We start from the raw sequence: 42,169 nt of genomic DNA, 5'->3' as shown, positions 1-42,169 counted from the left end.
GATGTTGAAGGCCTTCGCCGCCTGACGCTGGCTCATGCCCGCCGCGCAGGCCTGGCGAACCCTGAGATATAGTTCCACGCTGAAAATCCTCGCGCCCTCCCTGCTGCCGCAGAAAGGGAAAGGGTGGACGACTTTTACGCCGCCCGCAGCAGCTCCATGCCGCCGCTTCCGTGGACTAGTTTCTCACCGCCGTTCTCATCATGCACGTCCGTTCTGGGGAATACCGATCGCAGCACGAGCGGCGCGGGCGATGACCAGATCCTCGCGCGTGTTCACGATCATCACCGTGGTGCGCGAAAAGTCCGAGGACAGGATGGTCGCATTCTCGGCATTGCGGCCATGGTCGATCTCTATCCCCATCCAGCCCAGCCGCTCGCAAATGCGGCGGCGCACGACCCGACTGTTCTCACCGATGCCGCCACAGAAGATCAAGGCGTCGATGCCGCCCATCACCGCCGTCATGGCGCCGAGTTCGCGCTGCACACGGAACACGAAATAGTCGATGGCGCGGTGGCTGGCGGCATTGTCGGCCTCTTCCAGTGTCCGCATGTCGTTGGACAGCCCGCCCGACAGACCCAGCAGACCCGACTCATTATATAGGATCTGGCGGATCTGGGCCGTGTCCAGATGTTCCCTGTCCAGCATGTAGAGCAGCACGCCCGGGTCAATCTGGCCGCAGCGGGTGCCCATCGGCAAGCCGTCAAGCGCCGAAAAGCCCATCGACGAGGCGACGGAGCGACCGCGATGGATCGCGCACATGGATGCGCCGTTGCCCAGATGCGCCACGACAACGCGGCCCGCCATCAGATGCGGCGCGATCCGTTCCAGTTCGCCCGTGACATAGTCGTAGCTGAGTCCGTGAAAGCCGTAGCGGCGCACACCCGCCTCGTAATAACGGCGGGGGATGGCGAAGGTGTCGTTTACGAACGGTTGACCGCGATGAAAGGCGGTGTCGAAACAGGCGACCTGTGGCACACCGGGAAAAGCCTGCTGCGCGGCACGGATGCCGGCGATGTTGTGGGGCTGGTGCAGGGGCGCGAAAGGCTCCAGTTCGGTCAGCTTGGCGATGACTTCTTCGGTCGCCAGGACCGGCTCGGAATAGTCCAGGCCACCATGAACGACGCGGTGTCCGACCGCGACCATACGCAGGTCGGGAAAAATCCGCTTGACGGTTGCAATCACCACCGCCAGCGCGTCGGCATGGCCGGTCAGATCGCCCGGCTCCCGTTCCAGCACATTGCCATCCGCATCCTTCAGCTTCAGCGTGCCTTGAGGGCCGATGCGGTCGGCCTGTCCGGTCATCAGCGGATCGTCGCCCAGAGCGGGAAACAAGGCGACCTTCAGCGATGACGAGCCGGCATTCAGCGCCAGAAAGCCGCTGTTGCCGAGGGGCAGGTCTTTCATCCCTTTTCTTTCTTGCAAGCATGGTGCAGCGCGGCCACCGCACAAGACGCGAGCCGCGACATCGGACTGTCCGAGCGGGAGTTCAGGATCACCGGCACGCGCGCGCCGAGGACAAGCCCGGCGCCTTCGGCATGGCTGATGAAGGACAGCTGCTTGGCCAGCATGTTGCCCGCGTCGATCCCCGGCACGACAAGGATGTTGGCATGACCCGCCACGCCGCCTTTCAACCCCTTGGTGCGCGCCGCACCAAGATCCACGGCATTGTCCATGGCCAGCGGCCCGTCGACAAGCCCGCCATGGATCTGGCCCCGTTCGGCCATCTTGGAAAGCAGCGCAGCGTCGATCGACGACTGGATCGCCGGAGTGACGGTTTCCACCGCCGATAGAATGCCCGCGCGCGGCTCCATTCCCAGCGACAGCGCCAGGTCGATGGCGTTCTGGGTGATGTCCACCTTGGTCGCCAGATCGGGGGCGATGTTGATCGCCGCATCGGTGACCATCACCGGTTCGGGGCGGCCGGGCACGTCCATGACGAAGACATGAGTGAAGCGCCGCCCGACGCGTAGCCCGTCGACCTTGTCCAGCATCGGCTTCAGCAGGTCGTCGGTATGCAGGTGCCCCTTCATGACCGCGCCGGCACGGCCTTCATGGACCAGCCGGCAGGCGGTTGCGGCCGCGGCCTGATCACCGGCGATGTCGATGACCTCGGCTCCCGTCAGATCCAGCCCGCCTTCGCAAGCCACCGCCGCGATCCGCGCGGCGTCACCGATCAGGATCGGCAGGATGATGTTTTCGCGCGCGGCCAGCAGTGCGCCGCCCAGCGAATTGGCGTCATCCGGGCAGACCACCGCCACGGGCAGCGGCGCCAAGGTTCGGGCGCGCTCGATGAGCACCTCGAAATGGCGGTGGCGTTGGACGATCAGGCCTGGCACCTCGATATCGCCACGGTTGAATTTCTGCGACGGGGCGATAACCTCGGCTTGGCCGTGGATGATGCGCGCGCCGTCCGCAGGCCGCGTCACCTCGGTTTCCAGGGTGACCACGCCGCTCTCGGATTTGTCGGCCACCGTCACCCGGCACAGCAATTCGTCGCCGGCATGCGCACGCGCGTGAAAATTCAGCGTTTGGCGCTGGTAAAGCGTGCCGGGTCCCGGCAGCAGATTGCCCAGGACCGCCGAGATCAGCGAGGCCACGAACATGCCCGGCGCCACGTTTTCGGGTTCGCCATCCCCGTCCATGTCGCCTGAGGGCAGGTGCATCGGGTTGTAGTTCCCCGATGCCGCCGCGAACACATACAGATCGTCCGGGGTGATCAAACGGCGCAGTTCCGCCGTTTGGCCGGGCTCAAGCTCGGCATAGATGCGATTGACGAGGTGCATTTCAGCCCTCGTCCCGGCCGCTGGCTGGCAGGATGTTGCCGCCGGTTCCAGCAGGCGCCTGCTTGCCATGGGCGGTCTCGGCGGCGGTCGTGTCCGGCGCCTTGGGCGGAGCGCCGACCGCAGGGGGTGTTTCCGCCGTGGCGCGCAGGGTCCGGCGCGCGGACGCGGGGCCGCGGCCGAGGCCCGCGACAGTTGCGGCAGGCGTTTGGGCGTCGATGCCGGCCACATCCGGTGGCCCCTTGACCGTGTCGTCCAACGGATCCTCGGTCACAGTCCCCACAAAGCGCGGCATTCCCAGAACATCGTGGAAGCGCTGCAGCATCCGTTGGGTTTCGAGCGACATCTCCTCGGTTGGGCCGGGGATGAAGCGCACCACCTTCAGCGCTAGCTCCCGATCCGCCATGTCGGGCAGCAGCATGGGCAGGGTCTCGATCGCGCGCTCGGGCTCGTAAGTCGCGAGCAGCGTCTGTTCGTGGATGATCCGCGCGCGCCGGTCAGCCCCCAGCGACCGGAACGGCTCGTCCCGCGTCAGCACCGTCGAGGACCGTTCCAGCCGGTCGCGGCGCACGCCCTTGCGTTTCTCGGCCAGCAACACCAGCATGCGGATGACCGCCTCGGCAAAGCCGCCGCGCTCGATATTCTGCAGCGCCAGGGCAACCTCGGGCAGACCGCGTAGCTCGCCAGTCCGTTTCAGGGTACGATGCGCCTCATGCGTGCCGCCGAAGCTGCGCATCCAGGGATTTGACCACAGTGTGTAGAAGCTGAGTTCATAGATCATGTCACGGCTGTCGCGCATGACGTCGATCATCTGCTCGGTCGCCTCCACCCACAGCGCTTCGGCGGCCAGCCAGGGGTTGTCCGGCGCGGCCTTGCGGCGGTTTTCGCGGACCTTCTCGGCCAACTGGGCAACATGGCCCATCATCGGGTTCTTCGACGAGGCCAGGGCGCGTTCCAGCCGCTTTGGATGCAGCGCCCGCGACAGTTCGGCCGTGGTTGGAGTGACCATGGCCTTGATCAGCGGCCGCATCATCGTGTCATAGATCTGCGTCTGCACCTCCGAGGCGCGGGCAACGGCGGCGAAGGGACGTTCGTCCGCGAGACCATCGTCCAGGGCGCGAATGTCGTTCAGCGTGCGTTCGGCGAAACCAACCGTGAAGTGCTTTTTGCCGTCGCGTTCCTCGACATCCTCGATGCGCATCTCGTAAAGTCCCGGTGCCAGCGCCTCGATGGTCTTCAGCGTCGAGGCGACCTCGGCATGTTCCTTCTTCGCGATCTTCGAGGACACAAAGATCCCCAGATGGCCCACCTCTTCATGGACCATATAGATGATGCGCTGTCCACAGATGCGGATTTCCTGCACATCGCTATAGGTTTCGGTGATCCAGTTCAGGGCCTGCTGGGGCGGCGTGATGTTGTCGCCATGACTGGCGAAGACGATGATTGGCGCATGGATCGCCTTGAGGTCGACGGGTCGGCCCGGTTCAATCCGTGCCTCGTTCTTGGCAAGGCGGTTGCCGACGAAAAGCTGCTCGACGATCCAGCGGATTTCGGCCTCGGTCAGCATGAAGAAGCCGCCCCACCACGTTTCGAATTCAAGAAAGCTCTTATCGCCCTTGTCGATGTCGCGGAACAGGTCGGTATACTTGCGAAACAGCGTGCGGCCGGGGTTCAAGGCCTCGAAGTTCTGGACCAGATGCGCGCCGTCGAAGATGCCGCCGCCCAGGTCGGATACGAACATCGCGATCCATGTCCCGCCCAAGATGCCTGCGTTGTAGCGCATCGGGTTTTCGCCCACCTTCCCTGCCCAGGGAACCACAGGCGCGCCGTTGACCACGATCGGACCGGTCAGATCGTTGTTGGTGGCGGCCAGCAGCAGCGTCGCCCAGCCACCCTGGCAATTGCCGGTGATAATGGGATTGCTGGACTTCGGATGGCGGCGCATCACTTCGCGTACAAAGGCAGCCTCGGCGCGGGAGACATCGGCCAGAGACTGCCCGGGCTCGGGACGCGAGCGGAAGGCCACGAAATAGACGGGATGGCCGGCGGCCAGAGCTACGCCGACCTGGCTGTCGCTCTTGAAGCCGCCGATCCCCGGCCCGTGCCCGGCACGCGGGTCGATGATGATATAGGGACGGCGGGTGTCGTCAACTACGACACCTTCGGGCGGCGTGATCTTCAGCAGCATGTAATTGCAGGGATAGGGCAGACCCTTGCCGTCCATGACCACCTCGTAGTCATAGATCAGCACAGGCGGGCAATCGGCCGCCTCGTGTGCCAGGAAGATGTCGCCGCGCTTGCGCAGCGTGTCGGCGGTCAGCACCGCGCGTTCGGCCACATCGCGCTGATAGTCCGCGAGGGAGGCGCCCAGACGGCCTTCCGAGTGAAACTGGCTCATGGACTCAGTCAAGGCCGATCCTGCCTCAAGCAGCCTGCGGGTCCGCTCGGCATGGTCTTCCAGGATGCGCCGGCTGTGGCGCTGCACCGCCGTGGACAAGATCCTGGCGGTCTGCGAACTGGCCTCGATTTCGGCGCGAGCGGCACCGATCCTCGTTTGCAGCAGATCAAGCGTGTCGCTCTGGATGCGCGGCGTGCCAGGCTGAAGCCTTGGATCAAAGAGGTCGAACACGCTTGCCATCTCGAACATGGCTTCAATGGTGGCCGGACATTCGCCCGCAGGCGATCCTCGATCGGATCATACCCGCCTGCGTCGGGCAGTGGCGAAAAGGACGAGCTATCGGTATTCTGCTTCATGGCGTGATCTCCCTGGCGGTTGCCGCCGCCGGTTGGGTGGGTGTTGGTTCACCCGGAGATTACGCCGCCAGACAATTTCTACCACTTCCGAGACACGACCCCAAAAACAAAGCCCCCGGTGATTGCCGGGGGCTATTTTCTTTCTATGGCATAGCTGTCCCAGGCCTGACGAATTCAGCGGCCTGCTGGAACAGCCTGCCTATGAGGCCCTGCAGGCACTATCGCGGTCGCGATCAACGGGTGTTATGGTACGGCGAGGGTGTATGATAGCGTGCTTATGCCCCGGTGTCAGAGCTATGGGCGTCGTCTTGGGCTGCTGACGCTTCGCCACTGTCGCCGGCGGGCTGTTCTCGAACTATTTCCCTATTTACGCACCAGCTCCGCGACTAGCCGCGCCGTTTTCGGGCTGACTGTAGGTTTCTCGGTCACTCACTGTCGATCAAGGACAACATGCGAGCCAAAGGCCGCAATGCCATGTCATATCCGGCGCCCTGCTGCGTCATCTTGGCCTCGGCCTTGTAGGGCATATGCCCCGAAACCTCGAGGAAACTACTAAAGGCACGGCGGTAGAGCGCGCTGTAATCCGGCCAAATAGCCTGACCGTCGGTGGCCGCGATTTGGCCCGGAAGCACACGAAAGCCACTTCCGGGCCGAAGATCAGGCCGCTGCCTCAGTCTTCACCTTGGTGTCTTGCATCCGGTAACGGAACTTCACGTCGGTCAAGCCTGCAGCATCAGAAAGCTGAGCAGCAAGGAGTTGCGGCGCAAGGATATCCACGATCCCTTGAGCGATCAGGTTGCCGAAGGCAGGAACGTGAATGGCTGTCAGAAGCAAACCGTCGGACACGGACTTGTCCGTGGTGATCAGGAGGACTGGGCAGCCGATCTTCTCAACCTGATGGGCCAACTCAACTTCGCGGCCGTCGCCGATAATAATCACTCCAGTGGTAGCGTCCATCGCCTCCAGCGGCCCATGGAGGTAATGCCGCGTGTCATAGGCCGAGGCCGGGATCCGTGCGGCTTCGCGGATCAACAGGGAGGCCCCATCGGCCGTGCCCAGTGCGGCACCCGCGCCCACGCAGTCGATCGCCCTTCGCGTTGCAAAAAGCTCTCCCAGCCGGTCCATCTTCTTTCCTGCGTCTGCAAGTGTCTGCTCTACAACGGTAGACAAGTCCGAGAAGCTGTCGCTGGTAGCACCCAAGAGCCGTTCCACCAGCATGCCCATGCCGAGCAGCGTCGCGGTATAGCCGACACTCGAAGGCGTAGCATCCTGCCCCTGTGCAATCTCCAGATGGAAATCAGAGGCTGCAGCCAGTGGGCCTGTCCCATCCTTGCTGATGCCAATCCGCTTGGCAGACGCCAGCTTTTGGAAGGCCATAACTGTTTCAATGCTACGGCCGCCGGCGGAAAGTCCAATCAGGGTATCCGCGAGATCATGTCCAGCCGCCATGTCACAGGCACGGATTGCGGAAGCGCGGCAGCCCTTGGCCTGCAGTTCTGCGGCTCCGACCACGGCGGCAGCAAAGCTGGCACCAATGCCAGTGACACCAATAACAGGTTGAAGCAGTGCCGACAGGTCTGCGTCGGCCAGTTGACGGGTGACGGCTGCGTGCGTGTCGGCAAGCGCCTCGGGCTGGCGCGCAATTGTGGAACGGTAGCTCATCTGTCTTTCCTTCTTCAGACTTTCTGGGAATGTTCCGGGGACAGGCCGAAGCCCTTGGCGTCCCGCTTGTTCGTGATTTCCGCTGCAAGACGGCAAGCGCCATCCACGGGATGACCCTCGAAAAGCTGCGGCGTGACTTGGCCGTCACTGCGGATCTGGACGGCGGTGACAAACGCATCCCAAAGAGGTGGTTGCGATACGATCACGCTTCCCCCTGCTACGACATGAGACGCCGTGCTGCCGCGCAGCCGGAGATTCACCACGAGGTCCGCCAAAGCTTCAGCGCCCTCGACAATCACGCGGCGGGCCAGGGGCGATCCCTCAACATAGGCGTCAAAGACGGCTGGGGCATGGGCACCAATGGCTGCCGCGTTGCCTTGGCTGGCCAGGGCACTCCCCAGGCGAGGCAGTTCCGGCTGACCGAGCGAGGCGTACATTCGGTGGATCAGTGGGTCTTCGGTGGTAGCACCCGTATCCAGTGCGCGCGCAATGGTGCGCGCGGCTTCCCGAACCAGCCCTGCGGCACTGCCGTCGTCACCGATCAGCCACCCCCACCCTCCCGCCGAGATCATCCGGCCGTCGTCGTCACGGCACACCGCAATCGAACCGGTCCCTGCAACCAGACCGATCTGACCCAGCCGTCCCATGGCCAATGGCATCAGTTCGGCGTCATTGACGACGCGCAGTGGCACCGATGTCCTCGTCCGCAAGGCCGCGGCAAAGGCCTCGCATTCAGGATCGTCGTCACAGCCATGCGCCCCGACGCCAATTCCCACCAAGGCTGTTTCGCCGGTCAGCTCCTGTATCAGACGCAGCAGACTGTCGGCATCGGAGGCGAAGTCGCGACCACGCCAGGATGAGCTGGGCAGCACCACTTCGCGCAGCTTGACCAGGTTGCCTTCTTCAAAACGCCCGAGACAAATTTCGGTCTTGGTGCCCCCGATATCGACGCCGGCAAGGGCGCCATCAGGCGATAATGCAAGGGAACTCATGCGCGGGCCCGCAGGCGTTCGCCCGCCGCATCAAAGACAAGCGCCCGGTTGCTGGCAATCGTTACCGCCACCTCGTCACCAAGATGTGCAGCATGTCTGTCGGCCCTTACGCCGATACGCGTCCCGTCGGACAGTTGCATATGGAGGTAGGATTCTGCCCCCAGGTCCTCGATCAGAGCGACCTTTCCCGAAACTGACAAGTTATCGTCCGCTACAACCTCTCCGGCGCGGAGCACCCGAAGGTGCTCGGGGCGCACCCCAAGGTCGATCTGCATACCTGGCGCCAGGCGAACACCGGCTGGCAGCATGACGGTGCCGCCGGCGGCCAGATCGGCCTGGGCACCATCCCTTGTGCGCGCGGACAGGAAGTTCATCTTGGGCGAGCCGACGAAACCGGCGACAAACCTGTTGTCGGGATCATCATAGAGGTCCAGCGGCCGCCCATATTGCTGGACCTTTCCGCCGCTCATGACCACCATCTTGTCCGCCAAGGTCATTGCTTCGACTTGGTCGTGGGTGACATAGATCATCGTGGTGCCGAGCCTGCTGTGCAGCTCCAGCAACTCGGCCCTCATCTGCACACGCAACTCAGCATCAAGGTTGGACAACGGTTCATCGAACAGGAACACTCGAGGTTCGCGGACGATCGCCCGTCCGATGGCTACACGCTGCTTTTGCCCCCCCGACAGCTGCCCCGGCTTTCGATCGAGCAGCTTGTCCAGCCGCAGAATGGTCGCGGCCTTGTTGACGCGGTCCCGGATCAGCGCCTTCGGCATGTGCGACATGCGCAAGCCAAACGAAATGTTCTGGAACACTGTCATGTGGGGGTAGAGCGCGTAGGACTGGAACACCATTGCTGTTCCGCGCTTGGCCGGATCAACATTGTTGATGACTTCGCCTTCCAGAGAGATAGTTCCTGATGACGGCGTTTCGAGTCCAGTGATCATCCGCAGAAGTGTTGATTTTCCGCAACCTGACGGGCCGACAAAGACGACGAACTCGCCGTTCTCAATAGATAGGTTGATGTCGTCCAGAACGCTGAGGGTTCCAAAACTTTTTTGGAGGGACTTGATTTCAAGAAAAGCCATTGCTTTCAAATACTCCGATCAGCCTTTGGTGCCCGACATCGCAATGCCTTCGACGATCTTCCGTTGGAAGATCAGGAAGAACAGCAATGGCGGGATCGCGGCGAGTAGGTTGGCGGTCATGACGACATCGACCGTCTGATGAGACAGGGGCGCATTGAACAGCCCGACGACCTGGCCGACCGTGTACATGTCGGGCGTCGTGGTCACGATCAGCGGCCACATGTAGTTGCCCCACGTCTGCATAAAGGTCAGAATCGCTAACGTGACCAAGGCATTGCGGCACAGGGGAAGTGCAACGTGCCAGTAGATCTGGAAATGACCGGCCCCGTCCAGCCGCGCCGCCTCGATCATGTCCTTGGGAATTGCACCCATGAACTGCACCAGCATGAAAAGGCCAAAGGCCGAGGCAAGGCCAGGAATGACCAGACCGCGCATGGTGTTCAGCCAGCCTAGCTCTGACGTCAGCAGATAGGTTGGAATGATCGTTACGGCAGTCGGCACCATCAGCGACAGCATCACGATCCCGAACAGGATACGCTTGCCGGGAAACTCGAACAGCGCAAATTCGAACGCGGCTAGAGAGCCTACCAGGCTTACCCCGAGGATCGTCAGCAGGGCATAGGCCAACGAAATGCCGTAGGCTCGGAGATAGCCTGTCTGCGTAAAGATCATGACGATCTTATCAATGCCGGCGGAAAATGAGGTTGGCCACAGCCGCGGGTTGATCGCTACGGGCTCACCAGGAAGGGAGAAGACAACGTTCACCATCCACCAAATGGGAAAGATCGTGATTACGGCAACGGCAATTGCGATGGTCCATTTCAAGACTGTCCAGATCGAGACATGCCGTGCTGGGGAGAGTGTGCTCATTGACGCTGCCTCCACGTGCGGATCAGGAAAAGTGCAGCCGTCACGGCGATAATTGCGATCGTGAGCAAGAAGCCATAGGCCGAGGCTAGGCCGAACTGGACGCCGCCAAAGGCGCGACCCATCATGTCCATGACCGGAAACAAAAGCGCGCCTCTCCGCCCGCCGTATTCCGTGAAGGACGATCCGGTCAGAAGCCACGGGGTGTCAAACACCTGCATCGCCGAGATGATCGCATAGGTCAGCACAAAGAACAGAACGGGAGCCAACATCGGGATGGTGATGTGGATCACCTGCTGAAACTTGTTGGCCCCATCCAAACGGGCCGCCTCGTAAAGATCGGCGGGAATGTTCTTCAGCCCTGCCAGGATGATGACCATATTAAATCCAGCCGATACCCAGATATCCACCGCGATTAGCGCGTACATCATGGTACCGGTGTCATTCAGAAAGCTGACGGGCTCGGCGCCGAACCAGCCCAGCAGCATGTTCAGAAGCCCGAAGTTCGGTGCATAGATCCATCGCCAGATCGTCGCTGCGAGAAAAGCAGGCAACACGACCGGCAGGAAATAAGCGTTGCGAAAGAAATTGCCCCATCGGCCGGTGAAGCTGTCCACGAGCAGCGCCAAGCAAAAGGCGACAGTTAGCCCTAAGGGAACGGTGATTACGATATAGTGGAGCAGGTTCCACATCGCTCGCGAAAAGTCGCGGGAGCCAAGAAGCTTGCTGTAATTTTCGAAGCCGACATAGGCGGGTTCGCGGACGCCATTCCAGTCATGGAAGCTGTAGTAAAGGCCGCTGAGAATAGGATAGAGAAAGAAGGCCGCAAACAGCACCATGAACGGAGCGATCATGAGGTAATGCGGCTGGTGATGTCGAAATTGTCGCATCGTTGTCCTGTGATTGGTGCGGACAGCCGGAGGCCGCGTTACACGCAAAGCATCCCGCCCCTAGATTGGCGGGATGCAGGCTCGGCAGCTGTCAGCCAGCCACGCAGTCGTTCAGTTCGGCGATCATCTCCTCGGCGCCTTCTGCCGGCGTGAAATCGCCGTCTGCAGTGGCCGAAACATAATCAACGACGATCGAAGAATAGCAGGCCGGAACGGGTTGGATCAGGTAGGGCGGGCTGACGTCCATCGTCGCGGCAACCGCCTCGACAGATTTCGCGACCAATGGCAGGGCCGCAACTTCAGGTTCAGCCATGGCTGCGTCATTCGAGTTATAGCGAGACAAAAGCTTTGCCCACCGCGCCATTTGCTCTTTCTCTGTGATGTAGGCTGCAAATTCCCACGCCACATCGAAGTTTTCACCAGGAGCGACACCCACGATCTCGAAGTTCTTGATGCCACCATGCTTGTCGGCCGTGTCCCCGGGCAGAAGGACAAAGTCATATTTGAGACCGCTGTTCTCCGCAGCCTCGGCATAGGTCGGATTGACCCAAGGACCGATCGAATGGAAAGCAAGTTGGTCAGTAACAAACAGATCCTTGGTCGCCTGGTCGTTGCGGCTGGTCCCTGATGACAGCGGCTTCATTTCGACGAATTTTTCCAAAACCTTCGTCATCACGGCTGGGTCGATCCGCGTCTTCTTTGCCTCCCAGTCGATGCCCCAGGTCGAGACGTCGCCGGAAACGGCGTACATTTCAGCAATTGAGTTGAAGACAAGAGCCTGATCAGGGATTGCGAACTTGCCCGCGTCCTTGACCGTCTTCATCTGAGCCAACCACTCGGCCCAGTCGGTAGGCGGCTTAGAGGTATCTATGCCTGCTTCTTCCAGAACAGTCAGGTTGCGAAACAAAAGAGAGCCGTAGCCGGTGTAGGGGATGCAGTACATCTCTTCAGGGCGAGGAGAGCAGTTTTTGATCGCATCTTCGTTGAACTGGGCGCGGAACTCTTCAGGCATTGCCATCCACTTGTCGTGGATGTTGGCTAGAACGCCCACATCAGCCAACTGGGCTCCGACGCCAACCACGTTCATAAAGACGTCGGGTAGATTACCGCTGGCAGCGCCTGCGATCTGTCCAGCGGTGAGATCGTCGTCCCCCTTCCCGATGATGTTCACTGTTACACCAGGATGAGAGGCGGTAAATTCTGCGATGAACTCCTGTTGCAACGCCAATGCGTCACCTTGGGCGAAGTCAGAAAACACCCAATAGTCAAGGCTTTGGGCACCAGCAGCAGTTCCCGCTGCAAGGCCTACGGACAAGGCGAGCAGGCTTGCAGTTATTCTATGGGTCATCATCCAGAACTCTCCCGTTGGGCCGATTCTTCATCAAACCGGCGTTTAATTGTTAGGCAGCTTAACAAACAAACTTGGACGGGCAAGAAATTTTTTCACCTTCTCAAAATTTGGTGGTCACATCAGCTCGTGGCCTTGAGCATTGAGAGTAGTGCACGTTCCGCTGCCAAGCGTTCGGCGCCAAGAACTGTCGCTTCTGACGCCAAGGTGCTGGTGGTGATTTCTACAGGGAAGGCCAGGCGTTTTACGACCTCTTCAACCTTGGGGCGGAGCAGTGGAGAGGCCCCGTAGCCGCCGCCCAGAACAACTAGTCCGGGATCAATAACACTGACACATGTGGCGATAACTGCGCCGATGTCTTCTGCATGGCTCTCCACATGAGAAAGGGCCGTCTCGTCTCCCTCCCCGGCACGGGTAAGAAGTTCATAGGTGCTGGCTGGAGGATTCCCGCTCGTGGCGGGCCATGCTGTGCGAACCCTCGCCAGAAAGGCCTCGGTTCCAATATACCGCTCCACCTCACCAGCGACAGGCTTCATCCCGGGACCGAACGGATAGGCGATATGGCCTACCTCACCTGTTGCTCCATTCACGCCTTGAAGAACCTGACCATTCAACATCAGTCCCAACCCGACCTTCACACCAACCTGAAGAAAGGCAAAGGTTTGACGACCTTTTGCCACCCCATAGTGATATTCGGCCACCGCCGAGCAGTTGACGTTGTTCATCAGCAGCACGTCGATGCCGGCTGGTGGGGTGAAATTGGAGTAAATCACATCCTGTTGGGTGGCGACGGTATCGCCTTCGGGTCCTACGACTCGCGTCGGCAGGGCGATCACCATTCCATGTAACCGTCCCCACTCCTGCTCCGTATTAACAAGCGCTTCGGCTACTGCCGATGCGACCACGCTGCTAATCTCCGGCGAGATCGAGTAGTGGCTTCTCGGCAAAGGATGCAGGCTGGAGTATAATAGCCGCCGGTCAAGTGTGCTGAGCCTCAGCCTCACATGCGTCGACCCGGCATCTATAGCCATGACGTGACCCGCCGACGTTGCAACGCGATACTCGATTGCTCGGCGTCCTGTGCCCCCTTGGATTGCACCGATTGGCTCGACGACTCTGGCTCTACTAAGCTCAGCGATCGCTGCGGACATGGTTGGACGCGATAAACCGAGCTGTTGGCCAAGCTGGGGCCGAGTTGAAGGTCCAGCCTCGACAAGAGCATTCAGTACACTCAGGGCGCTGCTGGTCAGCACCAGGGATGGACGGGTCATGAATACTCGCAGCAGCGGAATTGTTGGCCTATCGTCCGCTTCTAGGGAGTTTTCAGTAGATGGACCAGCGGGCATAACACCCACTCCTGCCACCCGAACTATCAACCTATCCGCCCGACCAGCCCCAAAACCGCCTCCCCCTCAATTCCTTCCGAAAGGAAGGACAGACTAGGAGCCTTGTGGTCTTGCCCCCATTTCACCGGACACTCAGGCTGTTGCGATTTGGGCCGCAATGAACTCGCGGTTCAAGCGCATCACAATAACCTTGCCGTCATGGATGTGCTGCGGCCGCTCGCAATACTTGCGGGCCAGCAGCAGGTTGTGTGCTTTCATGATCGGGTAAGTGCGCTTGTGATTGCACGGCGCCAAGCCTTCCGATCGCAGTTGGCGGTTTAGGATTGCGGTGATGCGACGGTAGCCATAGGTCGGCCGCGCCGCCACGAGTGCTGTGATGAGCGGCACCACGTTCACGGCGTCTTTTGGCCTGCGGCCTACGCCGTTCACCGTCTTGCGCCTTGTGGTAGCGCCGCCGCGGCTTCGCTTTGCCCTGCAGCCGGTTGACCAGGTTGGAGCGGGAAACCCCCAACATCTCGGCCACCGCCTTCACTGGAAACCGCCCTTCAATGGCGACCGCGCGAGCAAGGTCGGTTTTTTTACCCGTGACTTGTCTAGGGCTTCCCGCAGGATCTCTGCCTCCAGCGTCTTGCGGCCAAGCTGGCGTTCAAGTTCACGGATGCGGCTTTCCATCTCGCGAACCACGCGATTGCTGGTCACATCGTCGTCTTCGGTCACCGCGACGCTTCCCCCTTCCAGCATCAGACGCCGCCAACGATACAACAGGTTTGGCGCTACGCCATTGCGCCGCGCCACGACCGAGATGCTGGCCTGTCCATCCAGCGTCTCCTCGACGATCCGCAGCTTCTCGGCGGCAGTCCAACGGCGCCGACGGCCGCCATCGGTGATAATTTCGATCTCTGACATAAGCACGTGCTTAGGCATATGCCTAAGCCTCCATGGTTATGCCCAAGTGTCCGGTCGAATTGGGGGCCAGTTCACCTTGCTTCAGAATTTCTTGTATGATCGAGGTTGGTGTATGGAGTGGAGATGCTTCAGACAGAGGAGCCGGCACGACGATGCGGTTGCACGAACTGGGCTGAGGGGGCGAAGCGGCTGTCAAACGAGTTTGGCTGCGCCTGCAATACAGTCCGCCGCTCTCTCAATCCTGGTGGGGATGTTTTTTACGGTAAATCAGACCAATCGATCGGCGCATACCACTCTCGTTGAGGATATGTCGCAATCGCGATCACGGGTGTTATGGAATATTTGCGCCTACGTGATGCCATTATGCGCTCCGGCTTCGGGTGACTGCTGGCGCTCTCGTCACCGTAAGGACTCTCTCGCCACAAAAGTTGTTGGGAAGGTGACAGAGTTTGGACGATTGCCGGTCATGATCCAATCCATCAGCAAGCGCGCCGCTGTTGAGCCGATGCGGCGATGGGGGACGTGAACGGTGCTCAAGGGCGGTGAAACAGCGCGCGCAAGTTCGATATCATCGAATCCGGTCACTGAAAGCTGCGAAGGCACGTCAATGTCCAATTCTCGCGCGGCGCGAAGAACACCTGCGGCGATGACGTCGTTGGCGCAGACGATCGCTGTAGGCCGCGATGTTTTGGTCAAGAGGTAGCGGGCCGCTTCCTCTCCATCGTCCAACGTATAGGGAACCTCAATCAGCCAATCACTGGGCAGCACCAGCCCATGCGCCTGCATTGCCGCTGCGACACCGGCGACTCGCGCTTCGGCACGGTCGTTACCGTTCCTGATGCCTGAAATCATTGCTATCTGACGATGCCCCGCCACAATCACGCGCTCCGCTACGTCACGTGCGGCTGCCTGATTATCGAACCCGATAGTGACATGTGTTGACCGCGCCGGATCCGACCAGAGGATCACGAAAGGTACTCCCCGCGTATCCAGCAGGCGATAGGCAATCTCTGACCGGTAGATGCCGATCAGTGCCAGACCATCGACGCCGCGGGCCAACAAAGATCGCAACTGCGCCTCTTCCCGCTGCGGCGAATAATGCGATGTTGCAACCAGAAGTGTCACATTGCTTTCCGACAGAGTTTCCTGCAACGCCTGAAGCGCTCGAGCAAAGATCGCATTTTCCATAGTTGGAATGATCGCGCCAATAGTGTTCGTGCGTTTGGACGCCAAGGCCTGCCCGCCGAAATTTGGCGTATAACCCAACTCGGCTACCGCACGCTCGACTGCAAGGCGCGTTTCTTCGCGCACGCGTCCAGTAGCGTTTAAAGCACGAGAGACGGTTGCCGTTGAGACGCCCGCCAATCGCGCGACATCCTCAATCTTGGGCTGTGTTCCGTTGCGGTTTCCATTCCTGTCGTTCATCGCCCGCCTCGCCTTTCTTCCGAGGCTAACAGTGTAAGCGCTTGCGCGACAGAATGTAAGCGCTTACATTTGCACTACGGCGACGATTCGTTTACATGAGGAGGTGTAGCGATGAAATTCTCCGGACTTATCGCATTTGCAGCGTCGGGGCTGTTTGGAGCGCTTTTCCTGATCAACCTAATCGCGGCCCGACGTGGCGCGGGATGGCTTGGCACCGCATCCGAGGCATTGGTCCTGCTGGTTGCGGTTGCCCTGTTTGGCATTGGTACTCTGATCTTGGAGCACCGCAGCAAACGATAAGAACAAACGTTCCAACAGGGGAGAGGTGGAACATTGTCACAGGAAACAGAACAGAACTGGAAGGCGCATGCATCGCGGCGCAACTTTCTGAAGCTGGCAGGCACGGGCAGCTTTACCGCGGCAGTTGTCGCATCTGCGGGCGGCATCCTATGGTCGAACGCCGCTGCCGCCCAAACTCTTAATGAGGAACGGGAGCGAGAGCGGGCGGCCGAACACATCATGACGCTTGCTACGGCCTATGTGCTCATGGCGGATCGTAGCTACCCGATCATGCAACTCGATCTGAAGGAGAACATTCAGAATGCCAGCGGCGGCAAGATCTATGTCAAGCTTGCTCCCGCGGGCCAATTGGGAGCAGAGAACGAATTGCTGCTCAAAGTGCAGGGCGGCACCATTCAGGCAGCCCAGCACTCAATCGCCAATTTCGCGCCTTTCGCGCCAGTAGTGGACCTCATCAATCTGCCTTACCTATGCGGATCGAACCAGCGCTTCGTGAACCTGACGCGTTCGGATGTCTGGCGTGACTGGGTTCATCCCCAGGTAGAGGCGAGGGGCTTCAAACCGCTCTTCTATGCCGTTATTGATCCACGGGTGATTGCCATTCGCAAGGGTGGAAGCGGCGCGGTAATGGTGCCGTCCGACCTGCGCGGTATCAAATTTCGGGTCCCAGGATCCGAGATGTTGCAGACCTTCTATCGACTGGTCGGCGCCAACCCGACGCCCGTTGCATGGGGTGAGACGCCATCTGCAATCCAGCAGGGCGTGGCCGATGCCCTAGACCCTGCAGTAGGGGCGCTTTACGTCTTTGGTTTCGCCGACATGTTAAGCCATGTGACCTTCACAAAGGCAGTACCGGATGCGCAGGTCTACTCGTGCAATCTGGAATGGTACCGTGCTCTGCCCCCAGAGATGCAGCAGGCTATCGACTTCGCGGCCGAGATCACCGCGGCGCAGAACCTCGCCAAAGTACCCGCCGCACGTCTCTTCGCGATGGCGGAGCTACAGAAAACGGGTGTCCAATTTCACACGCTAGACGATGACCAGATGGCGCAATGGATTGATGCCGGTGGCTATCAGCGCAGCGAATGGGATCGCTTTAAGACGCATCTCGCAGGATCCATGACTGACTTCGAGCGCCTTGCCGATGCAGCGGGAACCGAGGCGCGCGCCTACGTTAACGACGCGTAACCGCAAGTCACCGCAATCCAGACCAACCAAGGAAGGGGCCGGCATCTCACCGGCAACGATGAACCATGTGGAAAACCCTGGACCGCAACGCCGAGCACTGGGCCTTGCTGATTTTCTATCTGATGCTGGTTGCGACGATGACGATCGAGGTGATCCGTCGCGAAGTCTTTTCGTATTCGTCGATCTGGGGCGAAGAGGTCGTCCGGTACTGCTTCATCTATCTGTGCTGGATCGGTGCAGCTGCCGCCGTGCGCGAACGCGCCCATATCCGTATCGACGTCATCCTGAACTATGTATCGCCGCGTGGCAGGACAATAATCTACATCTTTGGCGATTTGGTAACATTGAGCCTAGCCTGTTTGGCGCTGTGGCTGTCGCTGGAGATGATCCACGTGTCCTGGCGCTTTGGCTCGGTGAGTCACGGCCTTCGAGTGTCAATGATCTGGTTCTTCATGGCCGTGCCGGTCGGTTTCTCGCTGATGGTGTTCCGGCTTCTTCAATCTCTTGCCCGCGATCTCGCGGACCTGCGCACTGGTCGCCCGGTCTACGAGGGCGCCCGCATGTTCGAGTGAGGCGACAATGTTGTGGCAATATATGGAGCAAGGCGCTACGGCGCTGGACTGGACTTTTTACCTGCCTGTAGCGATTTTCGCGCTGCTGGTCGCACTGGCCGTGCCGGTCTGGGTTGCCATTGGCGTCTCGACCGTGTTGCTGCTGGTCTTTTCGCAGGCGCTTCCGCTTTCGCTGATCGGCGAGGGGCTGTTTTCGGGCATTGACCACTTTGCTCTAACAGCAATCCCGCTGTTCATCCTGACAGGCGATGTACTGGTCAGGACGGGCCTCAGCCGCAAATTCCTGGATGTGGCCGAGGCATTGACAAACTGGACACGGGGGGGATTTGGCTCAGCGACCGTGCTCGTTTGTGGGATGTTTGCAGCCATATCCGGATCGGACGCGGCGGGCGCCGCGGCAGTGGGTCGCATGACCATCGACCGGCTGGTTGAGAGCGGCTATCCGCGCCCTTATGCATGCGCATTGGTGGCTGCAGGGGCCTGTACCGGTATCCTGATCCCACCATCCATCGCCTATATCGTTATCGGACTGGTGCTTGGCATATCGGCCTCAACGCTCTTCAAGGCGGCGCTGATCCCGGGTTTGATCATTCTGTTCTCGATCCTGCTGACGAATACACTCATCAATCGCCGCCACGCCTATGAACACGGCAATGCGCTCAGCTTTCATGAATGGCTGGCCAATTTGGGCGCTACGGTGGCGCGAGGCTGGTATGCCTTCATCGTGCCCGGTGTCATCTTCTACGGCATCTTCAGCGGCCAGCTGACTCCGACGGAGGCTGGCGCTGTTGCGGTTACCATCACCATCCTGATGGGGTTCGTGCTGGGTACACTGCGATTGTCGGATTTTCCCTCGATGATGGTCAGTTCGGCGAAGGTAAATGGAGTGATCGTGCCGATTATTGCCATGTCGCTGCCTCTTGCACAGGCACTGTCGGCAATGGGTGTCCCGCAGGGCTTTGTCCACTCCATGACCAGCATCAGCAGTGAACCTTGGATCATGATCCTCCTGATGATCGCGATCCTGATCGCGGCGGGCTGTGTGATGGAAACAACGCCCAACATCATGATCCTCGCCCCCCTGCTGAAGCCTTTGGCAGACAACATTGGCATGAACGAGATCCAGTTCTGCATCATGATGATCACCGCACTCGGGGTCGGCTTCATCACGCCACCACTGGGAATGAACCTGTTTGTGGTTAGCGGCCTCACCGGGGAAGGCGTGCTGCGCATCTCGGCTCGCGCGGTTCCCTTCGTCATCTTCATGCTGCTGGTCACGCTGCTGATCGCCTATGTCCCAGCAATTTCAACCCTCCTGCTTCCCTGAAAACAGAAAGAAGAAACATCATGTCAGTTACTTATCTGAAAAAAGCAGGCCGCGTATCCACATCAGATGCGAGCGAGACGCAGGCCATTGTCCAGAAGATCCTGTCTGAGATCGAAGCAGGCGGGGAAGCCGCAGCCCGCGCCTATGCCGAGAAATTTGACCGCTACAATGGCAACATTGTGTTGACCCGTGACGAAATCGACGCCGCAAGCGCTGCTCTTTCGCAACGTGTCAAAGACGATATCCGCTTCGCCCATGACAACGTCCGCCGCTTTGCCGAGGCGCAGAAAGAAACCATCCGCGACTTCCAGACAGAAATACAGCCAGGCCTGATCCTTGGGCAGAAGGCAATCCCGTGTCAGGCCGCAGGGTGCTACGCCCCAGGCGGACGTTATAGCCATGTCGCATCGGCCCTGATGACGGTTACAACGGCCAAGGTCGCGGGCTGCGGACATATTGCGGTCTGCTCACCACCCCGTCCGGATGTAGGGCTGAACCCGGCAATCGTCTACACCGCCAATCTGTGCGGGGCGGATCAGATCCTGGCGCTTGGCGGCGTGCAGGGGATTGCGGCAATGGCATTCGGTCTGTTCGGGCTGCCGCCTGCCGATATCCTTGTCGGTCCCGGGAACCAGTTCGTGGCCGAGGCAAAGCGACTTCTGTTCGGCCGCATCGGCATTGATATGTTCGCCGGCCCAACCGACAGCATGGTCCTGGCAGATGCCACCGCTGACCCCGAGATCGTCGCATGGGATCTCGTTGGTCAGGCGGAGCATGGCTATAACTCGCCCGTCTGGCTGGTCACAGACAATCGCGCGCTTGCCGATGCCGTGATGGCCCGGGTGCCGCAGCTGATCGCCACCTTGCCGCCAGTAAACGCAAAGAATGCCACCGATGCATGGCGCGATTATGCCGAGGTGATCCTCTGCGAAACGCGCGAAGAAATCGCTGCTACCGCCGACCGTTACGCGCCTGAACACCTGACTGTCCAGGCCGCTGATCTGGATTGGTGGCTGAACCGGCTGGCCTGCTATGGCAGCCTTTTCCTGGGCGAAGAGACAACCGTTGCCTTTGGAGACAAGGCATCAGGGACGAACCACGTCCTGCCGACCTCTGGTGCTGCACGCTATACTGGCGGGCTGTCGGTGCATAAATATATGAAGCTGGTGACGTGGCAGCGTGCCACTCGCGAAGGCGCAAAGCCCATCGCCGAGGCAACCGCTCGTATCTCGCGGCTGGAGGGTATGGAAGGACATGCTCGCACCGCAGACATTCGCCTCGCCAAGTACTTCCCGAACGAAACCTTCCAGCTTGATGATGAGGCGGTCGCATGACCCCTGATTTCAGCGTCAAGGACCGGATCGCTTGTGTCACTGGCGCAAGTTCCGGACTTGGAATGGCCATTTCGGAGGCCTTGGTGCAGGGCGGTGCGCGCGTGGTCTGTGTCTCACGGCGCAGTCCCGACTGGTGCGACGGCAAGACCGCGGCCGCGATCAGCGCCGATTTGTCCGACACGTCTAGCACGCCGGACATCGCGGCGCGAGTGGCGAAGGTATTCGGCCCTCCTGACATTCTGATCAACGCGGCAGGGATCAACACCCGCCAGCACGCAGACGATGTCACGCCGGAGGGTTGGCAGGCAACGCTGGCCCTGAACCTGACGGTTCCGTTTTTCCTTGCGCAGGCGATGGTTCCAGCAATGCGCGACAAAGGCTGGGGACGGATTGTAAACTTTGCCTCGCTTCAAAGTCAGCGTGCCTTTGCTGCAGGCATCGCTTATGGGGCATCCAAGGGTGGGATCGCGCAACTGACCCGCGCGATGGCTGAGGCATGGTCACGGCATGGCATTACGGCCAACGCGCTTGCGCCCGGGTTCTTTCCAACGGAACTGACCGGTCCTGTGTTCGGCAACCCGGAGCTGTCGGCGCGCAATGCCGCGCAAACCTGTATCGGGCGGAATGGCACGATGGCCGACATTCTCGGCCCCGCGCTTTTCCTGTGCGCGCCTGCCTCGGACTATGTCACCGGCCAGGTGCTTTACGTTGATGGGGGGTTCACCGCAAAATGAAGGCACTTGTCTACACGGCAGTCAAACAACTCGACCTGCGCGACGCTCCCGACCCGGTACCAGGCCCTGAAGACGCGCTGATCCGGATCGAGGCAGCGGGCATCTGCGGGTCCGACATGCACGCGTGGGCGGGCCATGACGAGCGCCGCCCCGCACCTTTGATCCTTGGTCATGAAGTTGCAGGAACCGTAATTGCGGGGCCGATGGCGGGGCAGCGAGTGGCGATCAACCCTCTGGTCACCTGCGGCACTTGCCGTTTCTGCCGTGCTGGCCGGGACAATCTTTGCACGACACGGCAGATCATCTCGATGCCGCCGCGTGAAGGTGGGTTTGCTGAATATCTTGCGATACCAGCGCGCAATCTGGTTGCCATTCCTGACAGCATTTCCTCACAGCAGGCCTCGCTGGCAGAGCCGCTGGCCTGCGGTTGGCACGCGGTCCGGCTGGGTGCCGCCGCGCTGGACCTACCATTGGACCAGGCGCGCTGTCTGGTCATCGGTGGTGGCGCAATCGGGCTTGGCGCAGCACTGGTTCTGCGCGCCATGGGAGCGGGATACATCAGCCTGTCCGAGCCCTCCCCCCCTCGCCGCGCCATTGCAGCCACGCAAGATGGGATCGAGACGCTGGACCCGAGCGTCGCCCTACCCAAAGATGTGGATCTGGTCATTGACGGTGTGGGGTACGGTGCCACCCGCAGTGCGGCGAGTACGGCTTTGCGACCAGGGGGCGTGCTTGTCCATATCGGTTTGGGGGATGCGGGGCCAGGACTCGACATCCGCCGTGCGACCCTGCAGGAGTTGAGCTTCATCGGTACTTATACGTATACCGCCGCCGATTTCCGGGAGGCTGCCGCCGCGATATTCGACGGCAAGCTGGGCGCGCTGGATTGGGCCCAGGCTGTGCCGCTCGCTGATGGAGCAAATGCGTTTGCCCGCATCGCTGCTGGGCAAGTCGCCGCTCCTAAGGTTACGCTGATTCCTTAAATCCTTCGGCGTCGCCAACCGCTAGCAGGCAGGCGGCGCCGTCGAGTCCCGAACGATCAAAGCAAAGTCCACGCGCTGATGAGGCAAAGGCCTTTGACCGGCCAGAAGATCAACCAGAAAGCTGCCTGCTCGTCTCCAGATTTCATTGGTGGGCATGTGGATCGTCGTTAGGCTAGGCTGCAGATGGCGGCTCCATTCAAGATCATCGAAACCTGCAATGGAGAGTTGTTGCGGAACGGCGACCCCGTGTCTGATCGCAGCCATCATCACACCATAGGCGATGACGTCGTTGCCGCAGATGATCGCAGTTGGCCGCATCTCGGGCGACAGCAGCGTGCGTGCTGCATTGCCCGCATCATCCAATGCATAATTTACGTGCAGCAACCATTCTGGCGGCACTGTAACACCACTTTCAGACAGCCCCTCGGTGATGCCGCGCAGACGGGCCTGAGCTCGATCATTGTTGCGTTGATGCGCCGCTACGATTGCCACGCGGCGATGTCCCAGGCCAGCAATGTAACGAGCCAGCACGCGCCCCGCCTCGGCATTGTCGGTTCCGATAGAGGGATTGGGCTTTGCCGGCTCAAACACGCCGACGTTGACGAAAGGAATCGCTTTGGTCTGAAGCAGGCGGCGCAAGTCGGGATGACGTTCATCGCCGCGCAGGATTAGCGCATCGACGCCTCGTTCTATTAAGTTTCGCGCCTGCTGCAGTTCGATATCCAGATCATATTGGTTCGTTGCCAACAGCAGCAGATAGTTTTGGCGTGCTAGGTAATCCTGCAACGCCTGTATTCCCTGTGCAAACATTGCGTTATCTATTGTCGGAACAATGGCCCCGATAGTGCGGGTTCTTTTTGAAGACAATGCACGAGCCGAAGCGTCAGGAATGTAACCGATTTCCTGAATGATGCGGCTGATCCGTTCACGCAAATCCCTGCTGACGCTTTCTGGCTTGTTCAGCGCGCGCGACACAGTAGCAGTCGAAACACCCGCATGCCGCGCTACATCGCGGATGCCAATAGCAGTGCGGTTTCCAAGAATCCTTTGTTCCTTACAAGCGGTCACGGGCGACATCTCCTCGCATCCATTATCGCGCGTATCTTCAAATGCACAAGGTCTTTGGATTTCTCCTGATGAATGTTGACGATTCGCGTTCAATACTTTATGTAACCGGTTACACGCCGTTTGGGAGGACGGCGGACATCGGAGGAGGAACTTATGTCCAGACGACTATTGAGCCTGACTTTCTTGATGCTCGCGACCTCGACTTCTGCGATTGCAGCACAAGAGTTCGATTGGCGAGCGCACGAGGGAAAAACAGTCCACTTTCTTGCTAACAGCAACCCAATCGGGAAATTGCTGATTGATCACGAAGCAGAGTTTGAAGAGCTGACCGGCATCGATTTGGTAATCGATGGCTATCAAGAACAGCAAATGCGCCAGCGCCTCATGACAGTGATGAACGCGCGCAGCGATGAGGTCGATGTCTTCATGACTTTGCCCTCGCGCGAGGGGATGCAGTTCGCTAAAGCCGGCTGGTATCGCGATCTGACTCCATACATGCAGCAAGTGGCGCCCGATTACGACGCACAGGGCTTCGCGCCCGCTCTAATTGAGGCAGCGACCTTTGACGGCCAACTGACCGGCGTGCCGCTGAACATTGAGGGGCCGCTGCTGTATTACCGCACCGACATCTTCGAGGAATGCGGGCTGGATGCGCCGGCCTCTCTGGATGATATTCGCGCGGATGCCGAGAAGCTGAAGGAATGCAGCGATGTTACCCCATTCGCCTCGCGCGGCCTGGCGGCGGCGGTGCCTTATACGTTCGCGGGCTTCATGCACAACATGGGCGGCAGCTACATGGCGGACGGCCAGTCCGCAATGTGCTCGCAGCCGGTCAAGGACGCGCTGTCGCTGTATGGGGGCCTGCTCCGCGACTTTGGCCCGCCCGGTGTCGTGAACTACAGCTTCCAACAATTGACGGCGCTATACCGTGCCGGACGCTCTGCCATGTCGTTCGAGTCCTCCAACGAGTTCAGCGGCGTAATGGAAGGCGGCGACCGGCTTGAGGACACCGCGATCATTCCGTTGCCGCCTGGCCCTGGCGGCTCGCACCCAACGGTTATCGGCTGGGCGCTGGCGATTTCAGACAAGGCGGCAAATCCCGACGCGGCTTGGTATTTCCTGCAGTGGGCCAGTAGCCCAAAGATGCAGGAGCAATTCGCCCTTGCGGGCATTGCGCCGCCTCGCGCGGCGGTCGCCGAAGCCCCGGAATACAAAGCTTGGCTGGACGAAAGTCCAGTACGACAGCAATGGCAGGCAGCGCTGACGCAGCTGGCCGACACCGGCACGTCCGAGATCGGCTTTCCTATCGTCGGCAATCCCGAGTCGCGGGAATATATCGGCCAGGCAGTCGGCGATGTTCTGCTGGGCAGTAGCGTCGAGGACGCTTGCGCCAAGGCGGACGTCGCGCTGAACGAACTGATCGCGCGCGACTGAGCGCCGGGCGGCGGGTGTCTCACCCGCCGCCGCATCCCTAATCCTTCAGGAAGGCAAAGCCCCGTGTCAGCACGTTCCTTCAGCCTGCCCGACCCCTATCACGTCGTTGTCATCGGCGGTCTGGGTGCCATCGGCGGCGCCATCACTCGGCAGTTCCTGGACCTGGGCGCGCAGGTGAGAGCGACCGGCGCCACCGAGGCCGATCTGAAATCCACAGACCTGCAGCCGCAGGATGGGCTACGAACCGCTGTACTGGACATTACCGACGATAATGCCGTCCGCGACTTTGCTGCCGACGCAGGCCGCGTCGATGCGCTGGTCAACTGTGCCGGTATTCTGCGCCGCGACGAGGAATACGACATTGATGTGTTTCGCCAAGTAATCGACGTGAACCTGACCGGTGCGATGCGCTGCTGCACCGCGTTTCATGCGGCCCTGGTCGAAACCAGGGGCAGCATCGTCAACATCGCCTCGATGAACGCCTTTGCAGCTCTGCCGCGGCTGCCGGCCTATTGCGCCTCCAAGGGCGGTCTGGTGATGTTGACCCGCGCACTGGCCCATGCATGGGCTGCGGATGGCATACGGGTCAACGCGGTCGCGCCGGGCTATATCGAAACGCCGCTGAACGCCGCGGGGCGCGCCGATCGAGAGCATTATGAACGCATCGCCGCGCGCACCGCGATGAAACGCTGGGGCCAGCCGCAGGATGTGGCGGGTCAGGTTGCCTATCTGTGCATGCCCGCCGCCGATTACGTGACCGGAAGCGTCATGATGGTCGATGGCGGCTTTCTGGCCGGCTGAGGGAGGATGCGATGAACGTGAACCCCGAACATCGCAGCCAGATGGCGGCCATGTCGCTGCCGGCGCTGGTCTTTACGCTGGGCATGATCGCCTTTCCGCTGATCTACACGCTCTGGATGAGCTTTCAATCTTATTCCTCGACCGGCCAGATCATCGGCTGGGGGCCGCAGAACTATGCCCGCATGGTGGTGGACGACCAGTTCTGGAACGGCATCTGGGTGACGCTGTACCTGTATGTTCTGTCACTGGCACTGCAGATGGTGTTCGGCACGGTGCTGGCGCTGCTGCTGTTCCGCGCCAAGCGTCTGCCGGGGATCGTGCGGTCTCTGTTCATATCGCCCTTCATGATGCCGCCGGTGGTGGCCGGGATGATGTGGCTGGTGATCCTTGACCCGTCGTTGGGTGCAGCGAACTGGCTGCTGACCGCGATGGGGCTGCCGCCCTCGGCCTGGCTGGCCAGTCCCGCGGTCGTGGTGCCGACGCTGGCGATGATCGACAGCTGGCAATGGACGCCTTATGTCGCGCTGATCGTCCTGGGCGGGCTGCAATCGCTGCCACCATCCGTCTACGAGGCGGCCGAGATCGACGGCGCCCCCCCGCACAAGGTTTTCTGGCGCATCACCCTGCCGCTGCTGCTGCCGACGCTGGTGACGGCGATGGTGCTGCGTTCGGTCGATCTGCTGCGGTTCTTCGACCTGATCTACATCACGACGCAGGGCGGACCTTCGGATCATTCGATGACACTGAACATCTACGGTTTCCGCACGGGGTTCGAGTTCTTTCAACTGGGGTATGCGGGCGCGCTGATGGTCACTCTATCGATGCTGGTGCTGGGCGCCGTTATTGCCCTGAACCGGCTGCGCGCCGCGGTGGAGTGGTAACATGGCATCGAAACCCTCGGACAATCGCTGGCTGGACTGGGTCAACTTCGTGCTGCTGGTGCTGGCGGGCATTGTGGTAATGACGCCCACGGTCTGGATGGTGCTGTCGTCCTTCAAGCCGTCCTACGAGGTCACGGCCTTTCCGCCGACGCTGATCTTTCAACCGACGCTTGAGAATTACGCGACGCTGAACAGCACCACTCCCTTTGGCCAGTACGCGCTGAACTCGCTGATCGTGACAATGGGGTCGACGGTGCTGGGGCTGGCGCTTGGCGCACCTGCGGCCTTTGTCGCGTCATGGACGCGGATCACATGGCCCGCCGTCGTCACGCTGATGGCGCGGATGGCGCCGGGAACGCTGTTCTTGCTGCCTTGGTATGTGATGTTCCGGCAGGTGGACATGATCGGCAGCTACTGGGCGCTGATCCTGACCCACGCGGTCATTACGCTGCCCGTGGTGATCTGGGTGCTGCTGCCCTATTTCGACAACATCCCGCGGTCGATCTACGAGGCCGCGCAGGTGGACGGCTGCGCGCCGACGCGCATCTTCCGCCGGATCGCGCTGCCGCTGGTGTCGTCCGGGCTGGCAGTGTCGGCGATCCTGGCCTTCGTGTTCTCGTGGAACTTCTTCCTGTTCTCGCTGGTGCTGTCGAACTCCCAGTCCAAGACACTTATCGCGGCGTCCTTCAACTTCATCGGCGAAGGATCGACGAACTGGGGCGGATTGATGGCGGCTGCGACGATCATCGCATTGCCCCCGCTGGTGCTGGCGGCAATCGTTCAACGCTGGCTGATCTCGGGGCTAACGCTCGGGGCGGTGAAAGGATGACCATGACCAATGAGATGCAGGCTGCGGATTTCATGGGCGACGACCTGATCCGCATCGTGACGCGCCCGGTGCCTGATCCCGGACCAGGCGAGGTTCTGCTTCGCGTCGCTGCAAACGCGCTGTGCGGATCGGATTTCAAGCTGTGGCACGCCGGTGCGCAATTCATTGCGGGGCACGAGATCGCGGGGCATGTCAGCGCCCCCGGCCATCCCCTGCACGACCGCCTGTGCGTGGTCTATATCCCGATGCATTGCGGGACGTGTCAGGCCTGCGCGGCAGGCAATACGCAAAGCTGCCTGACGGTGTCGTCCCTGATCGGCTGGAACCGCGATGGCGGTTACGCCGAATATGTCGCGGTGCCGGAAAATTGCCTGCTTCCGGTGCCGGACGATATCCCGGCCGATCTGGCGCCGTTGCTGCTGGACACGATCGGCACGTCCGCCCATGCGCTGCGAGAAGCGGCGCGGCATCTGGCAACGGATGGGCAGCGCGTGCTGGTGACCGGTGCGGGTCCAGTGGGCCTGGGCGTCGTTCTGGCGGCGCAGGCGCTTGGGCATGACCGCATCGAGGTGGCCGAGCCGAACCCAGCCCGCGCCGCCATTGCCGCCGATTTCGGCGCCCGCATCGTCCCGGTGGGCGATACGGAAAACCGCTATGACCTGATCGTCGAATGCTCGGGCGCACATCCCGCTCGCAACCATGCAATTGCACAGATTCTGCCTAAAGGGGTGATCGTGCTGGTGGGCGAAAACGCCGCTCCCTGGACCATCATTGAGGACAAGGTTTTCCGGCGCAAGGATTTCGTCCTGCTGCGGACCTTCTATTTCCCAAAAGGCGATTTCGACGCCAATGTCGAGTTGCTGCGCGCCAACCGCGACCGCTATGCCCGACTGGTGGATGACGCCTTTCCGCTGGCCGCGCTGCCGGACAAGTTCGCCACATTCGCGCAGGGCCGATCCATCAAACCTGTTCTGTCATTCAGGGAGGCGCGCTGATGGCCTCGATCACGATCCGCAACCTGACCAAGAAATATGGCGGCATGACCGTTATTCCGAACCTCAGCCTGACAATAGAGGACGAAGAGTTCATCGTTCTGGTCGGCCCCTCGGGCTGCGGAAAATCGACGCTGCTGCGGGTTCTGGCCGGGCTGGAAAGCATCGACGGCGGCGATCTGCTGATCGGCGAGAAGCGCGTCAACGACGTTCCCGCCGCGCGTCGCGACATCGCCATGGTGTTTCAGGACTATGCGCTTTATCCGCACATGACGGTGCGCCAGAACATGACCTTTGCGCTGGAGATGCGCGGCATGTCCAAGGCTGAGATCGCGCCCAAGGTCGACGAGGCCGCACGACTGCTGGACATCGCCCCCTACCTGGACCGCCGCCCCAAGGCGCTGTCGGGTGGACAGCGCCAGCGCGTCGCGATGGGGCGCGCCATCGTCCGCGATCCGCAGGTGTTCCTGTTCGACGAACCATTGTCGAACCTCGATGCTAAGCTGCGCGGACAGGTACGCGCCGAAATCAAGGCGCTATCGGACACACTGCGCACGACGATGGTGTTCGTCACCCACGATCAGGTCGAGGCGATGACCATGGCCGACCGCATCGTGGTCATGAAAGCGGGCGAAATCCAGCAGGTCGGCACCCCCGAGCAGGTTTACGACGATCCCGTCAACATGTTCGTGGCGGGTTTCATCGGCTCGCCCTCGATGAATTTCCTGCCGGCGCAGGGGCGGAACGGTGCGCTGATGCTGGGCGACGGAACTGCCTTGCCTGGTCTGCCTGCGAGCGTTGCGGACGAGGTCACGGTGGGCGTCCGCCCCGAACATTTCGAACCCCGTGAAGACGGCGCCCCTGCACGCATCCGGCTGGTCGAGCCGTTGGGCTCGGACACGCTGGTCCATGCCGAACTGGCTGGCCAGCAGATCATCGCGCGCGTATCGCCTGATACCCGCCCGCAAGCGGGACAGATCCTGCATCTTGGCGTCGCGCCGGGCAAGGCGCTGGTCTTTGACCCCCAGACGGAAACGCGCATCCACCCCAAGGAAAGGAGCATCTGATGCTGAAGCTCAAGGACCCAACCCTGTTCACCGACGCAGCCTATGTCGCGGGCGAATGGATCAAGGCGGACGCGGGCGGCATCGATGTCACCAATCCCGCCGACGGCAGCACCGTTGGCCGCGTCCCTTCGCTGAGCGAGGCGCAGATCACCCGCGCCATCGACGCTGCCGAGGCCGCGCGCGAGGATTGGGCCGCCCGCCCCGCGAAGGAACGCGCGAAACTGCTGCGCCGCTGGTTCGACCTGATCATCGAGAATGCCGATGATCTGGCCCAGATCCTGACCGCCGAACAGGGCAAGTCGCTGGCCGAGGCCAAGGGGGAGATCGTCTCGAACGCTGCCTATCTGGAATGGTTCGGCGAAGAGGCGAAACGCATCTATGGCGAGGTCATCCCCGCCCCTGCATCCGACCGCCGCATCATCGTGCTGAAGCAGCCGATCGGCGTTTGCGCCGCAATCACGCCCTGGAACTTTCCGAATGGCATGATCACCCGCAAGGCCGGTCCCGCGCTTGCCGCAGGCTGTCCGATCATCGTCAAGCCTGCCTCTCAGACGCCGCTTTCGGCCCTGTCGCTGGCGGTTCTGGCCGAACGTGCGGGCATTCCGGCGGGCGTGTTCCAGGTCGTGACCGGCAAGGCCAGCATGATCGGCACCGCGTTCTGCAAGAACCCGACAGTCGCTAAGATCAGCTTCACCGGTTCGACCGAGGTGGGCCGGTGGCTGATCCGCGAAAGCGCCGACGACATCAAGCGGCTGTCACTGGAATTGGGCGGCAATGCGCCGTTCCTGGTCTTTGAGGATGCCGATCTGGACGCAGCCGTAGCAGGCGCCATGATCGCCAAGTTCCGCAACTCGGGCCAGACCTGCGTCTGCGCCAACCGCATCTATGTTCATGAAAGCATTGCAGATGAATTCGCGCGCAGGCTGGGTCGGGCCGCCGAAAAGCTGATTGTCGGGCGCGGCACCGAGGAAGGCGTCGAACAGGGTCCCCTGATCGATATGGCCGCAGTCGAAAAGATGGAAGCGCATCTGCAGGACGCCGTTGAACGCGGCGCCAGGGTTGTTATCGGTGGTAAACGCCATGCGCTTGGCGGCACATGGTTCCAGCCCACCGTCATTACCGGCGTCAGCCCCGACGCCCTTGTGGCGCGCGAGGAAACTTTTGCCCCCCTCGCCCCCGTGATCCCCTTCGCGACCGAAGACGAGGCGATCCGAATGGCCAATGCTACCGAGTTCGGCCTGGCCGCCTATTTCTACAGCCGCGATCTGGCGCGCGTGTTCCGGGTGGCTGAACGGCTGGAAAGTGGGATGGTTGGCATCAACACGGGCATGCTAGCGAACGAGGCAGCGCCCTTTGGCGGCGTCAAGCAATCGGGGCTTGGCCGCGAGGGCTCTCGTCACGGCATTGAGGAATATGTCGAAATGAAATACCTGTGCCTGGCGGGGCTGTGATGCTGCCCGAGGGGTGGAGCAGCCGGAATCCGGCCGTGATCTGCCTGGGCTTGGCAGCGCAGGATCATATCTGGACGATGGATGCCCTGCCCAGTCGTGCGGGAAAACACCGGGCCAGCCGCTTTGACAGCACCGGGGGCGGCATGGCCGCAACCGCTGCGGTCGCGATTGCCAAATTGGGTGGGCAGGCGCGGTTCTGGGGCCGCGCGGGACAGGATGCCGCGGGCGACGCCATGCGCCGCGAACTGGCGCTTGGGGGAGTCGATGTCGAACAGTTCCGGCTGTTTCCCGGCGCGCGCTCATCCGTTTCGGGGATCATGGTCGATGGCGCAGGTGAGCGGCTAATCGTCAATTTCCGCGGCGGCAACCTGCCGGTTGAGCCGGACTGGCTGCCCGCCGATACGGGCAATGCAGGCGCCGTTCTGGCCGATCCGCGCTGGACTGAGGGCGCGATACACTTGTTCACCATTGCCCGCGCCTACGGCATCCCGACCATTCTAGACGCCGACGTGGCCGACAGGCAGGTCTTTCACAAGCTGCTGCCGCTGGCCGATCACGCGATCTTTTCGGAACAGGCGCTGGAGGAGTTTGCGGGCGGACGGCTGGACATCGTGGCCGAGCATGGCTGCAAGATCGCTGCCGTCACGCGTGGCGACAAGGGGGTGGAGTGGCTGGAAAACGGCCAAAGGCGCCACCGGCCCGCGTTTCACGTCAAGGTGGTCGACACGACTGGCGCGGGTGATGTCTTTCACGGAGCCTGGGCGATGGCAATCGCAGCGGGCGCGGATGCGGCGCAGGCGGCCGGGTTCGCCTCGGCCGCAGCGGCGCTGAAATGCACCCGGCCCGGAGGCCGCGCGGGCATTCCGAATTTCAACGATACCGTGGCACTATGGAGGTCCACTACATGATGAGCATTGGCAAACAACGCGGGCTGGCCCGCTTGGCGGACGCGGACGGGCATTTCACCATGGTTGCACTGGATCAGCGGCCGCCGATGGTGCAGGCCATCGCCAAGGCCCGCGGCATCCAGCCCGATCAGGTCAGCTTCGCTGACATGCTGGCGGCCAAACGGATGCTGGTTCAGGCGCTGTCGGGCGAGGCATCCTCGATGCTGTTTGACCCGAACTTTGCCGTTCCGGCCGCACTGGATGTTCTGCCCGCCAACAAGGGACTGATCGTCACATTGGAAGAGCACCGCTTTGCCGACACGCCGGGCGGGCGGCTGTCGCGGTCGATCGACAACTGGACCGTCGAAAAGATCCGCCGTATCGGCGGAGACGCAGTCAAGGTACTGGCCTGGTATCGCCCCGATGCCTCACCCGAGGTGCTGGCCCACCAGCGCGACTATGTCCGCACCGTCGGTGCCGAATGCCGCCGGCATGACATCCCCTACGTGCTAGAGTTGCTGGTCTATCCCTTCCCAGACAGCGCGCGCCACACCACTGACTACGTCGAAAGCGCCGACAAGCGCGCTGATTTGGTTCTGGAAAGCGTGCGCGAATTCGCCAAGCCGGAATACGGTGTGGACCTGTACAAGCTGGAAACGCCGCTGCCCGCTGCATCCCTGCCCGAACGCGACGGCAGTGCGGCGGCCTCCGAGGCGGCGCAGGCCTTTGACGAGATGGGCCGCATCTGCGCCGATGCCGGTATTCCGTGGGTGCTGCTGTCGGGCGGTGCGGCGACCGAGCAGTTCAAGCGCGTGCTGAGCTATTCCTATGCAGCAGGGGCGCAGGGCTTTTTGGCGGGCCGCACGATCTGGCTGGATGCAATTCAGTCGCATTTTCCCAACGAAGCTGCGGTTCTGGACGCGCTGCGGGGCAAGGGGCTGGGCATCCTGCGCGATCTTGGCGCCCTGACGCGGGCCGAGGCCAAGCCGTATCGTCCCGTCTATTCCTTTGACGGGATCGACCGCGAAGGCGGCTTCACCTGCGCCTATGCCTGAGACCAGCCTGACCATCACGCGCATCACCGCGCAGGCCTTTCGCGTCCCGATCGAGGTGCCGGTGGCGACATCCTTCGGGATCATGCGCAACCGGCCGGCAGTCTTCGTGCGGATCGAGGATGCGGATGGCTGTCACGGCTGGGGTGAGGCCTTTGCCAACTGGCCCGCCGCGGGGGCGGAACACCGCGTCAACCTGCTGGCGGATGACGTGGCCGACCTGGTGATGGGTCGGGCATGGCCCGATCCTGGCGTGATGTTCGACACATTGACCCGGGCGACCCGCATCCGCGCGCTGCAATGCGGCGAGCCGGGGCCGTTCGCGCAGGTCATCGCCGCACTTGACATCGCCGCATGGGACTTGGTCGCGCGACGGGCGGGGCTGCCCGTGGCACGCATGCTGGCCCCGGATGCGGCGGCGCGGGTACCGGCCTATGCAAGCGGCATCCATATCGACGCTGCAGGGCGGGAAATCCAGCGGGCGAGGACGCTCGGCTTTGCTGCCTTCAAGGTCAAGGTCGGTTTTGACATCGACACCGAACCGGACAAGCTGACCGCGATCCGCGACAGCCTATCCCCCGGCGAGCGCTTGTTCACCGATGCCAATCAGGCATGGGACACAAAGCGGGCGCTGTTCTTTCTGACGCGTGCCCGCCCCGAGTGGATCGAAGAGCCGATCCCCGCGGACGCCCCCGCCGCCGACTGGCAGCGGTTGGCGGCAACCGGCGTTCCGCTGGCCGGAGGCGAGAACATCACCGGGATGGCGGCTTTCGTGGATGCCCTGCCCTATCTGACGTATGTCCAGCCCGATGTAGCGAAATGGGGCGGGATCACCGGCTGCCTTGCCGTCGCGAGGCAGACGCTGGCGGCAGGGCGGACCTATTGCCCGCATTTCTTGGGCGGCGGTATCGGGCTTATGGCCTCGGCCCATGTGTTGGCCGCCGCGGGCGGGCCGGGCCTTCTGGAGGTGGACGTGAACCCCAACATCCTGCGCGGCGCGATCTGTGACCTGGCCGGGCATGTGCGCGACGGGAGCTGGCACCTGTCCAATGCACCGGGGCTTGGCATCGACGCGCTGCCTCCGGTGATCGCGGCGCAAGAAACGCTGCGCCGCGACGTCCGCGCCTAGTAGGCCGAAGCCCCGGCCGACATGGCCTGCGCCGGCGCCTTGTCACGCCGTAGTTCCCCCAGCACCTGTCGCGCGCGGGTCGTCATGAACGACATGTCCGACGCAACCGCAGCAAAGCTAAACCCCATGTCGATGAAGCCGCGCACCATTTCCGGCGTCGGCCCGACGATGCCCGCAGGTATGCCTTTGTCGCGTGCTGTGCGCCCGGCTTCGGCGATCTTGGCTTGCACCTCGGCATGGCCGATCTGGCCAATATACCCCATTGAGGCAGCCAGATCCCCCGGCCCCACGAAGACACCGTCCACACCCGGCACCGCAGCGATCTCGGCCATGCGGTCTACGGCCTCGGAGCTTTCAAGCTGCACGATCAAGCAAGTCTCGTCATCCGCCCGCCCGAAATAATCAACCGCCGCCCCGAAACGCGAAGCGCGATGAACGGCGGCAACGCCTCGCTTGCCAAAAGGTGGGTATTTGCAACTGGCCACCGCCTCGGCGGCCTCAGCCGCGTTCTCGACAAAGGGCACCATGATCGACCCTGCCCCGGCGTCCAAAGCCTGCTTGATCATCACCCGGTCGTTCCATGCAAGCCGCACCAGCGGCACGGCGGGCGTCGTCGCAATCGCGCGCAGGATATCAGGCAGCAGCGTGATCGAGATCGGCACATGCTCCATATCCAACACCAGAAAATCAAAGCCGCAATGGCCGATCGCCTCGGTCGGGCCGGGCGCGCCGGTCATCAGCCATGTGCCCAGAGGCACCTTGTCCCCGCGCAGCGCGGCCTTGAACGGGTTGGTCATCAGGTCCATGGGAAAAGCTCTTTCATGTCTTCAGTAGATCGGGGGCTCGGGGACCGCTTCCGTCCCTTCGAGAAAGTCGAAATCGCAGCCGTCATGCGCCTGAGATACATGCCGCTGGTAAAGTGCGGTGAAGGAACGCGAATAGCGCGGTTGGAGCGGCCTCCATTCCTGGCGCCGCCGCGTCAGTTCGGCCTCCGGCACATCCAGCTGCAGCGTGCCGGCGACGGCATCCAGCACGATCATGTCACCATCGTGCACCAGCGCCAAAGGCCCGCCGACCGCGCTTTCGGGAGAGACATGCAGCACACAGGTGCCGAAATGTGTTCCGCTCATCCTACCGTCACAGATGCGCACGATATCGTTTATGCCGCGCTTTAGAAGAGCCTTTGGGATGGGAAGATTGCCCCATTCCGGCATCCCCGGTCCGCCGACGGGCCCCGCATTCCGCAGGATTAGGACGTGGTCAGGCGTAATCTCCAGATCTTCACGCGAACAGGCGGCGTTCATCGCGCCCGGATCGTCGAAGACGAGTGCCGGACCGCGATGGACCAGCAGCTCGGGGGTGGCCGCGGATGTCTTCATGATCGCACCCTGCGGCGCCAGGTTGCCCCGCAGCGCAACCAGTGTGCGTCCTTTGTCCAGGGGCACGACAGGATGTTCCAAACTGCGGATGGTTTCGTCGTCGTAACATTCGGCCCGGTCGACGACCTCGCCGATGGGTCTACCCTCGACCGTAACGCATGCACGATTGATATGATCGCCCAGCTTTGCCAGCAAAGCGGGCAGACCGCCCGCGAACCAGAAATCCTCCATCAGCTTGTTGCCTGACGGAAACAAGTTGGCCAGTACGGGGATGCGCGCCGCCGCCCGCGCGAGATCGTCAAGCGTCAGGGACAGTCCGGCCCGCCGCGCCATTGCTATCAGGTGAATGGCGGCATTGGTCGACCCGCCAAGCGCCATGTAGGCTGCCACTCCGTTCGAGAGGCTTTCTGGGGTCAGGATGTCGCTAGGCTTCAGATCCTCCCAAACCATCTGAACCGCCCGCTCGCCACACCACGACGCCATGCGCGCGTGGCCCGAGTCTACAGCTGGGATGGAGGATGCGCCGGTCGGGCACAGCCCCATGGCGTCGATGATCGATGTCATGGTAGAAGCCGTGCCCATTGTGTTGCACGTCCCGAACGACCGTGTCATCCGCGATTCCAGATCGACCCAGTCACTGGCGCCGATCTCGCCCCGCTGGAGCGCATTCCAGTAAGTCTTGGTGTGCGTGCCTGCCCCGGTCAGAGTCCCCCGCCAACGGCCATTTGACATCGGCCCTGCCGGACAGAAGATGGCAGGCAGGTTCATGGAGATCGCGCCCATCAGCAAGGCCGGGGTGGACTTGTCGCACCCGCCCAGAAGCACGCAGCCATCAACCGGGTGCGAACGCAGCAGTTCCTCGGCCTCCATCGCCAGAAAGTTGCGGTAAAGCATGGTCGTCGGCTTGACCATCACCTCGCCCACAGACAGCGCAGGCAGTTCGACCGGGTAACCGCCAGCCTGCCAGACGCCGCGCTTGACCGCCTGTGCGCGGTCCCGAAGATGCGCGTGGCAGGGGCTCATGTCGGACCAAGTGTTCAGGATGCCGATCACGGGCTTACCCATAAACTCTTCACGCCGCAGGCCTGTCTGCTGGGTACGCTGCCTATGGGCGAAGCCCCTGATGTCGTCAGAGGCATACCAGCGCTGTGAGCGCAGCTCGTCGAGGGTCTTTTTAGTTCGTTTCAGCATGCTGCTCGCTCTGTGTAGTGGCGCACCAGATTCTCCAGGACGAGATCGGCCATGCGAGCGCGGGTTTCGGCGGTGGCGCTCGCCTGATGGGGTTGCAGAACGACGTTGGACATCGTGAACATGGCCTTCGGCACCTCCGGTTCATCTTGAAACACGTCCAGGCCTGCGCCGGCGATGGTCCCATTCCGCAAAGCTTCGATCAGGGCCGGTTGATCTAAGGTGCTGCCTCGTCCGATGTTGATGAAATAACCCTGCGAGCCCAAGGCGCGAAAGACCGCAGCGTCGATAATGCCTTGCGTCTGCGGCCCACCCGGCAGGGTAGCGACTAGAAGGTCGCTTGCCGCCGCAAGTGTCTCAAGATTTCCATGGAAATCGTAATCGCAATTGTGACGTCGCCTACGGCCGAAATAGGCGATATGACAGCCGAAGGCGCAGAATCTTTTTGCTACGATGCTGCCTATCGCGCCAAGACCGGCGATACCAACTGTCTTGCCTGACAGCGATACACCGAGGGGCGGTGCGGCGGCTCGACCCCACTCCCCACATGCAACATAAAGGTGATTGCTGACGATGCGCCGCGTCACTGCCAGTGCAAGGGCCAGTGCCATGCTCGCAGTATCGTCATCCAGCACGCCGGGTGTGTTGTGAACTGCGATGCCACGCGCCTTCGCTGCTTCCAGCGGAAGATGATCCATCCCAACCCCAAAAGACGAGATCACGCGCAGTGCGGGCAATCGATCCAGCAGGTCGGTTGTTATCGGGTAACGCGTAGAGGTGGCGATGCCCGAAATTCGGGCGGCGCTCTCCGTCACGTCGGACAGGCCGATTACGTCAAAGCGGCTGGTCAGTGCGGCCTCCAGCTCAGGCATCAGCGGACCCATCTTCAGGATGGTGGGACGCATGTCCATGAATTCTCCTCAGATCGAAGCGCAACGATCCCAGTTGCAGAAATGCCCAGGATCGTGCGGCTTTACTCTTCTTGACCGACAAACTTCGCTGGTCTGCCTTTGATCTGCGTCAGCAGCGGCGGGCCAGCCAGTACCAGCAGCACCGTCAGGAACAGCGCCGAAGCAATCCAGCTTGCGGTGAAGAAGGCTAGAAAATTTCCGTCATGGATCAGCAGTCCCCGCCGAAGGTTCTGTTCAAACTGCGGTCCCAGGACCAGCCCAATGACTAGTGGCGCCAACGGATAACGACCCGCACGCAGAAACATCGCGATCACACCGAAAATCAGCGCCGTCAGCGCATCAAGAGGATTTCCCCGCACTGTGATTGCGCCCAACATGCCAAAGATAAACACGCCCGCCATGATTACCCGCTCCGGCAACGACAGAAGCGCGCCGAAGATGCGGATCAGCGGAAATGCCAAGAACAACATCGCAATGTTGATCAGGATCAGAGCCAGAAAAATCGCGTTCACCGTGCCTGCATTTTCTGACATCAGCTGAATGCCAGGAGTAATGCCTTGAATCACGAGCGCGCTCATCAGAATGGCAGTCACGACATCACCCGGAATGCCAAGTGCTAGCGTCGGAATCATCGCGCTGCCGGTTACCGCGTTATTGGCGGATTCGCAGGAAATCAGTCCATCCGGCTCGCCCTTGCCAAAATTGTCACCTCTTTTCGAGCTTTGCTTGCCAAGGGCATAGGCGACAAAGGCTGCGGTCGCAGGTCCTGTTCCCGGCAGTGCGCCGATCAGACAGCCAATGCCCGAACTGCGCATCAGGATGCCTCCGCGACCCTTCCATGCCGAAAGCGGAGGCAGGATCATCCGCGTGCCAGAGGTCTGCATTCGATGCTCATTCTCGTGCTTGACAGCAATGCGGCTGAATGCCTCAGACAACGCAAAGACCCCGATGACAACAGCAATCAATTCCAGTCCGCCGCTCAGGAAAACGGTGCCAAAGGTGAAACGCTCGGCGCCTGTTACGGGATCGGTGCCGATCAAGGACAACATGAGGCCGACCACGCCCATCAACAGCCCCTTGCTCATCGCGCCCTTGGACACGGACGAAATGCAAGTCAACGCAAGTACGATCAGGGCAAAGACCTCAACCGAGCCAAAATTGGTTGCAAATCTTGAGATTTGCGGCGCGCCGATGATCAGGATCACGCAAGAGATCAGCCCACCGAGAACCGAGGACATTGTAACCCAACCAAGCGCCAAGCCCGCCTCGCCGCGCAAGGCCATGGGATAGCCATCAAGCGTTGTCGCAGCCGACTGCGGCGTACCAGGCGAATTTATTAGGATGGCTGAGATCGAGCCACCGTAGACAGCCCCGCAATAAACGCCCAAAAGTAGGGACATGCTGGGGATGATCGGCATGCCAAATGTGAATGGCAGGCAGATCGAGATGCCGACAACCGCGCCCAGCCCGGGCAACGCGCCGATAATGATGCCAAAGGCCGTGCCTACAAGAATCGCTGCTAGAGGGCCAAAGGCGAAAACCTGAAGGAAAGCGTCCTGAACAGCGGCGATCACAGCAATCCCCCCGACAACAGCGATGGCAGGCGGATCTGCAGGATGTGATGCAGCAGCGCCCAGAGGCCTGGGCCAAGCACAAGCCATGTCAAACCAAATGCTAAGGGGCGCCTTTCGCCCAAAAGCCAGAGCACCAATGCAAGGCCGACTGACACGGGGATTAGGTAACCAAAACTGAGCATCGCCAGAATGGTAACTGTCAGAATGAGCACAATTGGTGCTTGCCGCATCAGGCCCAAGGGCGCGATGTCCTCATATTGTCCCGGCATCAATGAGCGTATGAATATGATCGCCGACAGCAGAGCCCACAGACCCAGAAGGATCAGCGGCAGGTCAGCCGGTGCATCGGCCGCAGCGATGTTGACCTGTGCCCGCTTGTCCTGCAGCGTTATAACAAGCAGGCCAAGCGCGGCCAGTAAGGCCACGCCCGAAATAGCTGTATCAAGGTTTAACTCCCTACGCGGATTGACCGCGCCATCTTTGTCAGGACTGTTCATTTGGTGGTAAGCGCGACGACGAGGCCCTATGCAGCGAGGCTTGACGCTTGGTCGTAGCACCAGGGCATGAGGTCCTCGATGCGGGATCTGGGGTGTCCGTCGAGGATGGCCCGGAGGGTATCGGCGAGGTAGTCGACGGGGTTCACGCCGGACAGCTTGCAGGTGGCAACCAGCGAGGCGAGCATGGCCCAGTTCTCGGCGCCGATTTCGTTCCCGGCGAAGAGGGCGTTCTTCCGGGTCAGCGCGATCGGACGGATCTGGTTTTCGACCGGGTTGGTGTCCAGCTCGAGGGTGCCATCGTCGATAAAGCGGATCAGGCCGGGCCAGTGCGCGAGGGTGTAGCGGATATCCTCGGCCAGCAGGGACTTCCGCGGGATGCGCGAGAGCTGGGTCTCCAGCCAGGGCTTGAGCGCGGAGATGATCGGGGCGGATTGCTCGCGTCGGATGGCCATGCGGACGGCCGGGTCCTTGCCGCGCACGGTCTTTTCGATCTGATACAGCAATGCGATCTGGCGCAGCATCTCCTCGGCGATGGGCGAGCCGTCGCTCTCGACGCGTTTGACGAAGCGGCGGCGGACGTGGGTCCAGCAATAGACCAGCTGCCACGGCCCCTCATCGCGCGTGATCTCGGTCAGCGCATTGTAGGATTGGTAGGCGTCGCATTGCAGGAACCGGCCGCGGTATCCGGCCAGGAACCTAAGCGGATGTTCCCGTCCCCGACCGGGAGCGTAGTGGAACAGCACGAGGGGCGGGCCGGCACCGCCATGCCCGCGATCGTCGGATACGACGGCCCAGAAGTAGCCGCTCTTGGTGGCCTTCCGGCCCGGCTCCAGAACAGGCGCGCGGGTCTCGTCGACGAAGATCCGGTCGGCGACGCGCAGGTGGACCTTCATGTGGTCGATCACGGGCATCAGGTGGAAGCAGGCGCGGCCGACCCAATTGCCGAATGTGCCGCGGTCGAGGTGGAGCCCCTGCCGCTCGAAGATCCCCGCCTGGCGGTAAAACGGAAGGTGGTCGCCGAACTTCGAGATGATGATCCATGCGATCAGCCGCTCGGTGGGCAGGCCGCCCGGCACGACGTGCTCGGGCGCATGAGCCTGCACTACGGCCTGCGAGCAGCGGCGACAGGCATATCTGGGGCGCCGCGTCACAAGAACCTGGAACTGCGCCGGGATCACGTCGAGCCGCTCGGAGACATCCTCCCCGATCCGGGCCATCTCACCACAACCGCAGGGGCAAAGGGTGCTGGCCGGCTCGATCACGCGCTCGACCCGGGGCAGATGCGCCGGCAGATGCCCACGGTTGCGCGCGGGCTTGCGAGGTTCTTCCCCTCGCGCCCGGGAAAGCGCGGCTTCAGCCTTCTCCTGCGCGGCCTCAAGCACGCCCTGGGCCAGTTCGGCGTCCTCGAGCGGCAAATTGAACTGGTCGGGTGACAACTTCTCGGAACTCTTGCCAAAGCGCTCGCGCTGCGAGGTGCGCAGGATACCCTCCAGCCGGCGGTTTGCCTCCTGTACCTCCGCGAGCGCTGCCTCGACCTCCGCGAGGCGGGCCTTCAGATGAGCGTTCTCGCGGCTGAGAGTGTCGGCATCCATGCCTGAAGTGAATCACGCTGATGCCGTTCTGGCCAGTAAAAACGGGGCCTCCAGTGCGTCGGATGCACTTACCCTGCAACCAGCGGGCGGCGCACCCGCTCGGGTCTTACCAGTCTCCAGTCCAACCCCTCGAACAGCGCCGCCAGCTGCGCCGAGGACAGGCGCATCACCCCATCCCGCACCTGCGGCCAGACGAACTTGCCGCCCTCGAGGCGCTTGTGAACGAGCACCATCCCGGTCTGGTCCCAGACCAGAATCTTGATACGATCTGCCCGCTTCGCCCGGAAGACGAAGACCGCCCCGCAGAACGGGTCGAGCCCGAACATCTCCTGCACCGCCAGCGCCAGCCCGTCGATGCCCTTGCGGAAGTCCACCGGCCGCGTCGCCACGTAGACCTTCACCGGCCCGCCCTGGCCGAGCATCACCATGCCGCCGCCCGCGCCGCTCGGATCGACCGCGTAAGCAGAACCTCATCGGTATCTGCGCCGACGCGGATCACGACATCACCCACAACAATCTCCACGCCGGTGCTGGCCTCCGTCTCTGCCGGCATCTCCGCTGCGGCGCCCTCGACGACCAGTTCTGCAAACATCGGCAGTGCCGCCACGCTCTCGGGCACGACAAGCTGTCCGTCCCGTAGCTTCTTCCGCCAGTCATAAACCTGCCAGCGCGTCGTCCCGTGCCGCCGCGCGACTTCGGTCACCGAAGTTCCCGGCACCAAGCTTTCCGCCGCAATCCGCGCCCGCTCCGCCTTCGTGCGTCGCTGACGCCCGGTCGGCCCCTCCATCACTTCCAGCCGCGAAACCCCACCATCCGAGAAGCCGTCCAAATGGCCGCCCATTTTGCCGTCTCGTTCCAAGCCAACACCTCCGACGTTCATGCGCACGGAGATTGGCCCGTTCAGATCACCAGCGGCAGGAGGGGATCAGCGTCGCGCTTAC

Annotated in this window: 38 protein-coding genes and 1 pseudogene; 18 read left to right on the top strand and 21 right to left on the bottom strand. The window is 61.6% G+C overall.

Features of this window, described 5'->3' with window-relative positions; all coding sequences use genetic code 11:
- Positions 1-198: 198 nt before the first annotated feature.
- From ACTJI6_RS17640 to ACTJI6_RS17630, 3 genes are read right to left on the bottom strand one after another with little or no spacing between them, the layout of a single operon-like run.
- On the bottom strand, positions 199-1,404 hold the full coding sequence (locus ACTJI6_RS17640) for an acetate/propionate family kinase (RefSeq protein WP_440802527.1): 1,206 nt from the start codon (positions 1,402-1,404) through the stop codon (positions 199-201).
- Positions 1,401-2,783, bottom strand: a complete 1,383-nt coding sequence (locus ACTJI6_RS17635) for a bifunctional enoyl-CoA hydratase/phosphate acetyltransferase (protein ID WP_088233794.1) — start codon at positions 2,781-2,783, stop codon at positions 1,401-1,403. Before ACTJI6_RS17635 ends, ACTJI6_RS17640 begins: the two co-directional genes overlap by 4 nt.
- Before the next feature lies 1 nt (position 2,784).
- Positions 2,785-5,178: a DUF3141 domain-containing protein gene (locus tag ACTJI6_RS17630; protein ID WP_440802528.1), complete on the bottom strand. Its 2,394-nt coding sequence runs from the start codon at positions 5,176-5,178 to the stop codon at positions 2,785-2,787.
- Between ACTJI6_RS17630 and ACTJI6_RS17625 the strand changes: the two genes are divergently transcribed.
- Positions 5,164-5,541 carry a hypothetical protein gene (locus ACTJI6_RS17625; protein WP_440802530.1) on the top strand — a complete coding sequence of 126 codons (378 nt, stop codon included), beginning with the start codon at positions 5,164-5,166 and terminating at the stop codon, positions 5,539-5,541. The genes ACTJI6_RS17630 and ACTJI6_RS17625 overlap by 15 nt on opposite strands.
- Before the next feature lie 650 nt (positions 5,542-6,191).
- Here ACTJI6_RS17625 and ACTJI6_RS17620 read toward each other — a convergent pair.
- The 9 genes and pseudogenes from ACTJI6_RS17620 to ACTJI6_RS17580 all read right to left on the bottom strand — a co-directional run bounded on the left by ACTJI6_RS17620 (position 6,192) and on the right by ACTJI6_RS17580 (position 16,058).
- The gene (locus ACTJI6_RS17620; protein WP_440802524.1) at positions 6,192-7,196 is read right to left on the bottom strand and encodes an SIS domain-containing protein; all 1,005 of its coding nucleotides are present in this window, start codon (positions 7,194-7,196) and stop codon (positions 6,192-6,194) included.
- 14 nt (positions 7,197-7,210) lie between these two features.
- Positions 7,211-8,188, bottom strand: a complete 978-nt coding sequence (locus tag ACTJI6_RS17615; protein ID WP_440802522.1) for an N-acetylglucosamine kinase — start codon at positions 8,186-8,188, stop codon at positions 7,211-7,213.
- Positions 8,185-9,276 (bottom strand): ABC transporter ATP-binding protein, encoded by a 1,092-nt coding sequence (locus tag ACTJI6_RS17610; protein ID WP_440802520.1) that lies wholly within the window; start codon positions 9,274-9,276, stop codon positions 8,185-8,187. Before ACTJI6_RS17610 ends, ACTJI6_RS17615 begins: the two co-directional genes overlap by 4 nt.
- 18 nt (positions 9,277-9,294) lie before the next feature.
- Positions 9,295-10,146: a carbohydrate ABC transporter permease gene (locus ACTJI6_RS17605; RefSeq protein ID WP_440802518.1), complete on the bottom strand. Its 852-nt coding sequence runs from the start codon at positions 10,144-10,146 to the stop codon at positions 9,295-9,297.
- Complete coding sequence (locus ACTJI6_RS17600) at positions 10,143-11,033, bottom strand: carbohydrate ABC transporter permease (RefSeq protein WP_440802516.1); 891 nt, start codon at positions 11,031-11,033, stop codon at positions 10,143-10,145. Before ACTJI6_RS17600 ends, ACTJI6_RS17605 begins: the two co-directional genes overlap by 4 nt.
- A 91-nt stretch (positions 11,034-11,124) precedes the next feature.
- Entirely contained in the window at positions 11,125-12,384 is a 1,260-nt protein-coding gene (locus tag ACTJI6_RS17595; RefSeq protein ID WP_440802515.1) for an extracellular solute-binding protein, read from the bottom strand.
- A 119-nt stretch (positions 12,385-12,503) separates the two neighbouring features.
- Positions 12,504-13,412 (bottom strand): ROK family protein, encoded by a 909-nt coding sequence (locus ACTJI6_RS17590; protein WP_440802513.1) that lies wholly within the window; start codon positions 13,410-13,412, stop codon positions 12,504-12,506.
- A 483-nt stretch (positions 13,413-13,895) separates the two neighbouring features.
- Positions 13,896-14,651 (bottom strand): annotated as a pseudogene (locus tag ACTJI6_RS17585) (transposase); the annotation flags it as partial.
- Between the two features lie 381 nt (positions 14,652-15,032).
- The gene (locus tag ACTJI6_RS17580) at positions 15,033-16,058 is read right to left on the bottom strand and encodes a LacI family DNA-binding transcriptional regulator (protein WP_440802511.1); all 1,026 of its coding nucleotides are present in this window, start codon (positions 16,056-16,058) and stop codon (positions 15,033-15,035) included.
- 111 nt (positions 16,059-16,169) lie between these two features.
- Here ACTJI6_RS17580 and ACTJI6_RS17575 point away from each other — a divergent pair, with 111 nt between their 5' ends.
- The 7 genes from ACTJI6_RS17575 (at position 16,170) to ACTJI6_RS17545 (ending at position 22,496) form a co-directional block, all read left to right on the top strand.
- Complete coding sequence (locus ACTJI6_RS17575) at positions 16,170-16,358, top strand: hypothetical protein (protein WP_440802509.1); 189 nt, start codon at positions 16,170-16,172, stop codon at positions 16,356-16,358.
- Positions 16,359-16,391: 33 nt separating this feature from the next.
- Positions 16,392-17,546, top strand: coding sequence for a TRAP transporter substrate-binding protein (locus ACTJI6_RS17570; protein ID WP_440802508.1), 1,155 nt, complete (start codon positions 16,392-16,394; stop codon positions 17,544-17,546).
- A gap of 65 nt (positions 17,547-17,611) precedes the next feature.
- On the top strand, positions 17,612-18,118 hold the full coding sequence (locus ACTJI6_RS17565) for a TRAP transporter small permease (RefSeq protein ID WP_440802506.1): 507 nt from the start codon (positions 17,612-17,614) through the stop codon (positions 18,116-18,118).
- A gap of 7 nt (positions 18,119-18,125) precedes the next feature.
- Positions 18,126-19,445 (top strand): TRAP transporter large permease, encoded by a 1,320-nt coding sequence (locus ACTJI6_RS17560; RefSeq protein ID WP_440802504.1) that lies wholly within the window; start codon positions 18,126-18,128, stop codon positions 19,443-19,445.
- 20 nt (positions 19,446-19,465) lie between these two features.
- Positions 19,466-20,779, top strand: a complete 1,314-nt coding sequence (gene hisD, locus ACTJI6_RS17555; RefSeq protein WP_440802502.1) for a histidinol dehydrogenase — start codon at positions 19,466-19,468, stop codon at positions 20,777-20,779.
- Complete coding sequence (locus ACTJI6_RS17550; RefSeq protein WP_440802501.1) at positions 20,776-21,513, top strand: SDR family NAD(P)-dependent oxidoreductase; 738 nt, start codon at positions 20,776-20,778, stop codon at positions 21,511-21,513. Before hisD ends, ACTJI6_RS17550 begins: the two co-directional genes overlap by 4 nt.
- On the top strand, positions 21,510-22,496 hold the full coding sequence (locus ACTJI6_RS17545; protein ID WP_440802500.1) for a zinc-dependent alcohol dehydrogenase: 987 nt from the start codon (positions 21,510-21,512) through the stop codon (positions 22,494-22,496). Before ACTJI6_RS17550 ends, ACTJI6_RS17545 begins: the two co-directional genes overlap by 4 nt.
- 21 nt (positions 22,497-22,517) lie before the next feature.
- Here the strand turns inward: ACTJI6_RS17545 and ACTJI6_RS17540 are convergent, their stop codons facing one another.
- On the bottom strand, positions 22,518-23,573 hold the full coding sequence (locus ACTJI6_RS17540) for a LacI family DNA-binding transcriptional regulator (protein WP_440802499.1): 1,056 nt from the start codon (positions 23,571-23,573) through the stop codon (positions 22,518-22,520).
- 144 nt (positions 23,574-23,717) lie between these two features.
- On the opposite strand from ACTJI6_RS17540, the gene ACTJI6_RS17535 reads away from it, so the two are divergent.
- The 10 genes from ACTJI6_RS17535 (at position 23,718) to ACTJI6_RS17490 (ending at position 34,087) form a co-directional block, all read left to right on the top strand.
- Positions 23,718-24,998 carry an ABC transporter substrate-binding protein gene (locus ACTJI6_RS17535; protein WP_440802497.1) on the top strand — a complete coding sequence of 427 codons (1,281 nt, stop codon included), beginning with the start codon at positions 23,718-23,720 and terminating at the stop codon, positions 24,996-24,998.
- Positions 24,999-25,061: 63 nt separating this feature from the next.
- On the top strand, positions 25,062-25,799 hold the full coding sequence (locus ACTJI6_RS17530; protein ID WP_440802495.1) for an SDR family NAD(P)-dependent oxidoreductase: 738 nt from the start codon (positions 25,062-25,064) through the stop codon (positions 25,797-25,799).
- A gap of 11 nt (positions 25,800-25,810) precedes the next feature.
- Positions 25,811-26,680 (top strand): carbohydrate ABC transporter permease, encoded by an 870-nt coding sequence (locus ACTJI6_RS17525; protein WP_440802494.1) that lies wholly within the window; start codon positions 25,811-25,813, stop codon positions 26,678-26,680.
- Position 26,681: 1 nt separating this feature from the next.
- On the top strand, positions 26,682-27,509 hold the full coding sequence (locus tag ACTJI6_RS17520) for a carbohydrate ABC transporter permease (protein WP_440802493.1): 828 nt from the start codon (positions 26,682-26,684) through the stop codon (positions 27,507-27,509).
- Between the two features lie 2 nt (positions 27,510-27,511).
- Complete coding sequence (locus ACTJI6_RS17515) at positions 27,512-28,504, top strand: alcohol dehydrogenase catalytic domain-containing protein (protein WP_440802491.1); 993 nt, start codon at positions 27,512-27,514, stop codon at positions 28,502-28,504.
- Positions 28,504-29,568, top strand: coding sequence for an ABC transporter ATP-binding protein (locus tag ACTJI6_RS17510; protein ID WP_440802490.1), 1,065 nt, complete (start codon positions 28,504-28,506; stop codon positions 29,566-29,568). The genes ACTJI6_RS17515 and ACTJI6_RS17510 overlap by 1 nt, the downstream gene beginning before the upstream one ends.
- Positions 29,568-31,019, top strand: coding sequence for an NAD-dependent succinate-semialdehyde dehydrogenase (locus ACTJI6_RS17505; RefSeq protein ID WP_440802488.1), 1,452 nt, complete (start codon positions 29,568-29,570; stop codon positions 31,017-31,019). The genes ACTJI6_RS17510 and ACTJI6_RS17505 overlap by 1 nt, the downstream gene beginning before the upstream one ends.
- Positions 31,001-31,927: a PfkB family carbohydrate kinase gene (locus ACTJI6_RS17500; protein WP_440802485.1), complete on the top strand. Its 927-nt coding sequence runs from the start codon at positions 31,001-31,003 to the stop codon at positions 31,925-31,927. Before ACTJI6_RS17505 ends, ACTJI6_RS17500 begins: the two co-directional genes overlap by 19 nt.
- The gene (locus tag ACTJI6_RS17495) at positions 31,927-32,961 is read left to right on the top strand and encodes a tagatose 1,6-diphosphate aldolase (protein WP_440802483.1); all 1,035 of its coding nucleotides are present in this window, start codon (positions 31,927-31,929) and stop codon (positions 32,959-32,961) included. Before ACTJI6_RS17500 ends, ACTJI6_RS17495 begins: the two co-directional genes overlap by 1 nt.
- Positions 32,954-34,087 (top strand): mandelate racemase/muconate lactonizing enzyme family protein, encoded by a 1,134-nt coding sequence (locus tag ACTJI6_RS17490; RefSeq protein WP_440802480.1) that lies wholly within the window; start codon positions 32,954-32,956, stop codon positions 34,085-34,087. The genes ACTJI6_RS17495 and ACTJI6_RS17490 overlap by 8 nt, the downstream gene beginning before the upstream one ends.
- Here ACTJI6_RS17490 and ACTJI6_RS17485 read toward each other — a convergent pair.
- From ACTJI6_RS17485 to tnpA, 8 genes are all read right to left on the bottom strand, one after another.
- A complete protein-coding gene (locus tag ACTJI6_RS17485) occupies positions 34,084-34,893 on the bottom strand; it encodes an HpcH/HpaI aldolase family protein (RefSeq protein ID WP_440802478.1) in 810 nt (269 codons plus the stop codon). The two genes, ACTJI6_RS17490 and ACTJI6_RS17485, sit on opposite strands and share 4 nt — an antisense overlap.
- Before the next feature lie 21 nt (positions 34,894-34,914).
- Positions 34,915-36,657, bottom strand: a complete 1,743-nt coding sequence (locus tag ACTJI6_RS17480) for an IlvD/Edd family dehydratase (protein ID WP_440802476.1) — start codon at positions 36,655-36,657, stop codon at positions 34,915-34,917.
- Positions 36,651-37,565 carry a 2-hydroxyacid dehydrogenase gene (locus ACTJI6_RS17475; protein WP_440802475.1) on the bottom strand — a complete coding sequence of 305 codons (915 nt, stop codon included), beginning with the start codon at positions 37,563-37,565 and terminating at the stop codon, positions 36,651-36,653. Before ACTJI6_RS17475 ends, ACTJI6_RS17480 begins: the two co-directional genes overlap by 7 nt.
- 62 nt (positions 37,566-37,627) lie before the next feature.
- Positions 37,628-39,139 (bottom strand): tripartite tricarboxylate transporter permease, encoded by a 1,512-nt coding sequence (locus tag ACTJI6_RS17470; protein ID WP_440802474.1) that lies wholly within the window; start codon positions 39,137-39,139, stop codon positions 37,628-37,630.
- Positions 39,136-39,636, bottom strand: coding sequence for a tripartite tricarboxylate transporter TctB family protein (locus ACTJI6_RS17465; RefSeq protein ID WP_440802472.1), 501 nt, complete (start codon positions 39,634-39,636; stop codon positions 39,136-39,138). The genes ACTJI6_RS17470 and ACTJI6_RS17465 overlap by 4 nt, the downstream gene beginning before the upstream one ends.
- A gap of 26 nt (positions 39,637-39,662) precedes the next feature.
- Positions 39,663-41,228, bottom strand: a complete 1,566-nt coding sequence (gene tnpC / locus ACTJI6_RS17460; protein ID WP_080622378.1) for an IS66 family transposase — start codon at positions 41,226-41,228, stop codon at positions 39,663-39,665.
- Between the two features lie 68 nt (positions 41,229-41,296).
- Positions 41,297-41,656: an IS66 family insertion sequence element accessory protein TnpB gene (tnpB, locus tag ACTJI6_RS17455; RefSeq protein ID WP_214273084.1), complete on the bottom strand. Its 360-nt coding sequence runs from the start codon at positions 41,654-41,656 to the stop codon at positions 41,297-41,299.
- A complete protein-coding gene (gene tnpA / locus ACTJI6_RS17450) occupies positions 41,650-42,069 on the bottom strand; it encodes an IS66-like element accessory protein TnpA (protein WP_440798008.1) in 420 nt (139 codons plus the stop codon). The genes tnpB and tnpA overlap by 7 nt, the downstream gene beginning before the upstream one ends.
- Between the last annotated feature and the right edge of the window lie 100 nt (positions 42,070-42,169).

It is taken from the genome of Paracoccus sp. 22332 (genome assembly GCF_052045125.1).
Classification (GTDB): Bacteria; Pseudomonadota; Alphaproteobacteria; order Rhodobacterales; family Rhodobacteraceae; genus Paracoccus; species Paracoccus haematequi_A.
This window is presented reverse-complemented; position numbering and strand designations above follow the sequence as displayed.

What these genes read in the sequence shown, in the direction of transcription:
- ACTJI6_RS17540 (WP_440802499.1), bottom strand. Translation starts at nt 23,573, where the DNA reads ATGTCGCCCGTGACCGCTTGTAAGGAACAAAGGATTCTTGGAAACCGC.
- hisD (WP_440802502.1), top strand. Translation starts at nt 19,466, where the DNA reads ATGTCAGTTACTTATCTGAAAAAAGCAGGCCGCGTATCCACATCAGAT.
- ACTJI6_RS17515 (WP_440802491.1), top strand. Translation starts at nt 27,512, where the DNA reads ATGACCAATGAGATGCAGGCTGCGGATTTCATGGGCGACGACCTGATC.
- ACTJI6_RS17495 (WP_440802483.1), top strand. Translation starts at nt 31,927, where the DNA reads ATGAGCATTGGCAAACAACGCGGGCTGGCCCGCTTGGCGGACGCGGAC.
- ACTJI6_RS17510 (WP_440802490.1), top strand. Translation starts at nt 28,504, where the DNA reads ATGGCCTCGATCACGATCCGCAACCTGACCAAGAAATATGGCGGCATG.
- ACTJI6_RS17600 (WP_440802516.1), bottom strand. Translation starts at nt 11,033, where the DNA reads ATGCGACAATTTCGACATCACCAGCCGCATTACCTCATGATCGCTCCG.
- ACTJI6_RS17505 (WP_440802488.1), top strand. Translation starts at nt 29,568, where the DNA reads ATGCTGAAGCTCAAGGACCCAACCCTGTTCACCGACGCAGCCTATGTC.
- ACTJI6_RS17475 (WP_440802475.1), bottom strand. Translation starts at nt 37,565, where the DNA reads ATGGACATGCGTCCCACCATCCTGAAGATGGGTCCGCTGATGCCTGAG.
- ACTJI6_RS17610 (WP_440802520.1), bottom strand. Translation starts at nt 9,276, where the DNA reads ATGGCTTTTCTTGAAATCAAGTCCCTCCAAAAAAGTTTTGGAACCCTC.
- ACTJI6_RS17640 (WP_440802527.1), bottom strand. Translation starts at nt 1,404, where the DNA reads ATGAAAGACCTGCCCCTCGGCAACAGCGGCTTTCTGGCGCTGAATGCC.
- ACTJI6_RS17595 (WP_440802515.1), bottom strand. Translation starts at nt 12,384, where the DNA reads ATGATGACCCATAGAATAACTGCAAGCCTGCTCGCCTTGTCCGTAGGC.
- ACTJI6_RS17520 (WP_440802493.1), top strand. Translation starts at nt 26,682, where the DNA reads ATGGCATCGAAACCCTCGGACAATCGCTGGCTGGACTGGGTCAACTTC.
- ACTJI6_RS17545 (WP_440802500.1), top strand. Translation starts at nt 21,510, where the DNA reads ATGAAGGCACTTGTCTACACGGCAGTCAAACAACTCGACCTGCGCGAC.
- ACTJI6_RS17580 (WP_440802511.1), bottom strand. Translation starts at nt 16,058, where the DNA reads ATGAACGACAGGAATGGAAACCGCAACGGAACACAGCCCAAGATTGAG.
- ACTJI6_RS17550 (WP_440802501.1), top strand. Translation starts at nt 20,776, where the DNA reads ATGACCCCTGATTTCAGCGTCAAGGACCGGATCGCTTGTGTCACTGGC.
- tnpB (WP_214273084.1), bottom strand. Translation starts at nt 41,656, where the DNA reads ATGGTGATGCTCGGCCAGGGCGGGCCGGTGAAGGTCTACGTGGCGACG.
- ACTJI6_RS17480 (WP_440802476.1), bottom strand. Translation starts at nt 36,657, where the DNA reads ATGCTGAAACGAACTAAAAAGACCCTCGACGAGCTGCGCTCACAGCGC.
- ACTJI6_RS17615 (WP_440802522.1), bottom strand. Translation starts at nt 8,188, where the DNA reads ATGAGTTCCCTTGCATTATCGCCTGATGGCGCCCTTGCCGGCGTCGAT.
- tnpC (WP_080622378.1), bottom strand. Translation starts at nt 41,228, where the DNA reads ATGGATGCCGACACTCTCAGCCGCGAGAACGCTCATCTGAAGGCCCGC.
- ACTJI6_RS17630 (WP_440802528.1), bottom strand. Translation starts at nt 5,178, where the DNA reads ATGAGCCAGTTTCACTCGGAAGGCCGTCTGGGCGCCTCCCTCGCGGAC.
- ACTJI6_RS17605 (WP_440802518.1), bottom strand. Translation starts at nt 10,146, where the DNA reads ATGAGCACACTCTCCCCAGCACGGCATGTCTCGATCTGGACAGTCTTG.
- ACTJI6_RS17560 (WP_440802504.1), top strand. Translation starts at nt 18,126, where the DNA reads ATGTTGTGGCAATATATGGAGCAAGGCGCTACGGCGCTGGACTGGACT.
- ACTJI6_RS17485 (WP_440802478.1), bottom strand. Translation starts at nt 34,893, where the DNA reads ATGGACCTGATGACCAACCCGTTCAAGGCCGCGCTGCGCGGGGACAAG.
- tnpA (WP_440798008.1), bottom strand. Translation starts at nt 42,069, where the DNA reads ATGGGCGGCCATTTGGACGGCTTCTCGGATGGTGGGGTTTCGCGGCTG.
- ACTJI6_RS17525 (WP_440802494.1), top strand. Translation starts at nt 25,811, where the DNA reads ATGAACGTGAACCCCGAACATCGCAGCCAGATGGCGGCCATGTCGCTG.
- ACTJI6_RS17635 (WP_088233794.1), bottom strand. Translation starts at nt 2,783, where the DNA reads ATGCACCTCGTCAATCGCATCTATGCCGAGCTTGAGCCCGGCCAAACG.
- ACTJI6_RS17465 (WP_440802472.1), bottom strand. Translation starts at nt 39,636, where the DNA reads ATGAACAGTCCTGACAAAGATGGCGCGGTCAATCCGCGTAGGGAGTTA.
- ACTJI6_RS17565 (WP_440802506.1), top strand. Translation starts at nt 17,612, where the DNA reads ATGTGGAAAACCCTGGACCGCAACGCCGAGCACTGGGCCTTGCTGATT.
- ACTJI6_RS17490 (WP_440802480.1), top strand. Translation starts at nt 32,954, where the DNA reads ATGCCTGAGACCAGCCTGACCATCACGCGCATCACCGCGCAGGCCTTT.
- ACTJI6_RS17620 (WP_440802524.1), bottom strand. Translation starts at nt 7,196, where the DNA reads ATGAGCTACCGTTCCACAATTGCGCGCCAGCCCGAGGCGCTTGCCGAC.
- ACTJI6_RS17535 (WP_440802497.1), top strand. Translation starts at nt 23,718, where the DNA reads ATGTCCAGACGACTATTGAGCCTGACTTTCTTGATGCTCGCGACCTCG.
- ACTJI6_RS17575 (WP_440802509.1), top strand. Translation starts at nt 16,170, where the DNA reads ATGAAATTCTCCGGACTTATCGCATTTGCAGCGTCGGGGCTGTTTGGA.
- ACTJI6_RS17590 (WP_440802513.1), bottom strand. Translation starts at nt 13,412, where the DNA reads ATGGCTATAGATGCCGGGTCGACGCATGTGAGGCTGAGGCTCAGCACA.